At 43.0% G+C, this 57,671-nt stretch carries 50 protein-coding genes (2 of these 50 running past the window's edge); 4 read left to right on the top strand and 46 right to left on the bottom strand.

Annotated elements, in window-relative coordinates; translation table 11 throughout:
* The 10 genes from gpmI to BN3282_RS11285 form a co-directional block, all read right to left on the bottom strand.
* Positions 1-884 carry the 5' portion of a 2,3-bisphosphoglycerate-independent phosphoglycerate mutase gene (gene gpmI, locus BN3282_RS11330; protein WP_059070428.1) on the bottom strand. Its footprint begins 655 nt before the window's first position, so the window shows 884 of its 1,539 coding nt (coding positions 1-884); it begins with the start codon at positions 882-884; its stop codon lies off the left edge, out of view.
* A gap of 80 nt (positions 885-964) precedes the next feature.
* Positions 965-1,792: an alpha/beta hydrolase gene (locus tag BN3282_RS11325; protein ID WP_059069260.1), complete on the bottom strand. Its 828-nt coding sequence runs from the start codon at positions 1,790-1,792 to the stop codon at positions 965-967.
* A gap of 87 nt (positions 1,793-1,879) precedes the next feature.
* Positions 1,880-2,632 (bottom strand): triose-phosphate isomerase, encoded by a 753-nt coding sequence (gene tpiA / locus BN3282_RS11320; protein ID WP_059069258.1) that lies wholly within the window; start codon positions 2,630-2,632, stop codon positions 1,880-1,882.
* A gap of 28 nt (positions 2,633-2,660) precedes the next feature.
* Positions 2,661-3,854 (bottom strand): phosphoglycerate kinase, encoded by a 1,194-nt coding sequence (locus BN3282_RS11315; protein ID WP_059069257.1) that lies wholly within the window; start codon positions 3,852-3,854, stop codon positions 2,661-2,663.
* A gap of 86 nt (positions 3,855-3,940) precedes the next feature.
* The gene (gene gap, locus BN3282_RS11310) at positions 3,941-4,954 is read right to left on the bottom strand and encodes a type I glyceraldehyde-3-phosphate dehydrogenase (RefSeq protein WP_059069255.1); all 1,014 of its coding nucleotides are present in this window, start codon (positions 4,952-4,954) and stop codon (positions 3,941-3,943) included.
* Positions 4,955-5,104: 150 nt separating this feature from the next.
* Positions 5,105-5,923, bottom strand: a complete 819-nt coding sequence (locus tag BN3282_RS11305; RefSeq protein ID WP_059069253.1) for a histidinol-phosphatase HisJ family protein — start codon at positions 5,921-5,923, stop codon at positions 5,105-5,107.
* Entirely contained in the window at positions 5,920-6,990 is a 1,071-nt protein-coding gene (mnmA, locus tag BN3282_RS11300; RefSeq protein ID WP_059069251.1) for a tRNA 2-thiouridine(34) synthase MnmA, read from the bottom strand. The genes BN3282_RS11305 and mnmA overlap by 4 nt, the downstream gene beginning before the upstream one ends.
* Positions 6,990-7,433, bottom strand: coding sequence for a Fe-S cluster assembly scaffold protein NifU (gene nifU / locus BN3282_RS11295; RefSeq protein ID WP_059069248.1), 444 nt, complete (start codon positions 7,431-7,433; stop codon positions 6,990-6,992). Before nifU ends, mnmA begins: the two co-directional genes overlap by 1 nt.
* Before the next feature lie 19 nt (positions 7,434-7,452).
* Positions 7,453-8,649: a cysteine desulfurase NifS gene (gene nifS / locus BN3282_RS11290; RefSeq protein ID WP_059069246.1), complete on the bottom strand. Its 1,197-nt coding sequence runs from the start codon at positions 8,647-8,649 to the stop codon at positions 7,453-7,455.
* Between the two features lie 73 nt (positions 8,650-8,722).
* On the bottom strand, positions 8,723-9,184 hold the full coding sequence (locus tag BN3282_RS11285; protein ID WP_059069244.1) for an RrF2 family transcriptional regulator: 462 nt from the start codon (positions 9,182-9,184) through the stop codon (positions 8,723-8,725).
* 187 nt (positions 9,185-9,371) lie between these two features.
* Between BN3282_RS11285 and BN3282_RS11280 the strand changes: the two genes are divergently transcribed.
* Positions 9,372-10,688: a polysaccharide biosynthesis protein gene (locus BN3282_RS11280; RefSeq protein WP_059069243.1), complete on the top strand. Its 1,317-nt coding sequence runs from the start codon at positions 9,372-9,374 to the stop codon at positions 10,686-10,688.
* A 311-nt stretch (positions 10,689-10,999) separates the two neighbouring features.
* On the opposite strand, the gene BN3282_RS11275 is transcribed toward BN3282_RS11280, so the two are convergent.
* The 7 genes from BN3282_RS11275 to BN3282_RS11245 form a co-directional block, all read right to left on the bottom strand.
* On the bottom strand, positions 11,000-11,539 hold the full coding sequence (locus BN3282_RS11275) for a stage II sporulation protein M (RefSeq protein WP_059069240.1): 540 nt from the start codon (positions 11,537-11,539) through the stop codon (positions 11,000-11,002).
* Between the two features lie 52 nt (positions 11,540-11,591).
* Positions 11,592-12,137, bottom strand: a complete 546-nt coding sequence (locus BN3282_RS11270) for an NUDIX hydrolase (RefSeq protein WP_059069239.1) — start codon at positions 12,135-12,137, stop codon at positions 11,592-11,594.
* Between the two features lie 116 nt (positions 12,138-12,253).
* The gene (rny, locus tag BN3282_RS11265) at positions 12,254-13,807 is read right to left on the bottom strand and encodes a ribonuclease Y (RefSeq protein ID WP_059069236.1); all 1,554 of its coding nucleotides are present in this window, start codon (positions 13,805-13,807) and stop codon (positions 12,254-12,256) included.
* A gap of 82 nt (positions 13,808-13,889) precedes the next feature.
* Complete coding sequence (locus BN3282_RS11260) at positions 13,890-14,504, bottom strand: regulatory protein RecX (protein WP_059069235.1); 615 nt, start codon at positions 14,502-14,504, stop codon at positions 13,890-13,892.
* A 12-nt stretch (positions 14,505-14,516) separates the two neighbouring features.
* Positions 14,517-15,602: a recombinase RecA gene (recA, locus tag BN3282_RS11255; RefSeq protein ID WP_205408545.1), complete on the bottom strand. Its 1,086-nt coding sequence runs from the start codon at positions 15,600-15,602 to the stop codon at positions 14,517-14,519.
* A 478-nt stretch (positions 15,603-16,080) separates the two neighbouring features.
* Positions 16,081-19,836, bottom strand: a complete 3,756-nt coding sequence (locus tag BN3282_RS11250; RefSeq protein WP_059069233.1) for a phosphoribosylformylglycinamidine synthase — start codon at positions 19,834-19,836, stop codon at positions 16,081-16,083.
* Between the two features lie 141 nt (positions 19,837-19,977).
* Positions 19,978-20,673: a TIGR01906 family membrane protein gene (locus tag BN3282_RS11245; RefSeq protein WP_059069231.1), complete on the bottom strand. Its 696-nt coding sequence runs from the start codon at positions 20,671-20,673 to the stop codon at positions 19,978-19,980.
* A gap of 128 nt (positions 20,674-20,801) precedes the next feature.
* Here BN3282_RS11245 and BN3282_RS11240 point away from each other — a divergent pair, with 128 nt between their 5' ends.
* Positions 20,802-21,680 (top strand): LysR family transcriptional regulator, encoded by an 879-nt coding sequence (locus tag BN3282_RS11240; RefSeq protein ID WP_059069229.1) that lies wholly within the window; start codon positions 20,802-20,804, stop codon positions 21,678-21,680.
* Positions 21,681-21,684: 4 nt separating this feature from the next.
* On the opposite strand, the gene BN3282_RS11235 is transcribed toward BN3282_RS11240, so the two are convergent.
* From BN3282_RS11235 to BN3282_RS11205, 7 genes are all read right to left on the bottom strand, one after another.
* On the bottom strand, positions 21,685-24,051 hold the full coding sequence (locus BN3282_RS11235) for an ATP-dependent DNA helicase (RefSeq protein WP_059069227.1): 2,367 nt from the start codon (positions 24,049-24,051) through the stop codon (positions 21,685-21,687).
* 77 nt (positions 24,052-24,128) lie between these two features.
* Positions 24,129-24,893, bottom strand: coding sequence for a TIGR03915 family putative DNA repair protein (locus BN3282_RS11230; RefSeq protein ID WP_059070423.1), 765 nt, complete (start codon positions 24,891-24,893; stop codon positions 24,129-24,131).
* A 20-nt stretch (positions 24,894-24,913) separates the two neighbouring features.
* Positions 24,914-26,254 (bottom strand): putative DNA modification/repair radical SAM protein, encoded by a 1,341-nt coding sequence (locus tag BN3282_RS11225; protein WP_059069225.1) that lies wholly within the window; start codon positions 26,252-26,254, stop codon positions 24,914-24,916.
* A 146-nt stretch (positions 26,255-26,400) separates the two neighbouring features.
* Positions 26,401-26,658: an HPr family phosphocarrier protein gene (locus BN3282_RS11220; protein WP_059069223.1), complete on the bottom strand. Its 258-nt coding sequence runs from the start codon at positions 26,656-26,658 to the stop codon at positions 26,401-26,403.
* Positions 26,659-26,709: 51 nt separating this feature from the next.
* A complete protein-coding gene (locus BN3282_RS11215) occupies positions 26,710-28,650 on the bottom strand; it encodes a PTS fructose transporter subunit IIABC (protein ID WP_059070420.1) in 1,941 nt (646 codons plus the stop codon).
* Positions 28,651-28,701: 51 nt separating this feature from the next.
* On the bottom strand, positions 28,702-29,622 hold the full coding sequence (gene pfkB / locus BN3282_RS11210; RefSeq protein WP_059069221.1) for a 1-phosphofructokinase: 921 nt from the start codon (positions 29,620-29,622) through the stop codon (positions 28,702-28,704).
* Positions 29,619-30,371: a DeoR/GlpR family DNA-binding transcription regulator gene (locus tag BN3282_RS11205; protein ID WP_059069219.1), complete on the bottom strand. Its 753-nt coding sequence runs from the start codon at positions 30,369-30,371 to the stop codon at positions 29,619-29,621. The genes pfkB and BN3282_RS11205 overlap by 4 nt, the downstream gene beginning before the upstream one ends.
* Before the next feature lie 295 nt (positions 30,372-30,666).
* Here BN3282_RS11205 and BN3282_RS11200 point away from each other — a divergent pair, with 295 nt between their 5' ends.
* Positions 30,667-30,864, top strand: a complete 198-nt coding sequence (locus BN3282_RS11200) for a cold-shock protein (protein ID WP_004840409.1) — start codon at positions 30,667-30,669, stop codon at positions 30,862-30,864.
* A gap of 200 nt (positions 30,865-31,064) precedes the next feature.
* Here the strand turns inward: BN3282_RS11200 and BN3282_RS11195 are convergent, their stop codons facing one another.
* The 20 genes from BN3282_RS11195 to BN3282_RS11100 form a co-directional block, all read right to left on the bottom strand.
* Positions 31,065-31,508 (bottom strand): amino acid-binding protein, encoded by a 444-nt coding sequence (locus BN3282_RS11195; RefSeq protein WP_059069217.1) that lies wholly within the window; start codon positions 31,506-31,508, stop codon positions 31,065-31,067.
* Between the two features lie 18 nt (positions 31,509-31,526).
* Positions 31,527-32,858 (bottom strand): phenylacetate--CoA ligase family protein, encoded by a 1,332-nt coding sequence (locus BN3282_RS11190; RefSeq protein WP_059069216.1) that lies wholly within the window; start codon positions 32,856-32,858, stop codon positions 31,527-31,529.
* A gap of 35 nt (positions 32,859-32,893) precedes the next feature.
* Positions 32,894-33,316, bottom strand: a complete 423-nt coding sequence (locus BN3282_RS11185) for an ACT domain-containing protein (protein WP_059069214.1) — start codon at positions 33,314-33,316, stop codon at positions 32,894-32,896.
* 26 nt (positions 33,317-33,342) lie between these two features.
* On the bottom strand, positions 33,343-33,912 hold the full coding sequence (locus BN3282_RS11180; RefSeq protein WP_059069212.1) for an indolepyruvate oxidoreductase subunit beta: 570 nt from the start codon (positions 33,910-33,912) through the stop codon (positions 33,343-33,345).
* A 2-nt stretch (positions 33,913-33,914) separates the two neighbouring features.
* Positions 33,915-35,660: an indolepyruvate ferredoxin oxidoreductase subunit alpha gene (gene iorA, locus BN3282_RS11175; RefSeq protein ID WP_059069210.1), complete on the bottom strand. Its 1,746-nt coding sequence runs from the start codon at positions 35,658-35,660 to the stop codon at positions 33,915-33,917.
* Position 35,661: 1 nt separating this feature from the next.
* The gene (locus BN3282_RS11170; RefSeq protein ID WP_059069208.1) at positions 35,662-36,972 is read right to left on the bottom strand and encodes a phenylacetate--CoA ligase family protein; all 1,311 of its coding nucleotides are present in this window, start codon (positions 36,970-36,972) and stop codon (positions 35,662-35,664) included.
* A 266-nt stretch (positions 36,973-37,238) separates the two neighbouring features.
* Entirely contained in the window at positions 37,239-38,474 is a 1,236-nt protein-coding gene (gene glyA, locus BN3282_RS11165; protein ID WP_059070418.1) for a serine hydroxymethyltransferase, read from the bottom strand.
* 91 nt (positions 38,475-38,565) lie between these two features.
* Positions 38,566-43,056: a PolC-type DNA polymerase III gene (locus BN3282_RS11160; RefSeq protein WP_059069206.1), complete on the bottom strand. Its 4,491-nt coding sequence runs from the start codon at positions 43,054-43,056 to the stop codon at positions 38,566-38,568.
* Positions 43,044-44,099 carry a flavodoxin-dependent (E)-4-hydroxy-3-methylbut-2-enyl-diphosphate synthase gene (gene ispG, locus BN3282_RS11155; RefSeq protein WP_059069204.1) on the bottom strand — a complete coding sequence of 352 codons (1,056 nt, stop codon included), beginning with the start codon at positions 44,097-44,099 and terminating at the stop codon, positions 43,044-43,046. Before ispG ends, BN3282_RS11160 begins: the two co-directional genes overlap by 13 nt.
* A 92-nt stretch (positions 44,100-44,191) precedes the next feature.
* Entirely contained in the window at positions 44,192-44,701 is a 510-nt protein-coding gene (locus tag BN3282_RS11150) for a hypothetical protein (protein ID WP_242866632.1), read from the bottom strand.
* A 26-nt stretch (positions 44,702-44,727) separates the two neighbouring features.
* A complete protein-coding gene (locus BN3282_RS11145; RefSeq protein ID WP_059069202.1) occupies positions 44,728-45,576 on the bottom strand; it encodes a DUF368 domain-containing protein in 849 nt (282 codons plus the stop codon).
* A 9-nt stretch (positions 45,577-45,585) separates the two neighbouring features.
* Entirely contained in the window at positions 45,586-46,647 is a 1,062-nt protein-coding gene (locus BN3282_RS11140) for a pyridoxal phosphate-dependent aminotransferase (RefSeq protein WP_082667534.1), read from the bottom strand.
* A gap of 29 nt (positions 46,648-46,676) precedes the next feature.
* Entirely contained in the window at positions 46,677-47,864 is a 1,188-nt protein-coding gene (locus BN3282_RS11135) for a pyridoxal phosphate-dependent aminotransferase (protein WP_059069201.1), read from the bottom strand.
* Positions 47,865-47,868: 4 nt separating this feature from the next.
* Positions 47,869-48,771: a DUF2156 domain-containing protein gene (locus BN3282_RS11130; protein WP_059069199.1), complete on the bottom strand. Its 903-nt coding sequence runs from the start codon at positions 48,769-48,771 to the stop codon at positions 47,869-47,871.
* A 211-nt stretch (positions 48,772-48,982) separates the two neighbouring features.
* Positions 48,983-50,512 (bottom strand): sodium:solute symporter family protein, encoded by a 1,530-nt coding sequence (locus BN3282_RS11125; RefSeq protein ID WP_059069197.1) that lies wholly within the window; start codon positions 50,510-50,512, stop codon positions 48,983-48,985.
* Between the two features lie 142 nt (positions 50,513-50,654).
* Entirely contained in the window at positions 50,655-51,131 is a 477-nt protein-coding gene (locus tag BN3282_RS11120) for a methylglyoxal synthase (protein ID WP_059069195.1), read from the bottom strand.
* A gap of 31 nt (positions 51,132-51,162) precedes the next feature.
* The gene (locus BN3282_RS11115; RefSeq protein WP_059069193.1) at positions 51,163-52,740 is read right to left on the bottom strand and encodes a putative ABC exporter domain-containing protein; all 1,578 of its coding nucleotides are present in this window, start codon (positions 52,738-52,740) and stop codon (positions 51,163-51,165) included.
* Positions 52,737-53,435, bottom strand: a complete 699-nt coding sequence (locus BN3282_RS11110) for an ABC transporter ATP-binding protein (protein WP_059069190.1) — start codon at positions 53,433-53,435, stop codon at positions 52,737-52,739. Before BN3282_RS11110 ends, BN3282_RS11115 begins: the two co-directional genes overlap by 4 nt.
* A gap of 158 nt (positions 53,436-53,593) precedes the next feature.
* Positions 53,594-54,394 carry an MBL fold metallo-hydrolase gene (locus BN3282_RS11105; protein ID WP_059069189.1) on the bottom strand — a complete coding sequence of 267 codons (801 nt, stop codon included), beginning with the start codon at positions 54,392-54,394 and terminating at the stop codon, positions 53,594-53,596.
* Positions 54,391-55,269 carry an NAD(P)-dependent oxidoreductase gene (locus BN3282_RS11100; RefSeq protein WP_059069188.1) on the bottom strand — a complete coding sequence of 293 codons (879 nt, stop codon included), beginning with the start codon at positions 55,267-55,269 and terminating at the stop codon, positions 54,391-54,393. The genes BN3282_RS11105 and BN3282_RS11100 overlap by 4 nt, the downstream gene beginning before the upstream one ends.
* Before the next feature lie 197 nt (positions 55,270-55,466).
* On the opposite strand from BN3282_RS11100, the gene BN3282_RS11095 reads away from it, so the two are divergent.
* The gene (locus BN3282_RS11095) at positions 55,467-56,594 is read left to right on the top strand and encodes a glycerate kinase family protein (RefSeq protein WP_059069186.1); all 1,128 of its coding nucleotides are present in this window, start codon (positions 55,467-55,469) and stop codon (positions 56,592-56,594) included.
* Between the two features lie 87 nt (positions 56,595-56,681).
* On the opposite strand, the gene BN3282_RS11090 is transcribed toward BN3282_RS11095, so the two are convergent.
* On the bottom strand, positions 56,682-57,347 hold the full coding sequence (locus tag BN3282_RS11090; RefSeq protein ID WP_059069184.1) for an acyltransferase: 666 nt from the start codon (positions 57,345-57,347) through the stop codon (positions 56,682-56,684).
* On the bottom strand, positions 57,344-57,671 hold the 3' end of the coding sequence (topB, locus tag BN3282_RS11085; RefSeq protein WP_059069182.1) for a DNA topoisomerase III. 1,670 nt of this gene lie beyond the right edge of the window; only the last 328 of its 1,998 coding nucleotides appear in the window; the start codon falls outside the window, past its right edge; it ends in the stop codon at positions 57,344-57,346. Before topB ends, BN3282_RS11090 begins: the two co-directional genes overlap by 4 nt.

Raw genomic sequence — 57,671 nt, 5'->3', positions numbered from 1 at the left:
TATTCTGTAAAACATACAAATGTTGTCTTAATACGGCTGCCTCTGTCAAAACCTGTAAAGTCATCGTCACAGAATGTTCTTGTCAACTCTCTTGCACGATCCGGACGGAAATTAAAGAAGATCACAGAATCCTTCTCTTTTATAGTTGCAGTCGGAACGCCGTCTTTTTCGATTACCATAGGTTCTACGAATTCATCTGTTTTTTCAACGTCATAAGAAGCCTGGATGCCTGCCGGAGCAGAAGATGCTTTTACACCTTCGCCTTTTACAAGAGCCTTATACGCTCTTTCCACACGATCCCACCGATTGTCCCTGTCCATCGCATAATAACGACCGGAAACAGTTGCAACTTCTCCTACACCGATTTCTTGCATTTTTGCTTCCAGTTCTTCCACAAACTCTTTCCCGGAAGCAGGCGGTGTATCACGTCCATCTAAGAAACAATGTACATATACTTTTTTTAATCCTTTCTTTTTTGCCAGTTCTAAAAGTCCATAAATATGTGTATTATGGCTGTGCACTCCACCGTCTGATACCAGGCCCATCAGATGTAAGGCGGAATTATTTTTCTTTACATTTTCACACGCTTCAAGCAGCGCCTGATTTTCAAAAAAATCTCCGTCCTGGATCGACTTTGTAATCTTTGTCAATTCCTGATATACGATCCTGCCGGCGCCCATATTCAGATGTCCTACCTCTGAATTTCCCATCTGGCCTTCCGGAAGACCAACTGCCATCCCACTTGCATTTCCTTTTACAAACGGATAGTCTGCCATCAGGGAATCCATAACAGGTGTTTTTGCCTCTGCGACCGCATTCCCTTTTCTTGTATTATTTAACCCATATCCATCTAATATCATCAATACGGTTGGTTTTTTACTCATATTCTTTTCTCCTTTACATCGATTCATCTTCCGGTACTTATTGTACCCGTTTTTCATAGATTTTGCAATCGGATACTTTGTCATTTTTCTTCCGTCTGACTTGCCAGCCATATTTTTAATAGGGAAATCCAGGACTGGACAGATTCACAGATCATATTTCCTTCCGGATCACTTGTAGAGGCATCCCCCAAAGACAGTCCGTGTTTTCCTTCCGGATAGATGTGCAGTTCCACACTTACGCCCGCCTTTTTGAGGGCAGAAAAAAGAAGCAGTGCATTTTCTACCGGAACCGTTTCATCTGTACACGTATGCCATATAAAACAAGGGGGACAATGTATCCCTACCTGCTTTTCTATGGAAATCTTCTCCCACTCTTTTCTTTCAACTTCTCCAAGCAGGTTTTGAAAACTTCCTTCATGTGCCAATCCCTTTTCAGAAGTAACCACCGGATAACAAAGGATCATGCCTGCCGGTCTTAGCTTCTTTGCCGGAATCCCGGTGCTTTTGTATACCAGTTCCTGATTCCAGGATACTCCAAGGCTTGCCGCCAAGTGTGCGCCTGCCGAAAATCCTTGCACAAAGATTTTCTTTATATTTACATGCCATTTTTGAGCATTTTCATGTACAGTCTTCATAGCCTGAGCAAGTTCCAAAAGAGCTGTAGGATATTTTGCCGGAGCAGTAGAATACCGCAGTATGCCCACATGGTATCCCATTGCAAGCAGACGCATCGCTACAGGTTCCGCCTCCCGGTCACTCGTATGCTCATATCCTCCGCCTGGGCACACAAGGATCATCGGACGCAAAAGTCCCTCCTGGTAGCCGGGAGTACTGTCTAGTATATATATTTGAAGCCTTGCATAATCCAAAGAGCCCTCTGCCTGTATTGAAATTGTATCGTATATCATATCATCATCCTCCCGCAGGCAATATCCTTAAGAAAACCCGTTTCCAATGACATCAGCCAGGGAAACGGGTCCTTACCTTATTGCTTATTATTTATTATAGTTTACAATTTTGCCAAAATCCGCTTTCAAGGAAGCTCCTCCTACAAGACCGCCATCAATATCAGCCTGTGCAAATAATTCCGGAGCAGTCGCAGCGTTTACAGAACCGCCGTACTGAATACGAATTTCTTCCGCTGTAGCTTCATCATATATCTCTGCGATGCATGCGCGGACCCCTGCACATACTTCCTGTGCCTGTTCTGTCGTTGCAGTCTTTCCTGTCCCGATCGCCCAGATCGGCTCATATGCAATAACTGCTTTCTTTGCCTGTTCTGCAGTCACATTCTGGAAGCCTACTTTTACCTGCTGACGTATGAAATCCATGGTTACGCCCTGTTCTCTTTGCTCTAAAGTCTCTCCACAGCACATGATCGGCGTAATGCCATGCTCAAATGCTTTTAAGACTTTCTTATTCACATCTTCATTTGTCTCACCGAAATACTCTCTTCTCTCAGAATGTCCAAGTACTACATATTTCACACCTGCATCTACAAGCATTGCCGGAGAGATTTCTCCCGTATAAGCTCCGCTTTCTTCAAAATACATGTTCTCTGCACCAACCTGGATATTAGTTCCTTTACATGCTTCTACGACTGGTACGATATCGATCGCAGGAACACAAAACACAACATCTACTTCTTCATTTGCTACCAATGGTTTCAGTTCTTCTACAAGAGCAACTGCCTCGCTCGGTGTTTTATTCATTTTCCAGTTACCTGCGATAATCTTTTTTCTTGCCATCTTTTTCTCTCTTTCTTCTTTTATATTTTTATTTATCGTTAGCTGCCGCTACGCCCGGCAGTTCTTTTCCTTCCAGGAATTCCAAAGAAGCGCCGCCGCCTGTGGAGATATGTGTCATCTTATCTCCATATCCGAGCTGGTTTACTGCTGCCGCAGAATCTCCCCCGCCAATGATCGTAACTGCGTCTGTCTCTGCCAGTGCTTTTGCCACTACTTCTGTGCCATTTGCGAATTTAGGCATTTCAAAACATCCCATTGGTCCATTCCATACGACTGTCTTTGCTGTCTTTACTGTCTCTGCATACAATTTTGCTGTTTCAGGTCCTATATCCAGCCCCATCCAGCCGTCTGGAATTTCATTCTGTGCAACAACTTTTGTATTTGCGTCATTCGAAAAATCATCTGCGATCACTGAATCTACTGGAAGGAGCAAGTTCACGCCTTTTGCTTTTGCCTTCTCGATCATATCCAGCGCATACTGGCAATAATCTTCTTCCAGAAGTGATTTTCCAACCTTACCGCCCTGGGCTTTGCTGAATGTGTAGCACATTCCGCCGCCGATGATCAAAGTATCTACTTTTTCCAACAGATTTTCAATAACAGAGATCTTACTGGAAACCTTAGAACCTCCTAAGATCGCTACGAATGGTCTCTCCGGATTTTCCACTGCATTGCCCAGGAAATCGATCTCTTTCTGCATCAAATATCCTACAACTGCCGTATCTACATACTTTGTAACTCCCACGTTAGAGCAGTGTGCTCTGTGAGCTGTTCCAAATGCATCATTTACGAATACGTCACACAAGGATGCCAGTTCTTTTGAAAATTCTTCTCCGTTCTTTGTCTCTTCTGCTCTGTAACGGGTATTTTCCAAAAGGATGATCTCCCCATCTTTCATCGCTTCTGCCGCCGCTTTTGCATTTGGACCTACAACTTCCGGGTCTGCCGCAAATTTCACTTCCTGTCCGAGAAGTTCTGTCAGTCTTGCTGCTACCGGCGCCAAGGACAGCTCTGGTTTCGGCTCACCCTTCGGCTTTCCAAGATGAGAACAAAGAATAATCTTTCCTCCGTCAGCTACCAGCTTTTTAATTGTAGGAAGTGCTGCCACCAGACGGTTTTCATCTGTGATCTTGCCATCGATCAACGGTACATTGAAATCACATCTTACAAGTACTTTTTTCCCTTTTACATTAATATCATCTACTGATTTTTTATTAAGCATTGTCGTTTGCCTCCTGATTTTCCTTAAATAAAGAAGTCCGGCCCAAATAAGACCGGACCCTTTGTGAGTCAATTTCTTTTTTCGGATTACAGTAATGTTCCGAAGTGTTTGATCGTTCTTACCATCTGGCTTGTGTAAGAATTTTCATTGTCATACCATGAAACAACCTGTACTTCTGTTGTACCATTTTCCAATGGAAGAACCATTGTCTGTGTAGCATCGAATAAAGAACCATATCTCATGCCGACAATATCGCTGGATACGATCTCATCTGTGTTGTATCCAAAAGATTCATTAGCTGCTGCTTTCATAGCTGCATTGATCTGATCTACTGTAACATTTCCTTCTACGACTGCTGTCAGAATAGTTGTAGAACCTGTCGGAGTTGGAACACGCTGTGCGGAACCGATCAGTTTTCCATTCAGTTCTGGAATAACAAGACCAATTGCTTTCGCTGCGCCTGTGCTGTTTGGAACGATATTGCATGCTGCTGCACGAGATCTTCTTAAATCTCCTTTTCTCTGTGGTCCATCCAGTGTCATCTGATCGCCTGTATAAGCATGGATCGTACACATAATACCAGATTTGATCGGTGCCAGGTCATTCAATGCTTTTGCCATCGGTGCCAGACAGTTTGTTGTGCAGGAAGCTGCTGAAATGATATTATCTTCCTTTGTCAGCTTCTCGTGGTTTACATTATATACAATTGTAGGAAGGTCATTTCCCGCCGGAGCAGAGATAACAACTTTCTTTGCACCTGCGTCAATGTGAGCCTGTGCTTTTGCTTTGGATGTGTAGAAGCCTGTACATTCCAGAACTACATCTACGCCGATTTCACCCCAAGGAAGTTCTTTTGCGTCTGCTTTTGCGTAAATCTTGATTTCTTTTCCATCTACAATGATAGAATCTTCACCTGCTTCTACTTTATCAGCCAGTTCATATTTTCCCTGTGTAGAGTCATATTTTAATAAGTGAGCCAGCATTTTCGGAGATGTCAGATCGTTGATCGCAACAACCTCATATCCTTCTGCTCCAAACATCTGTCTGAACGCAAGACGTCCGATACGTCCAAAACCATTAATCGCTACCTTTACTGCCATGATTAATTCCTCCTAAAGTTTTAAAAATTGTTGACCGGATCCCCGGTCTTTATTGCAAATCTCCAACAAGCCCCTAAACTTTGTTAAAGATTCATCAACTAGACTCATTGTACTAAAACAAGAACAAAAATTCAAGTACTAAATATATTTTTATGGAACATGTTTAAAAATCGGCATTCTTTCTTTAAATTCTGTATAATATTCAAATCCACAGGCCTTTAAGATTGCCCCCGCCTTCCTGAAATCATAGGCGATATGTTCCGGACAGTGCGCGTCAGCCCCGATCGTAACGATCTCTCCACCCAGCTCCTTATATCGTTTCAATATATCCGGATGTGGATGTGCAAATCCCAGGCCATATTTCATTCCCGCCATATTCATTTCCAATCCCTTGCCCTGCGCGATAATTTTTCTTAAGATCTCGTCTATATATTCCGCAAATCCTCTATATGAATATTCCTGTATGCCATATGTTCCATACCGCACTACATAGTCCAGATGGCCCAAAACATCAAAATCTTTCACCATTTCTATATTTTTTAATGTTGTGATAAATGTCTGCTCATACGCCTCTCTGTCTGTCTGTCCTCGAAATATTTCTCCATAATAAGGATCACTGCCATTTACTACATGCACAGAACCAAGCACAAAATCAAAAGGATAACTGTTTACCAATTTCTCATAATATTCACCCAGATGCGGCTGGAGCCCCAGTTCAATCCCGATACGTATTTCTATCCTTCCGGCATATTCCTGCTGCAGTTCTCGCAATATGCGGAAGTATTCTTCCACATCAAACACAAAATCATCTTCTGTGTCATCTTCATGTATAGGATAATCCTTATCGTTATGATCTGTGATACAAATGGTCCGCATCCCCTTTTTTAGCGCTCCTTCTATCATTTCACGGGCGGAAGCTTTACAGTCTCCTGAAAATGCTGTATGCATATGAAAATCACTTCGTATCATAATATGGTTCCTCCCCCTAAAACATAATCGTCCTGGTAAAAGACAACTGCCTGTCCGGGAGTGACTGCCCGCTGTGGTTCCTCAAAAGTACAGAGCACTTCTTCGTCATTTATTTTTTCTACCGTACACCATGCTCCCTTATGATTATATCTTATTTTCGCAAAGACATGCATAGGTTCTCTTAGCTCTTCTACAGCCATAAAATTCAGCTGGTTCGCACGCAATGTATAGGTCAATGACTGTTCATGTGTTCCGATCACTACTTCGTTCGTCTCCGGACGTATCTCCAACACAAAAGCCGGATACCCAAGTGAAAGTCCGAGTCCTTTTCTCTGTCCCACTGTATAATGTATGATACCCTTATGCCTTCCCAAGATTTTTCCTTCCGCAGATATAAAATTTCCTTCCGCAATCGGTCTGTCTGTATTTTCTTTTATATAGGAAGCATAATCACCGTCAGGGACAAAACAAATATCCTGACTGTCCGGCTTGTCTGCCACTGTAAGATGTATTCTGGAAGCAATCTCGCGTATTTTTTCTTTACTGTAGGCACCTACCGGCATCAACGTCCTCCTCAGCTGCTCCTGGGTCAGGTTATAAAGTGCATAGGTCTGATCCTTTTTCAGATTTTCAGAACGTCTCAGTGTAAAACGCCCGTTTTCCAGACGTTCTATGCGCGCATAGTGTCCTGTCGCTATATAATCAGCACCGATCGCAAGGCTTCTTTTTAAAAGAGATTCCCATTTAACATACCTGTTGCAGGCAATACATGGATTAGGTGTTTTTCCCTGCAAATATGCATGCACGAAATAATCGATCACATTTTCTTTAAATTCCTCTTTAAAATTCATCACATAATAGGGGATATCTAACGCCGCCGCTACCCGTCTCGCATCATCCACTGCACGCAGCCCGCAGCAGCCTGCATTTTCTTCCATAACTGCCTGTTCTTCGTCCTGCCATATCTGCATGGTTACTCCGATCACTTCATATCCCTGTTCTTTTAAAAGATAGGCCGCAACTGAAGAATCCACACCTCCGGACATTCCCACCACTACTTTGCTCATCAGTATTCTTCTTCCTCTGCTTCCTCATCCTCATGGATATCTGATTTCGGTTTTTTCAAACCTTCGATTTCAATCCCGTTCTTCTGCGCATAATCCCACAATGCCGCATGGATCGCTTCTTCTGCTAAAAGAGAACAATGCACTTTCACCGGCGGAAGTCCATCAAGTGCTTCCATCACTGCTTTGTTTGTCACTTGAAGCGCCTCGTAGATGGTTTTTCCTTTCACCAACTCCGTTGCCATGCTGCTAGTCGCCACAGCCGCTCCACATCCAAACGTTTTAAACTTCACATCTCGAATCACTTGCTCATCGTCTACATCCAGATAGATCCGCATAATGTCCCCACATTTCGCGTTGCCGACAGTACCTACCCCACTTGCATTTTCAATTTCTCCTACGTTCCTTGGATTCTGGAAATGATCCATTACTTTCTCTGTATACATATTTATACCTCCTGATTTTTTATATTGATTCATTTGCGTGTTTCTTTACAAAATCTTCATAAAGCGGGGACATACTGCGCAGATGGGCTACAATCTTTTTCAGTTCCTCCACCACATAATCCACATCTTCTTTGGTGATATCCGCGCCCAATGTCAGCCGTAAAGACCCATGCGCTATCTCATGAGGAAGCCCGATCGCAAGAAGTACATGGGAAGGGTCTAAAGACCCTGATGTGCACGCGGAACCACTGGATGCACAGATTCCTTTCATGTCCAGCATGATCAGCAGCGACTCTCCTTCGATAAAACGGAAACTAAAATTTACATTGTTCGGCAGCCTTTTTACCCTGTCTCCATTCAGTCTACAGTAAGGGATCTCCTTTTCAATCTTATCAATCAGATAATCCCTTAGCTTTCTTTCCTGCGCTGTCCTTTCTTCCATAGAATCCGCTGCCAGCAACGCTGCTTTGCCAAGACCTATGATCCCCGGTACATTTTCTGTGCCGGCACGACGCTTTCTTTCCTGTGAGCCGCCGTGGATAAAAGAACGGATCTTCACACCTTTTCTGATATATAAAAATCCAATTCCTTTTGGTCCGTTCAATTTATGTCCGCTGGCGCTTAACATATCGATATGGCATTCTTCTACATTGATCGGAATCTGTCCAAACGCCTGCACCGCATCTGTGTGGAACAAAATACCATGGTCATGAGCGATCTTTCCGATTTCTTTGATCGGCTGGATAGTGCCGATCTCATTATTTGCAAACATGATTGAAATCAAGATCGTATCTGGACGGATTGCTTTTTCCAGATTCTGTACATCTACAATTCCGTTTTCATCCACATCCAGATATGTCACTTCAAATCCATATTGTTTCTCCAGATATTCACATGTGTGCAGGATTGCATGGTGTTCTATCTTACTTGTTATGATGTGTTTTCCCTGCTTTCTATATGCTTCCGCGGCAGCTTTCAGCGCCCAGTTATCACTTTCCGTTCCTCCCGCTGTAAAGTAAATCTCATTTTCCTTTGCTCCTAATATAGAAGCAATTATTTCCTTCTGCTCTATGATCCGTTCTTTATTTTGAGAAGCAAACCCATAGACGCTGGATGGATTTCCAAAATATTCCGTAAAATAAGGAAGCATTGCTTCTACTACTTCCGGCGCTGTTTTTGTCGTCGCTGCGTTATCTAAATAAATAAATTTTTCCATCGTATTTTTCTCCTTCTTGCTGCATTGTCATTTACACTATCTTTTAGAATATCGTTTCTGCTTCTCGCTATTCCTAATTGCCACATTCTGTTTTTGACACCCTATCTGCCGTATGCTGCTTCTTTTTGCTTTCCTCCACAAGCTGCTCCAATTTTATTTCATCTACAGCCTGGTTGATACTCTCATTGATCCGCTGCCATACATACTTCGTTACACAGATATCAGATGCGCTGCACCCATTTCCCGGCTCCAGACCCGCGCACTCGACCGGCTCCAAGCTTCCTTCCAACGCTCTTAACACCTCACCGACTGAGATTTCTTCCATAGGTTTTGCAAGAAGATACCCTCCTGCGGCTCCACGGATACTTTCTACGATCCCCGCCTTTTTTAATTTTGCCATCAATTGCTCCAAATACCGTTCTGAAATATCCTGCCGGCCAGAAATATTCGTTATAGATACCGGGCCATTTTCACTGTACTGCGCAAGATCGATCAACGCTCTAAGCCCATATCTTCCTTTTGTCGATAATTTCAAATTCTCACCTTCTTTATGAATGCCTGCTGTAACTTTTTTATTCGCCTGCTTCTGTGGTAAAATGATTGTTCATTTGTATTCCCTATTATTTCACTAGGATTTTCATCTGTAGAATATCATCTGCTTTATGTTCTGTCAAGACAGAACTGTGAATATGTTGTAAAAAGTATATATTTTAGGAGATTTTATGGCAAAAAAACATGCTTTTATCCGAGGAACCATAGTTCTGACCATTACCGGTCTTTCCACACGATTTATGGGCTTTTTCTACCGTATCTTTTTGAGCCATGCTTTTGGCGAGGAAAATGTCGGGCTTTACCAGCTGATCTTTCCTGTCTATACACTGTTCATCTCTCTTTCATCCGCAGGATTCCAGACATCTATATCCCGCACCGTAGCACGAAAAATGTCTCTTGGAAGGCCGAAAGAAGCAAAAAATGTACTGCTGTCCGGACTGATCTTCTCCTGTTCTCTTGCCTTTGCAGGATTATTATTTATACAGGCCAACTCCGCTTACATAGCAGAAGTTTTTTTAGGCGATCCCAGATGTAGACTTCTTCTGACCGCTTCCTCTTATGCACTTCCCTGCAGCGCTGTCCACAGCTGTATCTGCGGATACTGTTACGGACTGAAACAAACAAAAATCCCAGCTCTTTCCCAATTAATAGAACAAACTGTCCGCATCGCTTCTGTTGCTCTTTTGTATATTTATCTTCAAAGCCAGGGAACAACTCCTTCTGTCCTAATTGCTGTATCCGGTCTTGTTGCCGGAGAATTCGCAGCTGCCCTATATTCCGCAAAGTCTCTATGGGGACGGCATTGGCGCCTTCCTCGTTTTGCCTTTGACAAAGCAGCGGATAACACAAAAGAACTGCTTCTACTTTCGCTTCCTTTAACTGCCAACCGACTTTTTGTTACTCTTTTGCAGAGTATAGAGGCTGCTGCTATCCCCAACTGTCTTAAACTCTATACCCACAGTGCCTCACAATCACTGCGTATATATGGTGTACTGACAGGAATGGCCCTCCCCTGCATCTTATTTCCCTCTGCGCTTACCAATTCTGTCTCTATTATGCTGATGCCCGCTGTCGCCGAAAACCAAGCTGCCGGACATGATAAAAAACTATCCGAACTCATAAAAAAAGCAGCCGGCTCCTGTTTTATACTCGGACTCGCCTGCTGTCTCTTCTTTCTACTATTCGGTTCCTTTATCGGTTCTTTTATCTTTCGCAGTTCTGCTGCTGGGAAATTTATCGTCACCCTCGCCTGGATCTGCCCTTTCCTTTATGTAAACGGAGCTTTTCTAAGTATCATAAACGGCTTAGGCAAAACAACTTTCACTCTCATTATCAATTTGATCGGTCTGGGCGTACGTATCGTGAGCGTGTTTGCCGCTGTCCCCCTATATGGCATACAAGGCTACTTATGGGGATTGCTTGCAAGCCAGTTTCTAGTAACACTGTGCGCAGTACTTATATTAAAATGGAATGATAAATTTAATTGACGAACTGTATTCGGAGCACTCCTGTCAATGCCTGTTTATCTAACACAATGTTTCTTCGCTGTCTCTTCCAATTAGAAGTTTCACTTCACTGCCAAAAGGCAGATTCCACAATTAGATTTTAGAAAAAAAGACAACTTCACGCTGTTATATATCTCCAATCGGAAGGAAATGTACACTTCTGTTTGGAAATGCGCAGCAGCGTGAAGTCGATTTTTTTACGTTTTGAATATAAACTTAAATGTGGAAGGCAGCGTTGCTCAATTCCGCTTACGCTTCATTTTGCACTGTTTGTTGTTTCATTAAATCTCTATTTATAATGTTGACAAAAATGCTTCTACTAATATGGGATTTACATAGGCTTCTACAATGATCCCTATAAAAATCATAGAGGATACAAACACTGTTTTTTGAGAATTCCAATGATTTTTTGGATAGGAATAACAATACCAAAGTAAAACGAGATAAGCGGGGATATAAAATAAAAATTGCGGCAGGATCCCAACCATACACAGTAAACTACCTTTGATCCCTAACTCCAGCACTGCCGCTGAAAGCAGGATTCCGCTAGAAATGCCCGTCCACACTAAGAATAGTACCGCCGCGATTTTTCTGACTCGTGTAAATGAAATCCCCAGCAGCAACAGAAACGGAAGCACTCTTACTCGGAGCAAATACCATATATATTCTTCTATCACAATCTCCACATTTCCAAATTGTTTCAAAAAATAGTCACTGAAGATCCCAGGTTCTGCCACATAATGCTTTGCAAGCAGATTGATATAAAAAATACCAATCAAAAATCCAGGCATAAAAAGTATGAAAAGCTGCTTTCTCGTATGAAGTATCTTCACAAAGTGTGCCTCCTATCGTTGAGATATTTCATTATATGCCCGGACCGCCTATTTATTCTTTTTTTCTAAATTTCACATCATACGCGAGAAGTGCAGAAATCGTCTTCGCATCTTCAATTTCTCCCGTAAATATTTTCTCTTTTAATTCCTCCATTGTATATGCTTTTATTTCTATGAATTCATCTTCATCTAGCTTTTGTCTGGATGGCATCAAATCCTCCGCTACATAGACTTCTATTTTTTCATTACAAAACGCTACCGTTGTGCGTATAGTGAGCAGCCATGTAAGATGTTCACTCTTATATCCGGTTTCTTCCTCTAATTCTCTTGAGGCGCAGAAAATTCCCGGCTCCTCCGTGCTGTCCAGCGCACCTGCCGGAATCTCCAATGTGTACCGTTCCAAGGCATTCCTATATTGCCTAACCATCAGAATTTTCCCGTCTTTTGTGACAGGCACAACTGCAGCCGCGCCTTTATGGTTAATAAAATCCCAAACCGCTGTATGCGTTCCATCGATTTCCATCGTATCCTGGTAAAATTCTAAGATTTTCCCCTTGAATTTCAGCTCTCTTTTTAATCTTTTAATTTTATTTTCCATAGTATTTTCCTCCTTTTACAATAACTTAAGCACAATACACGTCCATGGCACACAACTAAAGAAGACCCTTGTCAAAGGACAAGGGTCGTACTTTTATCAGCCTGTTCTGATTCTGTCTATTTGGCATAATCTGTAGCCCGCGATTCACGAATTACATTTACCTTGATCTGCCCCGGATACTCAAGCTCAAACTCTATCTGCTTCGCTATATCCCTGGCCATAAGTACCATATCATCATCAGATACCTGCTCTGGAACTACCATTACTCGAATCTCTCTTCCTGCCTGAATAGCAAAAGATTTATCTACACCTTTGAACTGATTGGTGATCTCTTCTAACTGTTTTAATCTGTTGGTATATGTTTCAATTGTTTCTCGTCTTGCCCCTGGACGTGCAGCCGATATTGTATCAGCCGCCTGAACCACACATGCGATGAGCGTCTGCGGCTCCACATCGCCATGATGCGCTTCTACTGCATTGATAACAGTAGCAGATTCTTTATACTTTCTACACAGATCTGCACCAATTTGGATATGTGAACCTTCCACATCATGATCGATTGATTTTCCAATATCATGTAAAAGACCTGCGCGTTTAGCCATTCTGACATCCAGCCCTATCTCGCCGGCAAGAAGGCCTGACAGCTGCGCTACTTCTATCGAATGCTTTAATGCATTTTGTCCATAACTCGTCCTAAACTTCATACGTCCGAGAAGACGGATCAGTTCCGGATGTATTCCTGGCACACCCACTTCTAAGGCTGCCGCTTCTCCTTCTTCCCGTATCATGGTGTCGACTTCCTTTTGCGCTTTCTCCACCATTTCCTCTATTCTTGCTGGATGGATACGACCATCCACAATAAGTCTTTCCAGGGCAATTCTGGCAACTTCTCTTCTGATCGGATCAAAACCGGATAAAACCACTGCCTCTGGTGTATCGTCAATAATCAATTCTACACCTGTCAGTGTTTCAAGTGTTCGGATATTCCTTCCCTCTCGGCCTATGATCCTTCCTTTCATTTCATCACTTGGAAGCTGCACCACCGAAATAGTTGTTTCAGCCACATGGTCTGCTGCGCACCGCTGGATCGCGTTGACAACATATTCTTTTGCCTTTTTATCCGCATCTTCCTTCGCCTGTGTTTCCAACTCTCTGACCATTTTAGCTGTATCATGCTTTACATCTTCTTCAACAGTTTTCAACAGATATTCTTTTGCTTGTTCGGAGGTTAATCCTGAGATTCGTTCCAGTTCCTGTACTCTCTTTTGGTTTAGTTCTTCTGCCTTGGCTTCACGTTGTCTTAATTGTTCTTCTTTCGCTGTAAACTTTGCTTCGCGATGTTCGATAGCCTCTGACCTTTTGTCTACGGCTTCTTCTTTTGCCAGCACTCTTTTTTCATAGCGCTGCAGTTCGTTTCTTCTCTCCTTCGTCTCTTTTTCCAGTTCATTCTTCGTCCTGATAGACTCTTCCTTCACCTCTAAAAGAGCTTCCTTTTTTGTCGCTTCAGCAGTCTTGACAGCATCATCAATGATTTCTCTTGCTTTCGTTTCTGCATTTCCTATTTTGGATTCTGCATTTTTTCTCAGATTCGAAATCGTAACAAAATGGGTAATGATACCAACTATCAACGCGAGGGCCACAGCAATAACTACACATACAATTATCGGCACAGGAGCACCTCCTTATTTAATTTTCATTGTACAAATTTACTTAAATACAACACTTAAATTTTATACTGTTTTCACAACTATGTCAAGCATTGTCATCATGATTTTGTATTACTTGACGGACTGTCTCATAACGAAATCCCTTCCGTGCGAAATACGCATACATTTTCCGGATTTTTCTCTCATCTGTTTCCGTCGATTCCCATTTCTTTTTTTTTAAAATCCCCCTCACTGCTTCCGTTTCTGATGTATCCGTATAGCAATTGTAAAATGCCTGCTCTATCTTTTCTCTCTCAATTCCTTTTTGGCTAAGCAATACATAAATTTCTTTTCTGCTTTTCTTCTCCCTGCGGCTTACAATAAAATTTTCAGCATAACGCAGATCATCCAAGTACCCAAATGATTTCACATATTCCAGTGTCTTTTTTACAATTTCTTCCGGGTACATCCCTTGCACTAGTTTTTTATAAAGTTCGCCTTCTGTCCTGTCCATATCTTCCAGTAAATGTAAAGCCCGCAATTTTGCCCTTTTCATAAGTACTTCTGTTTCAATCTTTCCAATCGTCTCTTCGGCAATTTCCTGATCTTCTGCAATACCATAACGGGACAGTTCGCCCTTATATAAAACAAAAGCGAACTGTCCGTCTATATCAATCTTATATTTTGTTTTTGTCAGCAACTCTATCTTCGTAACGACCATTATTGCAGTGTCCTATTCTTTTTCTGTTTTTGGAGTCAGTTTTAAATCTTCTGTCTTTTCTTCTTCCACTTCTCCGTCCAAATGGTAATGCGCTCTTACTTTCTTCTCCAATTCTTCCATTATTTCAGGATGAGATTCCAGATATACTTTTGCATTTTCCCTGCCCTGTCCTATCTTATCTCCTTCATATGCATACCAAGCCCCGCTTTTTTTCACCAGATCGATTCCTGTCGCCAGATCCAGAACGTCTCCTGCACGTGAGATTCCCTTTCCGAACATAATATCGAATTCCGCCTCTTTAAACGGCGGCGCAATTTTATTTTTCACAATTTTAATTCGAGTTCTGTTGCCAACCATCTCGCCGCTTTGCTTTAAAGTCTCTGTTCTTCTGACATCCATACGGACAGAAGCATAAAACTTTAAGGCTCGTCCTCCTGTTGTAGTCTCAGGATTTCCAAACATCACACCAACCTTTTCACGAAGCTGATTGATAAAAATAACTACACAATTAGACTTGCTGATCACAGGAGTCAATTTTCTAAGTGCTTGGGACATTAGTCTTGCCTGCAATCCGACATGGCTGTCTCCCATATCCCCCTCTATCTCCTGTTTAGGTACAAGAGCGGCAACTGAGTCGATGACAATAATATCGACAGCTCCAGAGCGGACCATTGTCTCTGCAATCTCCAAAGCCTGGTCTCCACTGTCCGGCTGAGAAATATACAATTCATCAATATCTACTCCTATGTTCTTTGCATAAACGGGATCCAGCGCATGCTCTGCATCAATAAAACCTGCGATTCCTCCTCTTTTCTGTACTTCTGCGATCATATGAAGGGCCACTGTAGTCTTGCCGCTGGATTCCGGACCATAGACTTCTATCACACGTCCTTTTGGTACGCCCCCCAAGCCCAGCGCCAGATCCAGACTCAGACACCCCGTCGGCACAGTTTCCACAGAAACCTTAGCCTCCGGCTCGCCTAATTTCATAACAGTTCCTTTTCCAAAATCTTTTTCTAATTTTGCGATTGCGGCATCCAACGCTTTCTTTTTTTCTTCCATATTTTTCGACTTTGTCATCTCTATCTTATTTGCCATAGTATCTGCTGCTCCTTCTTTTTTTCGAACAGTTGTTCGTCTCCTGTTATTATAGTATTATATTGTCACAAAAATGTCAACAACATTTTCTTTTCGATTACTACAAGTATCCTTCATTGTCTAAAACCCATCTATGATTTGCTTTTGGCAATCTGGATCCACCGTCTAAAATATTTTTATAAATAGCAGGGAAAATTCACAAAACCAGCCGGCAGAGACGCCATGAATACTGTTGTATCTAAAAGAAAATCCTGTGTTTCATTTATCATATCACACCTATATTTCCTAAACAAGCAAAATTTTGTCCTACAATGCTGTTATTGCTCCGCTGCCGGTCACTGTTTCAAAAGCCGCTTTATCCTCTGTTCTATCCACCATATCTTTTACAATATGTAAAAAACTCGGTGATAAAGATCGGACAACAAAACTCCCTGCTAAGCAAGCAGGGAGTTTTGCAAAACAACATACTCTATTCCATTTACAATTTAAAATATTCCACGCCAGACTCGAAAATTTTCATATCTTGTTCTCCGTAAATATTAACTGCAACGCCGTCTCCGCGTCTCTCTGCATGTGCCATTTTCCCTAATACTCTTCCGTCCGGACTTGTGATTCCTTCAACAGCACAGTAAGAGCCGTTGACATTCCATGTCTCATCCATACTGATCTTACCCTCTGGATCACAGTACTGTGTTGCTACCTGCCCATTCTCAAACAATTTTTTGAGCCATGTTTCGTTCGCAACAAACCGCCCTTCTCCATGGGAAGCCGGATTTGTATATACTGCGCCCAGCTCTGCTCCCATCAGCCAAGGAGATTTATTTGTAACAACTTTTGTATATACCATCTTGGAAATATGCCTTCCGATCGTATTATACGTAAGTGTCGGTGCATCTTCTGTCTGTCCGGTAATTTTTCCATTTGGCACTAAGCCTAGTTTTATCAAGGCCTGGAAACCATTACAAATTCCAAGTGCAAGTCCGTCCCTCTCATTCAGCAGCTTTTCTACCGCTTCTTTCAGTTTCTTATTCTGAAATGCGGTTGCAAAAAACTTTGCCGAGCCATCTGGTTCATCTCCTGCACTGAACCCTCCCGGGAACATGATCATCTGTGCTTTACCTATTGCCTTTTCAAATACAGAAACTGAATCACGGATATCTTCTGCATTTAAATTCTTGAATACTTTTGTGATCACTTTTGCCCCGGCACGTTCAAACGCTTTCTGGCTGTCATACTCACAGTTTGTTCCCGGAAATACAGGTATAAAGACTGCAGGCTGCCCGATTTTATGGCTGCATATATGAATATCTGATGCCCGATAAAGTCTTTCTTCTACTTCCTTTACATTGTCCGATGATTTTGTGGCAAATACTTTTTCTAAAGTCTCTGTCCATGCATTCTCTGCTTCTTCGAGAGAGATTTCTGCACTTCCATATACAAATCTCTTTTCCTCTGTCACTTTCCCGACCACAGTATAAGAAATACTTAAATTGCCGATCTGCTCTGCCGGGACTTCTGCCACAATGTCACCAAAAGCAGGGGCAAACAGTTCATCCGCCTCCTGATCATATTCGACTTTCACCCCAAGTCTATTTCCAAATGCCATTTTGCTTATAGCTGCAATGACGCCGTGACGATCCAGAGCATATGCAGATACGATTTTTCCACTGTGTATATCTTCAGAAAATTTTCCATATGCTTTCATGACCTGCTCGTAAACCGGAAGATCATAGTCATCTTTCTCTATATGCAGCCAGACTAGTATATTCCCTGGTTTTTTTAATTCCGGAGTGATGATATCTTTTTCCAAAGCCATGTCCACTGCAAAAGAAACCAAAGTCGGAGGTACATCTATATCTTGGAACGTACCTGACATACTATCCTTTCCGCCTATAGACGGCAGACCAAAGCCCAATTGTGCCGCATAGGCTCCAAGAAGTGCTGAAAAAGGCTGGCTCCAACGCTTAGGTTCTTCTGTCATTCTGCGAAAATATTCCTGGAATGTAAAACGTATTTTCCTATAGTCTCCCCCCGCAGCCACGATTTTTGCTATAGATTCTGTTACTGCGTAAACAGCTCCATGATATGGGCTCCAGCTGGACAGATACGGATCAAATCCATAACTCATCATGGATACACTGTCGGTCTTTCCTGTCTGCACCGGGATCTTTGCCACCATCGCCTGTGTCTCTGTCATCTGATACTTGCCTCCATGGGGCATAAAGACAGAACCTGCTCCGATAGAGCCGTCAAACATTTCTACCAGTCCCTTCTGGGAGCATACGTTCAGATCACTTAAAGTGCGCAGCCATTCTTTTTTCACATCTGACACTTCTTTTTTTACAAACAGACTCTCTTTGCTAGACGGTATTTCCACCTCTACGCTTGTCTCCTGATGCGCGCCGTTTGTATCAAGAAAAGCTCTGGATATATTTACAATTTCCTTCCCCCGCCATATAAGTACCAGACGAGGTTCTTCAGTCACTACCGCAACCTGTGTCGCCTCCAGATTTTCTTCTCTTGCATAAGCAAGAAACTGCTCTACATCTTTCTCATCTACTACGACAGCCATTCTCTCCTGGGATTCCGAGATTGCGATCTCTGTCCCATCCAGTCCCGCATATTTCTTAGGTACTTTATCCAGATCTACCCGCAGTCCGTCTGCCAGTTCTCCGATTGCCACAGAGACACCGCCTGCGCCAAAATCATTACACTTTTTAATAAGACAACTTACTTCTTCTCTGCGAAATAGACGCTGTATTTTTCTCTCTGTAGGCGGATTTCCTTTCTGCACTTCCGCACCGCATGTCTCGATCGACTCTTCTGTGTGCACTTTGGAGGATCCTGTCGCTCCTCCGCATCCGTCTCTTCCTGTCCGTCCACCCAAAAGAATGATGATATCTCCCGGATCTGAGGTTTCACGAATGACTGCACGCCGCGGTGCCGCTCCTAGAACAGCCCCTATCTCCATACGCTTTGCCACATAATCGGGGTGATAAATTTCTTTGACCGCCCCTGTTGCGAGTCCGATTTGGTTCCCATATGAACTGTATCCATGGGCAGCTCCTCTCACCAATTTTTTCTGCGGTAATTTTCCTTTCAGCGTATCCTTTACCGATACTGTAGGATCTGCCGCTCCGGTCACACGCATCGCCTGATATACGTAAGTACGTCCTGAAAGCGGATCTCGTATCGCTCCTCCAAGGCAGGTTGCCGCGCCTCCAAAAGGCTCTATCTCTGTAGGGTGATTGTGTGTCTCATTTTTAAAATTGATGAGCCACTCTTCCTCCACGCCATCTACCCGGATCGGGACTACGATGCTGCATGCGTTGATCTCTTCGGATTCCTCCTGGTCATTTAATTTTCCTTCTTTTTTTAATTTCCGCATTGCCATCAGTGCAAGATCCATCAGACAGATAAACTTGTCTTCTCTTCCTGCAAAGATCTCACTGTGATCTTTCAGGTATTGCTCATATGTGCCGACGATCGGCTCTTTATAGTCGCCCTCTCCAAAGGTGATCTCTTTTAATTCTGTCGAAAATGTCGTATGTCGGCAATGATCTGACCAGTAAGTATCCAATACACGGATCTCTGTCATAGTCGGATCTCTATGTTCCTCTGCACCATAGTACTTCTGGATATGCAAAAAGTCTTTAAATGTCATTGCCAGATTCAAAGAATCATATAATATTTTTAACTGTTCTTCCGGCATATCTTTAAAACCGTCGAACACTTTCACATCCTCCGGTTCCTCAAATACTGTCACAAGCGTATCCGGTTTTTCCAGCCCCGTCTCTCGGGAATCCACCGGATTGATACAGTGATTTTTTACTGCTGCCTGTTCTTCCGCAGAAAGATTTCCTTCTAAAACATATGTCACAGCCGTCTTTATCACCGGTTTTTCATCTTCTTTGATGAACTGTACACACTGTTCCGCAGAATCTGCTCTCTGATCGAACTGTCCCGGCAGATATTCTACAGAAAAGATAAAATCTTCCTCATTTGCAGGAAATTTTTCTTTATACAGCACATCCACCGGAGGCTCTGCAAATACACCGCTGCATGCTTTTTCAAATGTATCCTCAGAGATATTCTCCACATCGTATCGGATCAAAACTCGGACATTTGTCACTGTGCTGATCCCTAGATAATGTTTGATTTCATGTTTCAGTTCTTTTGCCTGTACGGCAAATCCTGGTTTTTTTTCTACATATACCCGTCTTACATTGCTCATACATTTTCTCCTTTTTCTTTCTGATTCTGCTGCTTTTAAACCGTGCTGCTGTATTCTCACAGTCAGAGTTCCTACTTTCTATGGTACCACACCCATTCTCATTAGTACAATTAATATAATTAAACTAATTAATAAGTAATATTAATTTTTTCTTTTTCTCATACAGATTATGCTGACTGCCAACAAAAACAGAAGTCCTCCCCCAAACAAAATACCAATACGACCCAGCATATCCGCAAAAAGCCCCTCCGGAAGCATACGGATCATATAATCCTCAGTCGGATCGAACAGCCATAGATCATTATCAAAAAAGATGTGATGAAATTTAACAAATACTGCATTAAAGTCTATTGCCGCAGCAATCCCGAGAATACATGCCAGACCGCCGGAGACTGCAAGAACGATCTGATAAGAACGGCAAAGCAGTCTTTTCCGTTTTGCTTTCGTAAAAAACAATAAAGCCAAACTGACTGCCATAATGCCAAAAGCTATCCATCTTATGCGTAGCCCTCCGAGGAAGAGCTCCTTTACCTCTGCCATATGAAATCGATCCTGTTCATTGAAGAAATCCTGTTTTTTTCCTTCTACCGTCGTATAAACTTCCAGTGTTTCCCTGTCTCCTCTTAGATACGCCATCATTTCCCGCGTAACATGCATGACGTCATCCATCTCCATGTCCAGTTCGGGCAATACTTTATATTTTTCATATTCTTTTTGGTAAAACCCAAAATCCGCATACATAGCGATCTCAAAACTGGAGATCAATACTGCCGTGATCAGCGAAAATGAAAAGAGGATCCCCAGAAGCCAATCTCTTTTTCTCGTGTCTTTGTTCATGCTTTTGTTCCTTTCTAGCTTTTTGTTTTGCCTCTCGAATCATATCCTGTCGGCCTGTGAATTTTACAATTGTAATTCCCTCCTTTTTGTCCTATAATACAAGTAGTTTTTATTAGGAGGTCTAATAAATGGATATAAATTATGAATTATACAAAGTGTTTTTCCATGTCGCATCTACCTTGAGTTTTTCAGAAGCTTCCAAACTGCTTTTTATTTCGCAGTCTGCAGTCAGCCAATCCATCAAAACACTGGAAAGAAAACTTGATCAGACACTTTTTATCCGCAGCACAAAGCGGGTACAGCTCACTCCTGAAGGAGAAATCCTTCTGCGCCATATAGAACCTGCTATGCATCTGATCCAACGCGGAGAAGCGCAGCTTCTTGACGCCGCAACTACAGGAGGACAGATCCGCATCGGCGCCAGTGATACGATCTGCCGATATTTTCTCGTCCCTTATTTAGAACGTTTCCACAGATCTTTTCCAAATGCTCACATTAAAGTGATCAACCAGACTTCTGTCAAGTGCGCAGAACTTTTGGAAAACGGCCAGGTAGACTTAATCGTTGTCAATTATCCAAACACTAGCTTAAGTAATGTCTCCGCAATTCACAGTATAAAAACATTCCATGATGTTTTCATTGCCGGAAGCGCTTTTAAAAATCTAAAAGATGAAAAATTCACCTTAAAAGAACTATCCCACTATCCGATTTTAATGCTGGATAAAAATAGTACGACCAATGAATTCCTACATCGCCTGTTTCAACAGCACCAGCTCGATCTCGTCCCAGAGATAGAACTGACAAGCAACGATCTGCTCATTGATCTTGCCCGTATAGGCCTTGGCATTGCCTTTCTCCCCGACTATTGTATCGCCGGAAATATGACCGGTCTGTTTATTGTAGATACAAAGGAGGAACTGCCGGAAAGAGAACTGGTGATCGCATATAATGAACAAATGCCTCTGTCCAAAGCTGTTCAGGAATTTTTAAGTTATTTTGCTCCTTAACCTTTCAGCTCTGGCTGTCCCAAAATTCCCGGATCTGTCTTTCCACAGTCTCCAGGCTGCATGTTTGATACTTCTTCCATTCCCGTGGAAAGATTTCCTGATAGGGCCTTCTCAAAAACCGTTCATCTAACAGCAGGATCACGCCTCTGTCTTTCTCCGTACGGATTACTCTTCCTGCGGACTGCAGGACTTTATTCATCCCCGGATACAGATAAGCGAAGTCAAATCCCTGCATATTTCTTTTTTCAAAAAAAGTTTTCAATATTTCTCTTTCATTGCATACTTGCGGAAGGCCTGTCCCTACGATCACGGCACCAATCAGCCTGTCTCTGGACAAGTCGATTCCTTCTGAAAAGATACCGCCCATCACACAGAAACCTAGCAACGTCTTCTCCCTGTTCTCTTTAAATTTTTCCAGGAACTCTTCCCTGTGCACTTCTTCCATATACTGCGACTGCATGATGCTTTCCAGATCACTTCTCCCCGCAGTTTTTTCTGCAAATATCCGGCACACATCCTCCATGAACTGATAAGATGGAAAAAAGACGATATAATTTCCTTTTTTAGATACAGCCAGTTTCAAAATATAGTCGGCAAATCTTTCATACATAGCAGGCCCCCGTCTCGTATACTTCGTACTTACATCCATCCCCAACAAAAGAAGCCGGTTTTCTGCAGAAAATGTTGATTCCGCATATACCGCGTAATCTTCCTCCTCTACACTGAGCAATTTCTTATAGTACTTGATAGGGAGCAAGGTCGCGGAGAAAAAGATCGTACTGTTTCCTTGTTCCAGATAACCTGCCAGATTTACCGCCGGATTCACACAAAACAATTTCAGCTTAAAGCGCCCATCCGGCTCCAGTTCCGTATATATGACATAATTCTCATCCAGAAGATCATGAATATTAATAAAATCACGCACCCGGAAATATAATTCTAAGATGGGTTCTCTCTTTGCCTCATCCTCACACTCTTCTAAAAATCGTTCTATCTCCCCCATCAGGTTCATTAATTTCAAAGAAATATGGGAAACACTCTCCAGCACCTGATAGTTTTCACACTCCCTTTTCAGCGTCAATAAAAGCTTATTACATTCTCCAAAACTTTTGGCCAATTTTCTGTCCGCTTCCTGAACAAGTCGTTTTGCCGCAAGGAAATCCTCTTTATACAAAACGGCGCTGTACATTTTTCGTCCCCGTTCTACCAGATTATGTGCTTCATCGATTAAAAACAAATATTCTCCCTTGGTACTCTCAGAAAAAAATCTCTTCAAATGCGCATTCGGATCAAATACATAATTATAATCACAGATGACCGCATCCACCCAGTTGGATACATCCAGCGACATCTCAAATGGGCATACTCTATGTTTCTTTGCCTGTTCTTCGATCACCGGCCGCGTAAAAGTACTCTGCGCAGTAAGCAGTTCAAATACCGCTTCATTCACACGGTCATAATGGCCTTTTGCATAGGGGCAGGCATCCGGATTGCAGACAGCCTGCTCTAGAAAGCAGATTTTTTCTTTGGCGGTCAATGTCAGTACCTTGCAGGAAAGTCCCTTCCCTTTCAACTTCAAAAATGCCTGTTCTGCCACTGTTCGCGTGATCGTCTTTGCCGTCAGATAAAAAATCTTCTCTCCCAAACCTTCTCCCATCGCTTTGACCGCCGGAAATACAGCTGCCATCGTCTTTCCCACTCCGGTCGGCGCTTGGATAAATAACTTTTTTCTACGCAAAATCGTCCTATACACACTATACGCTAATTCTCTTTGCCCCTCCCGGTAAGCAAAGGGAAAAGAAAGCGCTTTAATAGAGAGATTGCGCTTTTTTCTCCATTCAATCTGAAACCGCGCCCACTTTTCATATTCAGCAATCAGATCTTGAAACCAGACCTCCAGTTCTTCAAACATATACTGTTGTGTAAACTGCTTGATTTCCTCGCTTTCCAAATGACAATAGGTCATCTGTACAGAAACTTTTTGTAAGCCTGCCTGTTTGGCATACATATACGCATAACATTTTGCCTGCGAAAGATGTACGCTGACCGGACGGGTAAGATGCTCCAAATCTCTTAGCACTCCTTTGATCTCATCTATCGTTGCCTCCTCTGCATCTTCTTTTTGTATGACCCCATCCGCTCTTCCCTCTACCTGCAGAAGGAATCCTTCACAGGGTATCTGCATCTTCAGGCTCACCTCCGCATGATACTCTGCGCCCATCCTCCTTTGGATTTTCCGGTGGAGCCGGCTTCCCATCAACATCGCATCTTTTTCCATTCCCGGCGCTATTCGATTGTCAATATCCCCCTCCCGCAAAATAAATTCTACAAGATTGCGGACTGATATTTTTATCATTTTTTCTGTTTCCATGCTGTCTATTATACCTTATTTCGTATGACAAGGCTAATCCTTTTAGAAACATTTTTTATAGAGAAAATACACACAAGTCACTTATCAAATTCTAACATATCTGTACGAAAACGTAATGGAAGGTGACTGCGCTGACAGACTGGGTTCTTCCGTTCCTCAACAGCAATCGTATGAAAAAAGCATTTCCAAAGTTTTTCATATTCTGTCTCTTGTTCTGAAATCTCACAAATGCTCTCCTCATCTAGGTTTTTTCCCCACACAAGATACCAATGCTTTCTTGCCTCATGCAGCAGAAAGACCCGGTGAGTCTTGTCATAAATCAAGAAGTTTTCCAGGGGAAACCTATTTGCAAAATGATCTCCGATACAAGTCAGCACTTGACTCTTCGGCGCAATCTCTGAAAAAAGAATTCCGTTTTTCAACTCTCTAAATCTGACAAATTCAATAAAATAATGGGCTTCATTTGCAACTCTGCGGCTTAACGCAAACACCTTTGCCACGGCCGGGTGATCTAAGTGCTCCATGATCCTTCTGCTGTCTTTTATCCTTCTCGCCTCCTGCATTGTCATGAAAACAGCATTTGCTTTCTCCGGATCGTCTGCCAACAGCGCACGATAAATATCTTCGTAGGCATTCTCTCCTAAGTATTTTCGTATCAGGCTTTCTATCGCCTTTGCTTTCTTTTGCTTTTCCTCCACTTCGCTGTACTCGCAGAACAACTCCGGTTCCATATTCCCGTGCAAAGCAATCTTAGCCTCTCCTGCCCGCTTTTCCAGCCATGCGTCATAAAGGGCAGAATATATCCCCGTTATTGTATCCTGACATAGATAGACAGTCATCATCTGCCTGACGCCTCCTTTCCTTACCACTGACTGACCTCCCTGCACGCCTGTTTTTCTCCAAAATGTACGTCGTCAAACAGAGACAGCTGACGGTACGTCAGCCGGTCCGTTCCTTCTGGAAGTTTTTCTTTTGTATGCAGAAGATTTCTTGTAATATAATCTTCCTCCATTTTCACCGGATACATCATTCTTCCGCCGCAGGTCAGGAAATATACTGCCCTTTTTAGTACAACTCCCATCTTCTTTAGATCTTCAAACTTCAGGTTTCCAAACCGTCTTGCCTTCACGATCCTGGACGCTGATTTACAACCGATCCCAGGTACCCTTAACAACATCTTATAATCAGCCTGGTTTACCTCTACCGGAAAATATTCCAGATGTTTTAATGCCCAATTGCACTTTGGATCCAAAAAAATATTAAAATTGGGATTCTTTTCATCTAATAATTCTTTCGCCTCAAAATGGTAAAATCTAAGTAACCAGTCCGCCTGATATAATCTATGTTCTCTTAAAAGCGGCGGACCCTCTTCCGTTCGTGCAGAGAGCAGAGAACATTCTTTATTCACAGATACAAAAGCAGAATAAAACACCCGTTTCAGTTCAAATTTCTTATATAAAGATTCTGCCACATTTAAGATCTGGTAATCTGTTTCCGGGGTAGCCCCTATGATCATCTGTGTGCTCTGGCCTGCCGGGACAAATCGAGGCGCATTTCTATACAAAGTAATCTCCTGTTTATTTTCCGTCATCTTATTCTGTACAAGGCGCATAGGTGTCAGGATATTCTTCCTATTTTTATGGGGTGCCAGCAGACGCAGTCCCTCTGCTGTAGGCAACTCCAGGTTCACACTCATCCTATCAGCGAGAAAACCGATCCGTCTTACCATCTCTTCATCCGTTCCCGGAATCGTTTTCACATGGATATATCCCTGAAAATTATGAACGTGGCGTAGCTTATAAAGCGCTGCATAGATCAGCTCCATCGTATAATCAGGACTTTTTAAAATTCCCGAACTTAAAAACAAGCCTTCAATATAATTCCTTCTGTAAAATTCCATCGTCAGCGTGCAGACTTCTTCCGGTGTAAAAGATGTTCTGACCACATCATTGGAAGAACGATTTACACAGTATTTACAATCATAAATACATTCGTTTGTAAATAAAATCTTCAACAGTGAAATACATCTGCCGTCCGCGGAAAAACTGTGACAAATACCTGCTTTATTACAGTTGCCCATACCTGTACCGTTCCCTTTTCTGTCCACACCACTGGATGTACAGGCAACATCGTATTTTGCCGCATCCGACAATATCTGCAATTTGTCATAGACAGACATGTCCTCCATGATTTTATCGTACATTGTACTTTCTCCTACCTCAATAATAGAACATATGTTCTTTTTATAAGGATATCATACTTTTTCATACTTGACAAGAAAAATCTATAAATCAAAAAAAGAACGGCTTACCGCCGTCCTCTTATCCTTGGTTTATCTATTCTCACAATCTACAAGTTCTCTTTGAAAAATGCTTCCAGTTCTGCGATTGCTTTGTCTTCATCTGCGCCTTCTGTAGAAATCGTCACTTCTTCTCCTGTTTTAACGCCTAATCCCATCACACCAAAAATTCTCTTAGCATCTGCCTTCTTGTCACCTTTTGCGATTTTCACATCACACTGGTAACCTGCTGCCTGTTTTACGAGGATCCCTGCCGGTCTTGCATGGATTCCTTCCGGATCTGTAACCACATATTTGAATTCTTTCATTTTTCATTTCCTCCTTGATTTGGTAATTATGCATTAAGTATATACCATGTGCTACTGTTTTTCAATCTGCGTTTTCTTCTCCAGGGGCTTTTTTAACAAAACAATGCCCAGCATGCTGATCAGCGCACCGGCTAAAACAGCCAGGAGAAACATCGGTGCATGATCCATGATCCCGATCACAAATATTCCGCCATGAGGCGCTCTTGAACCACATCCAAACAGCATGGACAGTGCCCCTGCTGCTGCCGCTCCTACAATACTGGGCGGTATGATCCGCAGAGGATCTGAAGCGGCAAAAGGAATCGCTCCTTCTGTAATGAAGGAGAGCCCCATTATATAGTTTGTCACAGTTGTCTGCCGTTCACTTTTTGTAAAACGATTTTTAAAAAATGTTGTTGCTAAGGCAATCCCGATCGGAGGTACCATTCCTCCCGCCATCACCGCTGCCATAATATCAAATTGTCCGCTTGCAATCGAAGCAGTGCCGAATACATAGGCTGCTTTATTAAATGGGCCGCCGAAATCAATGGCCATCATTCCACCCAAAAAGATTCCCAGCAACACCTTGCTCCCCTCTCCCATACTGGCAAGTCCTTGATTCAACCAGGAATTAAATGCTCCAACAGGCGGATTTACAACAAAGATCATGATCGCCCCCATGAGTAGTACTCCAAAAAACGGATATAGAAGAACCGGTTTTGTTCCTTCCAATGCACGAGGAAGTTTTTCCAGTAGTCTTTTGAGAAGAAGCATGAGTACTCCTGCCAGGAAACCGGCGATCAAGGCGCCGAAAAATCCAGAGGAGATCCACTGTTCTTCCGGCACAGTTACGGAAGTTCCTGCTTTGGCAAGCAGCCCGCCTACAATCCCCGGCATTAATGCCGGACGATCTGCAATGGCCATTGCAATGTATCCTGCCAAAATAGGAAACATCATTCCAAAAGATACATTTCCTACCAGATTTAAAAACCTGGCAAGCGCTGTCCCGGTTCCAAATACATCTGTTCCTGCATTTGCACCGTCACAGATATAGGAAAGCGCGATCAGGATACCGCCGCCGATCACAAACGGAAGCATGTGTGATACACCGTTCATCAATGCCTTATATATTTTTCTTCCCAACTTTTCTTCGCCGATTCCACTGCCGGATATATCGTCTTTGCTATTACTGTGATAAACCGCGGCAGTACCGCTTAATGCCTTTTCTATCAGTTCTTTTGGTTTGTGTATGCCATCTGCTACCTTTGTCACGATCAGCGGTCTGCCGTCAAATCTAGCCATTTTCACTTCTTTATCGGCAGCGATAATGATACATTTGCACTGCGCGATTTCTTCTGCAGTCAGAACATTTTTATCCCCTCCGGATCCGTTTGTCTCCACTTTGATACTGCATCCCATCTCTTTTGCAGTATTTTCCAGGCTTTCCGCCGCCATATACGTATGTGCAATACCTGTCGGGCAGGCGGTGACTGCCAGCACATCATACCCCTGCTTTTGTGTTTTTTCCTGCTCCTTTTTCTGTTCTTGTTCTTCCTTTACATTTTCTGCCTCATCTATATATTTTAAAAATTCTTTGACGCTTTTTGCATGTATCAGGTGTTCTTTAAACGTCTCATCCATCAAAAGCATAGAAAGACGGCTTAAAACCTCCAGATGCACATTGTCTTCGGTATCCGCAGCGGCAATCAAAAAGAGCAGCTGAACCGGTTCTCCATCCAGTGAATCATAGTCTGTGCCCTCTTGTATAACCATTGCCGCAAGTCCCGGTTTTTGCACTGCATCCGTCTTCGCATGCGGGATTGCAATCCCTTCTCCGATCCCAGTCGTGCCTTCCGACTCTCTTTTAAAGACGCCCGCTTTGTATGTTTCCTTATCGCGGATATTTCCGCTGGCTGCCATCAGATCTACCATTTTACAGATCACTTCCTCTTTTGAAGCGGCCCTTCCATTTAATTCTATACTGCAAGGTTTTAACAAATCTGTAATTTTCATCATTTTCCCTCTCTCTTTATACGTTCTGAATTGTTCTTCTTCACCAATCTCTTATAATCCATATTCGATCGCCGGTCTCACAAGATATCTGACGATTTCTTCTTTCGATGCAAGCCAGGACACAAATGCTGTAGCGCTTCCAGCCGCTGTCCCCAGCTCTAACGCCTTCTCGTAATCGCCTGTATTTAAGTATCCCGCAAGAAAGCCTGCCACCATCGAATCTCCGGCGCCCACCGAATTGACCACTGTTCCCTTTGGCGGTCTCATTTTTCTGACCTGTCCGTCTTCCGCCAATAGAAGTGCTCCCTTTTCTGCCATAGAGACAAGTACATTTACTGCGCCCATTTTCTGTAATTTTTGTGCATACATAATAATTTCTTCCTCTGTATACAACGTGGTTCCAAATAGATCGCCCAGTTCATGATTATTTGGCTTAATAAGAAACGGATGATATTTCAGCACTCTTTTCAAAAGTTCACCTGTCGCATCGACTACGACATGTACGCCGGTATGTTCCATCCGCTCCATGATCTGTTCATACACATTTTCCGGAAGTGTATCCGGAATACTGCCTGCCAGCACGAGAATATCTCCCGGTTCCAGTTCCTGTAATTTGGCATACAGGCGGATAAGTGCTTCCTTTTCTATGACAGGCCCCTGGCCGTTGATCTCACTTTCTGTATCTGCTTTTATCTTTACATTGATCCGGCTGTTTCCCTCGGGCAGAAGAATAAAATCTGTCTGACAGCCATATGCCCTTAACATATCATCCATCACCTTTCCCGTAAAACCTGCCTTAAAGCCAAGTGCCCTGCTTTCAAGCCCCAAATTAGAAAGAATAACAGACACGTTATTACCCTTTCCGCCTGGATAGATATTCTCTTTTTTTGTCCGGTTGATCTGTCCTAATTCCATATTATCTATCTGTACAACATAATCCAGAGAGGGATTAAATGTAACTGTATAAATCATTTTTTCTTCACCTCGATCATATTCTTTTCTGTTTTCAATTTTTCATCCAAAATTTCGGTGGTAATAATATATGCATCTTCAAATTTTCCAAACTGTACAGGGGAAATTCTTCCTATCTTAGTTTGATCTGCCAGCACATAGCGCTGACGGCAGCGTTTCATTGCCGCCTCTTTTGTAGCTGCTTCACTTGCATCCGGTGTTGTAAAACCATGCTCTTTATCCACGCCATTTGTCCCGAAAAACCCTTTGGTAAAATTATATTTTTCCAGACTCCTGATCGTTTCCGTTCCTACTGCTGCCTCTGTAGCAGCCTTAAATCTTCCGCCCAGCAGAAATACATTATATCCTTTCTGTGCAAGCTGTTTAGCATTATAGATCCCATTCGTGACATAAACCGCATCCGGCTCATGAATGTATGCCGTCATATGGCTGATACTTGTACCTGCGTCCAAATAAATAAAATCGCTTTTTTCGATCAGCTGCGCCGCATATTGTCCGATCTGATCTTTTTCCTCAGAACTTAAATCCATACGAGACTCCACTGTTGCATCTTTGGTTTCATAATCAAGCCCGATCGCTGTAGCGCCTCCATGTACTTTATTTAAAAGTTTCTTATTATGGAGTGCTGTCAAGTCTCTGCGTATAGTAGATTCTGATGTATCCAATATTTCTTTTAATTCCTGCACTGTTACAGATTTCTTCGTGTTCACTATTTTTAGTATTTCCAAAAATCTTTCTTCCGTTAACATACATCCACCTTCCTTCTGCTTTTATCTTACGCTCCGATTCATTCATTGTCAACCATTTTATTTTATTTTCATTCATATTCAATCATTTTCAATCATTTTTACTCTCTCTATTTTAAAATTCCCATTTGTAGAAAAAATATTGACCGTCCGTCTTTTCCATGCTTTTGTGGCTTTTGTGGAACCTTTTCTAAATCCGTTGACTTTTATTGTTAAACATGCTAAACTGACACAGTATCGTTTCGAAAAAAAGCGATATAGAACTATATTATTTTCAATTTTTATGGAGGACAACAAAATGACAGGTACAGTAAAATGGTTTAACAACCAAAAAGGCTACGGATTTATTTCCGATTCTGAAGGAAATGATGTATTCGTACATTATTCCGGACTGGTTATGGATGGATTCAAATCCTTAGAAGAAGGCCAGGCTGTTGAATTCGAAGTAACAGAAGGAGCCAAAGGACCTCAGGCAACAAATGTAGTAAAACTTTAATCAGATTTTTTATGTACCTTTTAATATATAAATTAAACTAGATTTAATATTAAAAAGCAATACAGAGAAAAGAGATTAAAAAAGAAGCTGCCGCACTGAAAAATCTGTGCGTACAGCTTCTTTTCACTTTCCAAAGTCGTTTCAGACATACTGCAGGCGGCAGTATCTAAATATGCCGCCCGCGGGTGAAACCAGCTCTATTATTCTTTTATATTAGAGACATATGCCTCAGAAGCCTCCCATACATCAAAACCGCTGCCTTTTAAAATATCTGCCACACGGGCGGGATCATCTGTCTTAAGTACCGCAGACGCATCTGCTCCATTGGCAAAAGCGTACATATACTCAATATTCACTTCCCCTTCTACGATTTGATGCATCGCCTTGCTCAAAGATCCTGTTTCATGCGGCACACGCAAAGCTACTACATCTGTCAGCATTGCCGTGATACCATTCTCTCGCAACACTGCCTTGCCCTTATTCGGATCTGATACAATCATCCTGAGCATACCGTAATCGGATGTATCCGCAAGACTCAGCGCCACAATATTGATCTCATTTCCAGCAAGCACCGACAGCACCTCGTCCAGCCTTCCTTCCCTGTTTTCCAGAAATACTGATAATTGTTGAATCGTGATACCCATTGTCCTTACCTTCCTTTCCTACAGATTCCGGTTGTCGATCACACGCACTGCTTTGCCTTCGCTTCTCTGGATCGTCTTTGGTTCTACCAGCTTGACACGCGCAGACACACCTAGTGCTTGTTTTAATACAGCACCGATCTTATTGCGCAATGCATCCAATTTACGGATCTCGTCAGAGAACATGCTCTCATCTACTTCTACCATAACTGTCAGTACATCCATATTGTCTTCTCTGTCCACGATCATCATGTAATGCGGCGCTACCGCTCCTCCCATACTCAGAAGCGCGGTTTCTACCTGCGTTGGGAATACATTCACGCCTCTGATGACTTTCATATCATCTGTACGTCCGGTAAACTTCGAAATACGAGGCAGCGTTCTTCCGCATTTGCATGTACTGCGGTCCATACTGGTCAGATCCTTTGTACGGTAACGCAGAAGCGGCATCGCCTCTTTCGCCAGTGTCGTAAATACTAGTTCGCCTGTCTCTCCATCCGCGCATGCCTCCTGGGTCGCCGGATTTAAAACTTCCGGATAGAAATAATCCGCATGTACATGCAGTCCTTCATGGTGGATACAGTCCTGTGCCACCCCGGGACCAGAAATTTCACACATTCCATAAATATCAAAACAATTAATGTGCAGAATGCTTTCGATCTTTTTGCGCATCTCTACAGTCCAAGGTTCTGCTCCATGGATCCCCGCCTTGATCTTCAAACGGTCTACCACTCCGGCTTCCTGCATAGATTCAGCCAGATGAAGCGCATAAGAAGGCGTGCAGGCAAAGGCTGTCGCTCCCAGATCTTCCATACACATCATCTGTCTTTTCGTGTTTCCTGCTGACATAGGGATAGCCATAGCACCCAATGCCTGCGCACCATAATCCAGACCCAATCCTCCTGTAAACAAGCCATATCCATAGCACACATGAATGATATCCTCTGCAGTGAGACCTGCCATTGTAAGACATCTCGCCACACATTCTCCCCATACTTCTACATCTTTTTTCGAATATGGGGCGATTGTAAGCTTTCCTGTCGTTCCTGACGTCCCTTGTACTCGGACGACATCCTGTTTAGGGATCGCCAGAAGGCCGAACGGATAATTGTCTCTTAAATCTTCTTTCGTCGTAAACGGAAGTTTATGTATATCTTCAATGCCTTTAATATCCCCGGGTTCCACTCCCATATCTTTCATCTTTTTATGATAAAAACTTACATTTTGATATGCTCTGCTTACGACGTCTACAAGACGCTCACTTTGCAGATGCGCCATCTCATCTCTGCTCATACACTCGATTTTCGGATTTCGGATTCTTTCTTTCCAATTCTCCAACGATACTGCTGCCATTTTTTCTGCTCCTTATCTGCTGCTATTTTTTCTTTCTATTCTAGTTCGTCCTCTTTCACGATCTGGACATTTGCTGCCTTCAAAACTTCTTCAGCCCGTTCAAAGTCATCTGTGTGAAAGACCATAACCGGTGCTTTACCGGCACGTATAACAAAGGAATAAATATAATTGACATTAATCTTCCCCTCTGCCAGGATCGTAAGCATCTGGTTTAAATTTCCCTTTTCGTCTTTTAATTCTGCCCCGATCACATCTGTGATCCGAACGACAAATCCTTCCTTTGTCAAATACTCTTTTGCCTCTTTAGGTTTATCTACTACCAGACGCATGATTCCAAACTCTGGTGTGTCAAACGTCGAAATTGCCCGTATATTGATATGTGCATCGACCAGAGCCGACGTCACATTCATCATACTGCCTGGTTGATTTTCTACAAATACGGAAAGCTGCTTGATCATCTTCTCACCTGCCTTTTCTATTTTAGTTATAATGTATAACCTACATCAAATGCTTTTTTATTGATGTCTATCGTCTTGGGAGGAACTGTCTTTTCGATCACTTCGTACCACTGTTCCTTTGTGAAATCCATGTGCTGTGCCGCGACACCAAGCACGATCAGATTAAACACCTTTGGATTACCCAGTTTTTTCGATTCTTCCGTCGCATTGACTCTATAGACTTTATACTCTTTCTCCAATTTTTCTATAATTCCCTCCGGATACTCCGCCGCGCCGATCACGACCGGCATAGGATCGATACGCCAGTCATTGACGATCAATACACCATCCTTTTTCAGATAATGCGCATATCTAAGTGCTTCCAGACGTTCAAATGCGATGATCACATCTGCCTGCCCTTCTTCCACGATTGGTTCTGCCACTTTTTCACCATAACGCACAAACGTGACGACACTTCCTCCACGCTGTGCCATTCCGTGTACTTCTGACAGCTTCACATCATATCCTCCTGCAATCGTAAGTCCACCTAAAATCCGGCTTGTCAGCAATGTTCCCTGTCCTCCGACACCAACAATCATAATATTTTTCGCCGCCATCTTTATTCACCTGCCTTTACCATTTCTATCGCGCCAAATTTACATAAAGATTCACATAAACCACAGCCGGTACACATTGTATCGTCAATACGGATCGTTCCGTCTGGATTCTTTGTCATTGCCGGACAGCCCGGTTTCATGCACATACCGCATTTTTTACATTTATCTTCGTGCGCGATATATAGAGGTTTTTTGGATTTGTCCAAAAGCACGCAAGGCGTCTTTGTAATGATGACAGAGACCTCATCTTTCGCCACTTCTTCTTTGATCGTTTTTTCTAAAAGCGCGATGTCAAACACATTAACTTCCACCACATTTTTAATTCCCATCGCGCGACATAATCCTGCAATATCGATCGCATAAGTGGGCTCTTGCTGCAGTGTCTTTCCGGTAGCCGCATGGTCCTGATGCCCGGTCATCCCTGTCGTAGAATTATCCAGGATCATCACGGTTCCTGTTGCCTTGTTATACACCATATTCATCAAAGAATTGACACCTGTATGCAGGAACGTCGAATCTCCGATCACTGCAACCCAATTTTTAATATATTCTTTTCCTTTTGCTTTCTCCATCCCATGCAGCATGGAAATACTAGAGCCCATGCACATCGTCGTATCAATCACACTAAGAGGAGGCACTGCCCCCAATGTATAACATCCGATATCGCCTGCTGCATGCATTTTCAGCTTCTTCAACACATAAAACGCACTTCTGTGCGGACAGCCCGGACATAGGATAGGTGGGCGTCCCGGTGCCTGCGCCGGTTTTTCCAGATCCAGTTCTTCCTTTAAGATCGCTCTGCGAAGCATATTGGCACTGTACTCTCCCTGCACGGTAAAGATTTCTTTTCCAATTGCTTTAATACCCCAGGATTTTACTTGTTCTTCAATAACTGGATCTAATTCTTCTACTATATATACCGTCTCTACCTTAGATACGAATTCTTCGATCAACTTGCGCGGAAGTGGATTGACCATTCCAAGTTTTAAAACGGACGCCTGTGGAAGCGCTTCTTTGACATATTGGTATGGGATCCCACTTGTGATCACACCAATCTTCGTATCATTGATCTCCATCTTATTGATCGCAAGCGTATTTGCTGCCTCCGCAAGTTCTAGATTACGCTTTTCAATCTCAATATGGCGCAGCTTGGCATTGCCCGGCATCATCACATTTTTCTGGATCTGTTTCTCATATGGCCTATCCGCAATTTCTTCTCTTTCTTTTAACTCTACAAGCCCCTGCGAGTGTGCGAGTCTCGTTGTTGTACGGAAAATAAACGGCCTGTCATATTTTTCACTTAATGCAAATGCTTCCTTAAAGAAATCTTTTGCTTCTGCACTGTCTGACGGCTCGATCACCGGGATCTGTGCCGCGCGTGCAACCATACGGGTATCCTGCTCATTCTGTGAACTATATAATCCCGGATCATCTGCCACTACTAACACCAGCCCGCCATTTACGCCCATATAAGATACGGAATACAAAGGATCCGCTGCCACGTTCAGACCGACATGTTTCATACACGCCATAGAACGTACGCCGGAAATACTTGCTCCTACTGCCACTTCCACCGCCACTTTCTCATTCGGCGCCCATTCCTCATATACATCTTTCTTATACTGCACCAGATATTCACTGATTTCTGTACTCGGTGTCCCCGGATACGCAGAAGAGACTTTCACGCCTGCCTCATATGCGCCCCGTGCAATTGCCTCATTGCCGAGCATAATTACTTTTTCTCCCATTTTACAGTCCATCCTTTCGTAAATCTGTTACTCTTTTTGCTTTTCCTTCAAATCTCTGCAGAGAGTTTGGTGCGACCAGACGTATCTGTGTCGCAAGACCAAGCTGTGATTTCAAAGCTGATTTTATCCTCTGTTCCAGAGCACTTAGCTTTCCATAGCTATCGAGCAGTCTGTCATCTACTAACTCTACCGTGATCGTCATAACATCCAGCCGATTCTTTCTCTCCACTAAAATCTCATAGTGAGGTCCGATTTCTTCTATTTTAAATAATACTTCCTCAATCTGCCCAGGAAATACATTTACCCCTCGAATGACAAGCATATCGTCCGCCCGTCCAGACAGATTTGCCATTCTTACTGTCGTTCTTCCACATTTACACGGCTCATACATAAGCCGTGTCAGATCGCCCGTACGGTATCTGACGAGAGGAAGCGCCTCTTTACCCAGACAGGTGATCACCAATTCTCCCGTCTCACCCGGTGCAAGCACTTCTTCTGTCTCCGGATCGATGATTTCTGGAATAAACCAATCTTCGTTGATGTGCATCCCGCACAGTTCGGTACATTCTCCTGACACGCCGGGACCACACAGTTCACTCATTCCATAGTTCTGTGTACAGATAAACTGGCTTCCCCAGACTTTGCGCATTTCTTCTCTCATCGGTTCCGTCATTCCCTCGCCGCCGAACAGCCCTATGTGGATCTTCAGATCCTTAGATGGATCGATCCCACGTTCCCGCAGCACCTCTCCTAAATGCAGTGCATAGGAAGGCGTTGCCACAAGCAGCGTCACACCCATATCCTGCAGGAACATAATCTGTTTATTCGTATTCCCCGATGACATCGGAATAACAGAAGCACCTATCTTTTCCAACCCTCCATGCAGCCCCAAAGCGCCTGTAAACGTTCCGTATCCAAACGAGATCTGTGCCACATCATCCGCTGTCGCACCTCCCATACATGCAATACGTGCTACATTATTCAGCCAAACATCTAGATCCTTCTGCGTATATCCTACAACCGTAGGCTTCCCAGTCGTGCCTGAACTTGCATGATAACGGACAATCTCTTTTTTATCTACCGCAAATAATCCATCCGGATAATTGTCCCGAAAATCCGCTTTATATGTAAATGGAAGTTTTTTCAAGTCTTCCAAAGAAATGATATCCTTTGGCTTCACCTGTGCCTCATCCATTTTCTCCCTATAAGGTCTGACACGGTCATAAATATATTGAACCGTATCCTTTAATTTCTTAAGCTGGATGTCTTCAATTTCATTTCTTGGCAGAGTTTCTTCCTTTGCCCATATCATTTTCCTTTTCCTCCTTTAGCCTTTAAACATTGTCTTTTTCCAGTATAGCACAATACTTTGTCGAGTTAAAGTATCAAAGAGCAATTATTCGAAAAAATGATTGCGCGATAAGTTTATATTCAAAACGTAAAAAATCGACTTCACGCTGCTGACTTCCAAACAGAAGTATGTATTTCCTTCCGATTGGAGATATATAACAGCGTGAAGTCGTCTTTTCTTCTGAAATCTAATTGCGGAATCTGCCTTCTGGCAATGAAGTGAACCATCTAACAAAGAGGATATTTTTCTGTCAGTTCTGCTACCATTGCCCTGGCCTTTTCTACATTTTCTTCACTTTCGATGACCATAGCAATGATCTCTGCCACTTTATCCATATCTTCTTCTTTCAATCCACGGGTCGTCACCGCCGGTGTTCCCAATCTTACTCCGCTGGTCACAAACGGTGAACGTGGATCGTTTGGAATGGTATTTTTATTGCATGTTACATGAGCATCATCCAGGCGTTTTTCCAGTTCTTTTCCACTGACTTCTTTACCGGTCAGGTCTACCAGCATCAGATGATTGTCAGTTCCGCCAGAAACAATCTTAACGCCGCGCTTCATCAATCCTTCGCAGAGTGCTTTCGCATTCTTGATCACCTGCTCCTGATACACTTTGAATTCCGGTTCCAGAGCTTCTTTAAAGCAGACTGCCTTTGCCGCGATCACATGCATCAACGGACCGCCCTGGATCCCCGGAAATACCGCTTTATTAAAGTTAAACTTCTCATTAACTTCATTACTGGAAAGGATCATGCCTCCACGCGGACCTCGTAACGTCTTATGAGTCGTGGTTGTTGTCACATGGGCATAAGGGATTGGACTTGGATGGAGTCCCGCTGCCACAAGACCTGCGATATGCGCCATATCTACCATCAGATATGCGCCGACCTCATCTGCAATCTCCCGAAATCTTTTAAAATCAATAGTTCTTGCATATGCACTGGCTCCTGCAATGATCAATTTGGGTTTACATTCTCTAGCGATTTTAAGAACATTATCATAATCGATCACCCCATCTTCATTGACACCATAAGGCGTGATCTTGAAATATTTTCCTGACATATTGACCGGTGAACCGTGTGTCAGATGACCGCCGTGATCTAGGTTCATTCCCATCACAGTATCCCCGGGCGTCAGCATAGCAAACATAACTGCCATATTTGCCTGCGCGCCGGAATGGGGCTGCACGTTTACATACTCGCAGCCAAACAGCTTTTTTGCCCTTTCCCTAGCGAGATTCTCTGCCACATCCACACACTGACAGCCACCGTAATATCTTTTCCCCGGATATCCTTCTGCGTATTTATTTGTCAGAGGGCTTCCCATCGCCGCCATGACTGCCTTGCTCACCCAATTTTCAGAGGCGATCAGCTCAATATGGGAATTCTGTCTTTTCATTTCTTCTTCGATCGCCTCTGCAATTTCGGCATCCGCCTTCTTGATTTCTTCGAAATCGTACATTGTCTTTTCCTCCATCTGTCCTATTTTTCCATACATTGGCACTATTATAGCATAGGTCTTGCTTTTCTGTACAGGCTCACCTTTGACCTTTTTAAAAATCAAACAGGGAAAGCTGGTTGCTCTGCGGCAGATCACCAAAGAGTCCCAGATCCGCCATCAGATCAATGACTGTCTTGCTGACCTTTGTCCTTGCCCTGAAATCATCCAAGGACAGATAGGGTCCGTCTTTCGCTGCTTCCTCCACCGCTTCTGCCGCCTTTTCTCCCATTCCTTCAATACTGGATAAAGAAGGCATAAGTTTTCCGTCTATGATCTGGAATTTCGTTGCTTTTGCTTTATAAATATCGATTGGAACGAATTCAAAGCCTCTTGCATACATCTCCTGTACGATCTTCATATCCTTTAATACATCCTGCTCTTTTTTACTTAACGAATCACTTCTTCGTTTATAATCCTTCATATAATAGTTCAATTTTTCTTTTCCCTGACACATGATCTCATAAGAAAACGCATCTGCGCGAATCCCAAAATAGGCGCCATAATACGCCAGTGGATAGTTGATCTTACAATAGGCAATGCGGTATGCCATCATGACATATGCCGCCGCATGCGCTTTTGGGAACATATAACTGATCTTTTTACAGGACCATATATACCAGTCTGGAACATTCTTTTCCTTCATCGCTGTTTCCCATTCCGGCTTTAATCCCTTTCCTTTACGCACACTCTCCATGATCGTAAAAGCTAGGGCGCTTTCTACCCCTTGATTGATCAGATAGATCATAATATCATCTCTTGTACAAATTGCCGTAGAAATCGTCGCTTTTCCGGATTTCACCAGTTCCTGGGCATTTCCAAGCCATACGTTCGTTCCGTGAGACAATCCGGAAATACGGATCAGATCGGACAGGGTCTGTGGTTTCGTATCCTGCACCATCTGGATAACAAAATCTGTTCCAAATTCAGGTATCCCCAAACACCCCAGTTTGCAGCCGTCTATATCCTCCGGTTTAATCCCCAGGGCACTTGTATTATGGAACAAGGAAATCACTTGTTCATCATCCAGCGGAATCTCTGTCGCGATAAACGGATGTTCTGTATTATACTCATTTTCCAACGCATCGGACGTAATATAGTCTTCCAATGTACGGATCATCGTCGGATCATCATGTCCAAGGATATCCAACTTCAAAAGGTTATGGTCAATAGAATGATAATCAAAATGTGTCGTGACGATATCTGTCTCCATATCATTTGCCGGATGCTGCACAGGAGTAAATTCATTGATATTGTGTCCGTGCGGCAGTACGACTATCCCTCCGGGATGCTGTCCGGTGCTGCGCCGGATCCCGGTACATCCCTGTGTGATCCTGTCAATTTCGCACTTCCGTTTTCTCTGCCCCTTTTCCTCATAATAATTTTTCACAAAGCCATAGGCTGTCTTATCCGCTAAAGTTCCTATCGTTCCAGCCTTAAACGTGTGACCGGTTCCAAAAAGAACTTCCGTATATTTATGCGCCTTTGCCTGATAATCCCCGGAAAAGTTCAAATCAATATCCGGCTCCTTATCGCCCTTAAAACCAAGAAAAGTCTCAAAAGGGATATCAAATCCTGCTTTCACAAGAGGCGCGCCGCAGTTTGGACATCGTTTATCCGGCATGTCAAAGCCGCAACCTCCTGCGTAGCTTCTCACTTCCTCTGACTCAAAATCACTGTAATGACATTTTGGGCAGTAATAGTGAGGGCTTAAAGGATTGACCTCTGTGATGCCCGCCATCGTCGCTACAAAAGAGGATCCAACAGACCCTCGGGAGCCGACCAGATACCCATCTTCGTTCGATTTCCACACCAGTTTCTGCGCAATGATATACATCACGGCATACCCATTTGATATGATGGAATTTAATTCCTTTTCCAATCGGGTGGAAACCTGCACAGGCAATTCTTCTCCATACATCTCATGTGCCTTTTGATAGCAGATCTCCCTTAATTCCTGATCTGAATTCTCGATCACCGGCGGGCATTTGTTAGGATTCACCGGCGAGATCTTTTCCACCATATCTGCAATTTTATTGGGATTGTCGATCACGATTTCCCTTGCTTTTGCAGCCCCCAGATACGCAAATTCCTCCAGCATCTCTTCTGTCGTGCGCAGATACAAAGGCGGCTGAGCATCCGCGTCATCAAAGCCTTTCCCTGCCATGATGATCCGGCGATACACTTCATCCTCCGGATCGAGGAAATGAACGTCACAGGTGGCTACGACCGGCTTTTTGAACTTTTCACCAAGCTGCACGATCTCTCGATTGATCTCCATTAAATCTTCGTCTGCGTTGATATCCGGCAGACGGCTGCTCTCGATCATGAATCGATTGTTCCCCAGAGGCTGTATTTCATAGTAATCATAGAAATCCGCAAGCCTTGCTATAAATTCTGTTGATTTTTTATGCAGCAATGCCTGGTACAACTCTCCTGCCTCACAGGCACTTCCTATGATCAGTCCTTCCCGGTGCTTATTCAGCAGACTTTTGGGAATCCGCGGACGACGCGCATAATATGTAAGATGAGACTGCGTGATCAGTTGGTAAAGATTATATCTTCCAATATCATTTTTTGCCAGGATAATGATATGGTATGTAGGTAATTTCCGGATCGCGTTTGGATTCATATCTCCAAACCGATTTATTTCCTTTAAGGTTGTGATATTCTCTTTTTTCAGCATTTCGACAAACTTTACAAATATTTCTGCCGTCGCCTCTGCGTCGTCTACTGCCCGGTGATGATTTTCCAAAGAAATATTCAGCGCCTTTGCCACTACATTGAGCTTATATTTGGACAATGTAGGCAGAAGTACGCGTGCTAATGCCACCGTATCTACATAGGTAAAATGCGGTTCTATATCCTGATAGCGGCAGTTCTGCTCGATAAATCCCACATCAAATCCCGCGTTATGTGCCACTAAAATACCGTCTCCTACAAACGCTAAAAATTCTGGAAGTACTGTCTCAATAGCAGGGGAATCCATGACCATCTCATCTGTGATACTGGTAAGCTGCGTGATCTCAAAAGGGATCGGCCGTTTAGGGTTGACAAATGTGCTAAAAGAATCTACGATCTCTCCATTTATCACTTTCACAGCGCCAATCTCTATGATCTTATCTTTAATAGCGCTGAATCCCGTCGTCTCCAGATCAAAAACAATATATGTATCATCCAGCGTCTGTTGCCCCGCTCCCACTGCAATCTCCGTCAGGTCATCTACGACATAGCCTTCCACACCATAAATAATCTTAAATGGATCTGCCTTATCTAGCGTCTCTATATAATGGTTCGCATCCGGAAATGCCTGCGCCACCCCATGGTCTGTGATTGCGATGGCCGGATGTCCCCAGTCATGCGCACGCTTCACGATATCTTTTACTTCCGAGACTCCATCCATATCGCTCATCTTTGTATGACAGTGGAGCTCCACCCTCTTGTGCATGCTCAGATCTTTTCTGGAAACTGTAAAATCCCCGATCTTCTTAATCCCAGTTACGGAACCGATCGTCAATTCTCCATCAAACTTATCGATCGTGGTTACACCTTTTATTTTAATAAAAGCGCCCTTTTTTAGTTCTCCCAGAAGATCTGGGAGTTGTTCATTCCTCGCAAACATTTTTACAGTGATCGTATCTGTAAAATCTGTCACGGAAAACATAATGATCGTCTTTTCATTGCGTATCTCCCGGGTATCAAAGCTGATGATCTTCCCATGGACTGTGATTTCTCCCATCTCTGTGATGACCTGTTCCAAAGGAATCGGTTCATCTTCAAAATTTCTTCCATAGAGCAGATTGGGATCGTCTCCCTGTTTTAACGGACGGTAAAATTCTTTCTTCTTAAATTCTTTTTTCCCGGCTGCCTTTCCTCTTTTTTCGGATGAAGGACTTTCTTTTGAGGATACCATTTTCTTTTCTACCGTTTTAGGGTCTTCTTCCCTATGCTCAGCAGTGCGCCGTCTAAATATTTCATTGATCTCCAGCTGAAGACGTTCTTCATCTTCCTCCCTGCTGCTGTGCTTAGACGCCTTTTTATAAGAAATGCGCACTTCCGCGCCTATCTGGAAACGTTTGTTTAAAACCGTATCCAGGTATTCTGCAATAGACTCTTTTCGGCCTTTTGACACGATCGTGTCCAACAGCTCCAGATAAACTGTCCTGCCTTCAAAATGCAGTTCTGCCTGCTCGTACATATTTGCCGCCAGTACACTGTCTTCACGCAGTTCCTCGATAATACTGTCCCGATATTCCAAAAGTAACGCTTCTGCAGAATACTGCCCGGAAAGTATATATTTTTCTTCTATACGGATTATGATCTGTACAGTTCCAAACAGCTGTTCCTTAATCTTTTGTTCCATTCTCCGGATTTCTTTTTTTTGTATAAGATGTGTACTGAGTATATGCACATGAAGGAAATCCCGTTTTGTATTTGTCGTGATCTTTTTCACTTCTACATCCCGGAACAAAGCCTGCAGATCTTCCTCTGTTTTCAGTGTAGGAAATACGTCAAAAAATTTTTTCTCACTGCTTACTCTTTCCAATTCAACAACTCCTGACGAAGGACCGAAAGGAGATCTTCTTCCTTTACCTTCTTGATAATCTCGCCCTTTTTGATCAGCAGACCTTCTCCTATGCCGCCTGCAATGCCGATATCCGCTTCTTTTGCTTCACCTGGTCCATTCACCACGCACCCCATAACAGCGACTTTAATATCCAAAGGAATGTCTGCCACCATTTTTTCTACCTGATTCGCCAATTGGATCAGATCGATCTTTGTTCTTCCACATGTCGGGCAGGATACAACTTCAATGCCTCCCTTTCTAAGTCCCAATGTCTTTAGGATCTGTTTCGCCGTCTTGATTTCCTCCACCGGATCTCCTGTCAGCGACACACGGATCGTATTCCCGATCCCTTCATATAGAATGACCCCCAGACCTACGGAAGATTTGATATTTCCGGCATATACTGTCCCCGCCTCCGTGATTCCTACATGCAGAGGATATGGACACATTTCAGAAATAAGTTCATGCGCCTTTATACACATCAGCACATCTGAAGATTTGATGCTTACTACGAGATTGTCATATCCCATATTTTCGATCATGTGTACTTTATCCAGAGCACTTTCTACGAGTCCTTCCGCTGTCACGCCGCCATTTTTCTCCAGTATATGCTTTTCTAAAGATCCACTGTTGACCCCTATGCGGATAGGTACCTCTCTTTCCTTTGCCGTCTCTACCACCATACGTACTTTTTCTTCACTTCCGATGTTTCCCGGATTAATGCGTATCTTATCGACACCATTTTTAATAGCCGCAACAGCAAGCCGGTAATCAAAATGTATATCTGCCACAAGAGGAATATGTATTTGTTTTTTTATCTCCCTCAGCGCCTCTGCCGCTTCTGGTGTCGGAACCGCACAGCGAACGATTTCACATCCTGCCGCCTCCAGCCTGAGGATCTGGTCTATCGTCCCTTTTACATCTTCTGTCTTTGTATTTGTCATAGACTGTATCGCAACAGGCTGCTCTCCTCCGATACAAACCTTCCCTATCCTGATCTCTTTTGTCTTATTTCTTAACATTTTTCTTCCTCCCAAAACCTGCGCCGCATAAGAAACATATGGGAGTGATGGCCCTTGCCACCCCTCCCATATATACTGCCGCTTTTCAGGCGCTATTTTCTTTCAAATATCATCTGCTCACCATACTCCCGATCTGTCAATGTCAACGTCTCCTGCTCAATACTGTAATCATACGAGGTATCTAATACAGCAGATACATCTTTTGCTTTTGCGCCGCCTGCTCCATCATCTGCACTCTCTTTTTCATAGAGGGTAAGCACTTTTTCTTCTTTGTCGATCTGGTACTCGGCATGCATTTTCACAGACTGTTCTTCTTCATCCTTCCATGAAAATTCGATCGTCTTGTCTCCGCCTACCGACATCGTAAGATCACTGTCTGCACAGTACCATTTCCCTTCTAGTGGATTCGCTGTAAAAAGCTTTATGATAAAAAAGGCAGCGATAATAATGATCAGTACTGTAGAGACTGACATTACGGTCTTCCAGATGCTGTTTCTTTTTCCTTCATCATTTCCAAAAATCATCTGCCACCGTCCTTTCTTTTCCTCTGTTTCATTATACGGATTTTCTATGACGGTGTCAACGACGCATCTCTTTTTCATCGACTCTGCTTACAAACACCATCCGTCTACTCTCCGCCTAATTTAGAAGCCACAAACCATCCTGCTATAAAGGTCACAATTCCTATCCCCACCACAAGCACAGACCCGCCGGACCAGTCTGTTTTCAATAAAATCGCGATCGGTGAAGCTATGATCAGTCCTAGTATTCCATAGTAAGCATGTATTTCTGCTTTGCGGAAAATAAATTCTATTAATTTTGCGATCAGGAAGATCCCCAATACCACTCCAATGCCAAATGGAATCAATACTCCGCAGACAGTCAATATCTGCCCCATATCAAAAGAGACGAGAGCGTCTATGAAACGATTGATCGTTCGGATGATCGTATCATAATATCCCAATAACATAAGCATCATGGAACCGCTCACTCCGGGAACAACCATCGTAGCGGCTGCAATGATGCCGACAAACAGAAGTTTGATCACATTGATAACCCCCAATGTAACATCTGCGCTTTTACCTCCTGTCTCTCCTAACAGTGCCATCAAGATCACGACCGCAAAAAAAACAATAAATGCGGCAATCTTCCCGCCCGAAGTCTTATGTCCCTGGACTTTCTTGAAAATAAAAGGCAGACTTCCCGCTATCAGACCGCAGAATGCAAAATTTGTCGGGATTGGATACTCCCGGAGCAAAAATTCAAACAGCCTAGATAATGCAACAATTGCTATACCGGCCCCTAAAAATATGGGAATCAGCAATTTCATGCTATTTTTAAAATCACTTTTTAAATGTGTAATTGAATGGATCAGCTTATCATAGAGACCCATAGCGACCATCATCGTTCCGCCGCTTACCCCGGGGATAATATTGGCGATGCCTACTACCATTCCTTGTAATATCTTTTTCAGCATTTTTTCTCCTTACTTTATATACTGTTGCAAAAAATCAAATAATATTCTCATTTCTTCTTCTGTTCCGATCGTAATACGTAAATAATCCCGTATTCTCTCTCCATCCCAATGTCTCACATAAATATCCGCTTTTTTCAGCGCCAAATACATCTCCTGCGCAGAATATTTAGGATGTGCCGCAAAAATAAAATTCGCCTTCGCATCCGGAAACACAAAGCCCAGACCCGCAAGTTTCTCCTTCGCCATCTCCCTAGTCTTTATAATTTTACTGATATTTTTTTCAAAATATGCTTTGTCACGCACCGCCTCTGCTCCACAGATGAGCGCAGTCTGATTAAGGGTATAAGAATTAAAAGAATATTTCACATCATTTAAGCAGCGGATCAGCGCCCTATTTCCTATCGCATAACCGATACGCATCCCCGCCATGCTCCTTGCCTTAGAAAATGTCTGTACGACAAGCAGATTATCATACTTTTCAATCAATTCCAATGCAGATCTTCCGGCGAAATCTACATAAGCTTCATCTACGATCACCACACTTTCCTTGTTGTGATCAAGAATATCTTCTACAAATTCCAATTCTTCATAAATTGATGTCGGGGCATTCGGATTCGGAAAAATAATGCCGCCGTTTTCCTGATAATAGTCCTCCCGGACGATCCGGAAATCTTCATTTAGTTTCGGACAGACATAAGGGATCCGATACAATTGCGCCCAAACTTTGTAAAAAGAATACGTAATATCAGGAAAAAGAATCGGCTTATCCGAATTAAAAAAGGTCAGAAAACAAAGAGACAGCACATCATCCGAGCCAACTCCTGTAAATACCTGCTCCTTATCCACTCCATAAAATCCAGCCAGCGCTTCTGTCAAGATCTCCGCTGTCGGATCCGGGTATAGTCTTAACATATCTGTCTGAAACTGTTCCAGTACTTTTTTTACCCCCGGCGCCGGTGGATATGGATTCTCGTTGGTATTTAATTTGATCACTTTTCTTTGGGGCTGCTCCCCAGGTACATAAGGTTCCACTTTACGGATATTTTTTAGTAAATTTGCATTGATTCCCATCGTCACAGTCCCTTTTCTACTCTTCTTTTTTATCGATACTCTGCTGCCAATTCTTTAAACTTTGGCAGTGCATTCACGATCGTCTCATAGGATACACAGTACGCCAGACGTACATATCCGGGACAGGCAAAAGAACTTCCCGGAACGAGCAAAATATTGTATTTCTTCGCTGCCTGACAGAATTCCTTTTCATCCTCTACCGGAGACTTTACAAACAAATAAAAGGCGCCCTCCGGCTTAATGCACGTAAATCCCAAATCTTTCAGACCATTATACAATGTCTCTCTGTTCCTGTCATAATAGGAAATATCTGTTTTTTCACGCAGACATGCTTTTACCACTTTCTGCTGCAAAGTCGGCGCATTGACAAACCCTAGGATACGTGTCGCTACGTTTACTGCGCTGATGATATTTTCACTGTCTGCCGCCTCATCCGGAATCACGAGATAACCGATCCTCTCTCCCGGAAGAGACAAAGATTTACTATAAGAATATCCTACGATCGTATTCGCATAGTATTTTGTCAGATAGGGCACTTCCACTCCGTCATAAGCAAGTTCTCTATACGGCTCATCTGAGATAAGATAAATATCTGTACCAAATTCTTTCTGTTTTTCTTCCAAAATCTCTGCCATCTTTTTGATGGTGTCCTCAGAATATACTACACCGGTAGGATTATTTGGTGTATTCACGATTACTGCCCTAGTCTTTGCTGTGATCTTCTCTTTAAATTCATCCAATTTGGGCTGAAAATCTTCTGTATTAGGAGACACTTCCACAAGCACCCCGTCATAATTATTGACATAACTTCTGTACTCTCCAAAATACGGAGCAAATGTCATCACTTCATCTCCCGGATTGAGCAGGGCTTTTAAAATCACATTCAGACCGCCTGCCGCCCCCACTGTCATTGTAATATTTCTTGAGGCAAACTTTGTCCCAAAACGTTCATTCAAAGACTGTGCCACTGCTGCCCTGACATCTTCATATCCCGCATTACTGTTCGTATATCCATGCAGCACAACCGGATTTTCCTCATTTAACACTTCTATAATGGCATCTTTGACAGCTTTTGGCGCCGGAACATTTGGATTGCCCAGACTAAAATCAAATACATTCTCTGCGCCGTAAATACCGGCAAGCCGGTTCCCTTCCTCAAACATTGCTCGAATCGCCGAACTGTTAGCCACCATGTTCTCCATCTTTTTTGAAATCATCTTTTTACACTCCTCTTTTCGTCACAATTCCTTTCTGTTCCAAAAATGCCGGACGATAAGACAGCTTTGCTTTTCTTAATCCTTCGCTTCCCGCGTCATCTTCCCGGTTTACATACCTATATTCCATACATTCATGCTGCACAAACTGCTGATTGATCATCGGATATGCTCCGTCAATATCTGCAAAAGCCTTCTCGATATGGACTACGAATGTATCATCACATAACCGCTCTCCGATCGTAAACGCAGCTACTTCTTTGTTGACCCTTAAGACGCCGCCGACCTGCCCCATTTCCTTGTAGAGACGCAGTGCATTAAGAGCCACACACATTTCTGCGTTTTTCTCAGGATTATCCTCACAGCCGTTTTCATTTCTCCACTTTAACGCCATTTGAAAACATTCTTCCATATTCTCATCGCTTAGCGGTTCATAACTCCAATCCTCATACGTCTTTTTGAATTTATTAATATGGTTTCGCTTCCCATGCAGCTTCTTGCCTGCCAATGTTGCAAGCTTTTCCGTCTCGTAGACATAATCTGCTATATCTCTGACATAAGAAATCTCAAATTTATCCGGATACCATTCATTTAACTGACGGAAATGTGCTTCTGTTACATTGTAGAGTTTGAACGGTTCCTTTCTCTCCTCCATATATCTCTCTAAAAATTCGATGGCCTTTTTTACATTCTGCGGTTCTCCTGCCGGATAAGAGAATGCCGGAGTCTCCCCTCCATCCTTAAACACCAGTGTGTCCTCTATCACTGCAAAGGTCACTTTATAATGCCGCGACCACAAGTATACATCCACAAAAGTCCGTTCGCAGCTTCTGCTCGGCGCCTTGTCAAAATAAGAACGTATCAGTGCCTGATCCTTTAATTCCGGCCTTTTAAAATTGACTTCTTCCATAGTTCTCCTTCACTTCCTGCTATCGTAAAACAATTTCTCACATTGGGTTAGTATACCATACTATTTCCCAAAACGCAAAATATTGAAATATAAATTTAAATGCAGAAGAACGTAAGCGTGAGAATGGTATATTGTAAAAACGAGGAATCTGGGCAAAGCCCTGATAAACGATGCAAAACACACATTTCATACGCCCTTTGGCCATTTGATTTCATCTTTCTAATGATCTTTTTTTTGTGCTTGTTACTTTTTCTTCATAGCACTTGAAGATTTCTTCCGTTTTTTCTTTTTTCATTTTCGGAGTGACAAAGCTAACTGCGGGAACGACGATAAGGCCTGCCGCCATTGCTGCTGCCCCTGCATTGATAGGTGATTCAATATAGTGGAACAACATGTTGGATACGGTTATCCCAATCCCGCAGACAAAACTCGCCCACACAGCGGACTTTGTCACCCGCTTCCAGTAAAGTCCATATAAAAATGGCGCTAAAAATGCCCCTGCCAGTGCTCCCCATGAAATTCCCATCAACTGAGCAATAAAGGTAGGCGGATCTAATGCAAGTACAACAGAAACTACAATAAAAAATACGATCAAAACCTGCATTGTAACGATCTGCTTTTTTTCACTCATATGTTTCACAATATTTCCTTTGATCAGATCCAGTGTCATTGTAGAACTGGATGTTAAGACAAGAGAAGAAAGCGTCGACATGGATGCAGACAACACTAATACGACCACGATCCCGATCAAAATATCCGGAAGTGTGGACAGCATATGCGGTATGATACTGTCAAAGATGACAGTTCCTGTATGCTTATCATATATCTGGGGATGATCGAACAACCTTCCAAATCCTCCCAGGAAATAACATCCGCCGGAAACAACGACCGCAAATACTGTAGAAATAACCGTCCCTGTATTAATAGATTTCTCATCCTTGATCGCATAAAATTTGCCGATCATCTGTGGCAGCCCCCATGTCCCCAGAGAAGTCAAAATCACGACTCCGAGCAGATTTAACGGATCCGGTCCGAAAAAGGAGGTAAACGCTCCGGGCTGTCCCTGCGTCACTGCGAGATCACTCGGTATCTCTGCCATTTTTCCTACAGCCTCCATGAAGCCTCCTTGTCCGCTTAAGACCGCTGCGATCACAGCCACAATTCCAAAAAGCATGATGATCCCCTGGATAAAGTCATTGATAGCAGTTGCCATATATCCGCCCAGAATGACATACAGCGCTGTAAATACCGCCATCACGATCACGCACCATGTATAAGGAATATCAAAAGCCATTCCGAACAATCTGGATAATCCATTGTAAACAGACGCCGTATATGGGATCAAAAATACAAAGACAATCATCGAAGCAGTAATCTTTAATGCCTTGCTGTCAAAGCGCACTCCAAAAAAATCCGGCATTGTCTTCGCGCCTAAATGCTGCGTCATGACTTTTGTCCTGCGCCCCAACACGACCCAGGCAAGAAGACTGCCGATCAGTGCGTTTCCGATTCCGATCCAAGTAGAAGCGAGTCCGTATTTCCAGCCAAACTGCCCTGCATACCCAACAAACACAACTGCTGAAAAATAAGAGGTTCCATAGGCAAATGCTGTCAGCCACGGTCCTACGCTTCTGCCTCCTAAAACAAATCCGTCTACACTCCTTGCATGTTTTCTGGAATACAATCCCACTGCCGCCATCACTGCAAAAAATACAACCAATAAAACAATTTTAACGCCCATCTCCTCTTGCTCTCCTTCTCTTGTTTTCTGCTCGTTATATATTGTACTTTAAAGCGCAACGCTTTAAAGTATTAAAGTATCCAGGTATAGATTAACACGGAATTTCCTTCCGTGTCAACCTGCATTTTTCTATCTTTTATTTCTATTTCATCCGTTTGACCCTTTCCTGGATCGTCTTATCAAAATTTTCGATCCGCCTATTATAGGTCTCGGGCATGTATTTCGAATGCAGCATAAAATCTGCCGTCGCCAGATTATTGGCAATCGGAATATCATATACGACTGCAATCCGCAGAAGTGCTTTTACATCTGGATCATGAGGCTGCGCCTCTAGTGGATCCCAAAGAAAAATCATAAAATCTATCTGTCCTTCCACGATCTTAGCACCAATCTGCTGGTCTCCGCCCAGAGGACCGCTGCAGTACCCTTTCACCGGAAGGCCTGTACGCTCAGAGATCAAACGGGCTGTCGTACCTGTTCCACACAGGAAATGACCTTTTAATACGTCTTTGTTTTTATCACACCAGTCTACCAATTCTTTTTTCTTTCCATCATGTGCCACTAATGCAATATGCTTTGCTTTTCCTATTTCCATTGTCACATAATTTTCATCCAACATTGCATTTCCTCCTGTCTGTTGCCGCAGTTTATCAGGCAAGCTGCTCCATAGAATCAAATCTAAGAGATGCCATGACTCCAACCGCTACTGTTACTATCATACTATAAATCAAAAGAATTGGAAATACCAGATTTATGTTTATGAAGATTCCAATAAGGAATGCTGCTGCGATCCCCATTCCCAATACTGTCATCTGTATGCATACACGAACCAGGTTCTGTCCTGTTGTGCCCAAGACATCTCCCACCAGACACTGTGCGATTACTTTTGTGTACATCCTGTTTGCCTGCAAAGCAGTATAGATTAAAATACACATTGCCACATAGACCGGCTGTATTTTCCAGAGGATCCCCATTGGAATACACAGCAGACTTCCATCCACAAGTGCCTTTATATGTTCGATCAGTGTAGAATACCAAAGTTTTTTAAAGGCACTGTCAGGTATCATAAAAAGATAAGGTGTTTTTAGTTCCGTTTCCCATTTTCCGAGATACCCCGTCATTACAAGAGAAATATAGGCTACGATCCCCAGCAGGAACATTTGCGGAAGCCCTGACTCTGTCGCGTTATCCCGCATTATATAAGCAAAAAATATGCCAAAAAACAAACAGATCAATGTCATTTTAGAAAAGATAAAATACTTTTCTTTTTTATATTCTAAAAGCTGTCTGTAGAAAATCGCCTTTGCCCCAGATGCCTGTATTTTTTCAGAAACTTTTCGGAATTTCTTTTTTCTTTTCTCTATCCCCATGACCATTTCGCCGTTTTGTTTTCTTTTCTTCATATCTGCATAGTCATCTGCAAATTTTGCGGCATCTTCATAGTACCCTCCGCTGCAGTTCATACGGACCGCCAATGTCGTCAAGAGTCCCACTGTCAGTAGATACAAAACAGAACAGAGCAGATTCAATGTATCCGGTCCTAATAAGATCAGGCGGTAAAGGGCAATATTCCATCCCACTACCGGAAAAAGCTGCAGTCCCCTCCAGTCGATAAAGGCACGCGCAGACTCTACAGAAAGGCCTTCTCTTCTAAAATACAAAATAATTGCCAGGGTGATCGCTGCAAGAAGTATTTTTATCCCAAGGCAAATACCTTTCATTAACTTTTCCGGAAGCCGGTCATTTGCATAGATGATCACCATCACAGATATTTCCAACAAAATCTCCAGTACGCAGCCTGTCAGGAAAAGCAAGCCCACCTTCCAGGGTTCTACCTGAAATACAGTCAATCCAGCCACTGACAATATCACCCAAAAAATAATGGAAAAGAGATAATTCATCCATGCGCCATGTAAAAGTACGATTTTCGGACTGATAGGCGCCGTAAAGACAAAATGTGCGTGGGCAGGCCGAAAAATAACGCCTTTTCTTGAGGAATACATCATGAAATTACTTAAGCTGATATAGATGGCCCATACTGTCATAATAATAAGCAGTCCGCTTGCAGAATCAAGCCGCAGTCCCACAGCCAGACCTGCCAGCATAAAGAGCAGGAAAATACCATAAGCGACTCCAAAGATCAGCGCGATCAGCGTGACCGGCTTTCTAACAGCCCGCTTTATGTGATTGACAAAACTTCTCTTTGTAAGATACATCAATGCTTTCATTCTTTCTCACCGCCTGTCAGTTCAAAGAATAAAGAATCCAGGTCTTTATTTCCTACATCTTCTTTCCGATAGGAACCTATAATATAACTTTTCTCCATCACAAACATCATATCCCATATTTCCTCTACCATCTCAAGCATATGTGTACTGATCAGGACAGTCACATTCTGTTCCTTTAATTCCAGAATCACTTCCTTAAGTTCCTTTATCGCCCTGGGATCTAATCCGACCATAGGTTCATCCAAAAGTATCACCCTGGGATGTACGCAAAGAGCGCTGCATATACTTACTTTCTGCATCATGCCTTTAGACAGTTCATTGCCAAGCTTCTCCTGCTTATCGTCTAGTTCAAATCGTTTCAAAAGTGTCTCTACTTCCTCATCCGTGATCGTACTGCTGTATGCCCTTCGCATATATTCCATATGTTCTCTGACTGTAAGAGCTTCAAACATTGCCGGTATTTCCGGCACATACGCAAACTGCCGCTTCGCTTCCAGCGTCTTGGCCGGATGTCCCTGTATTTTGATCGTCCCCTGATACCTAAGCAATCCTGCAATAGATTTAATGATCGTAGATTTTCCCGCTCCGTTTGGTCCGAGAAGTATTCCCACCTTTCCATCCGGCACTGAAAAGCTTACCTGATCCACTGCCAGATGTTTCCCGTATTTTTTACTCAATCCTTGTATTTCCAGCATACCTTCCTCCTCTAATTCCAACAGTAAAAAATCTCACATGATTGTATTATTGATTTAATACAATCATATGAGACTTTTTACTTTTTGTCAACAAATTTCTATTTAAACAAAACTTCTTGCTTAGAATCTCCGGAGAGGTATACCGATACGGGTATCCTTTACAGCGCAAAGACTTCTCCATCATCCGGCACATGCAGATTTCCACTGTAATACTTCTTTCCTTCTTCACTGTATAATTTTTTACGTTCTCGGATATGCGTATCTTCTGTATGATAAAGGAGCAGATTCTTAATCTTAAGTTTCTCCGCCAGCTGGCATGCTTCTTTTACTGTACTATGGTGCTTTTCATAGGGTTTAAACTTGTCTGCTTCCTCATACAGACAAAATGCTTCATGCATCAGCCAGTCACTTCCTTTTACATAGGATTCCTCGCATACATTGTACGGCTCGTCTCCACAGCAGGAAAGCTTTTTCTGATCCGGAAGAAGCATAGAAAACCCAAACTGTTTCGCTTTCGTAGAACCGATATCAAAAAACGTCACCGGACATCCTAAAATTTCCTTGCTTTCTCCACTTTCCACAGAGGTCAAAAGAATTCTTTTTCCGATATGTTTCGTTACCTTTTTTTGAATCGTCAGACCCGCGATCGTCTCTATAACAGAGACAAGTTCGCCGTGGCAGTATATGTAAAGATCGCCCTCATATTTTCCCTGGTTCATTTTCTGTCCAATCATACGTATTAACCAAATCAATCCAAGCAGATGATCAATATGCTCATGCGTGATAAAAATATGATGGATATCTTCCAAGGAAATGTTTTTCTCTTCCAAAATCCTCAGTATCTGATTGCCACCTCCTGCATCGACTAAAAAATGCAGTCTGCCTTCAGACAACGCAAAGCAAGTATTGTAACATTGGGTCACTGTCGCGTTTCCCGTACCTAAGATCGTAAGTTTCATTCTTCTGAAGTTCCTTCCTCATAATATTTGATAAGTGCCTGCGTACCCAATTCTCCGAACCCTTCTGCGGCAAGTTCTTCATAATTCGCCAATGTCTGACTTAACACACTTAACTCTAAGTCACTCATATTCGCCTCGATCAAAGCCAGTTTCATGTCTTTGATAAAATGTTTCATAAAAAATCCCGGCGCATAGTCCCCATCTAAAATTTTAGGGCCTAGACTATTTAACTGAGCGCTCCCCGCTGCTCCGGTAGCCACCGAATCTATCACCGTCTGCAGATCTAAACCTTTTGCTTTAGCAAATGACAACGCTTCGCATACGCCGGACAGCGTGCCTGCGATCATGATCTGGTTTGCCAGCTTACAATACTGTCCGCTGCCGGCTTTTCCCTGATACCGGATGTTCGTTCCCATTGCCTTAAATATAGGCATACACTCCAGGAATACTTCTTTTTCTCCTCCTGCAAGAATCGACAATGTGCCTGCTTTCGCTCCCGTGTCCCCACCTGTCACCGGCGCATCCAGCACGAAAAGAGACCTCTTTTTCCCCTCTTCATATAGCTTCTTTGCAATCTGGGGACTGGTTGTTGTCATATCGATCAGGATCGTTCCTTGTTTTACACTGTCTAAAATATTTCCTTCTTCAAAATATACTTCTTCCACATCTTTCGGAAAACCAACAATCGTGATCACCACATCTGCATCTTTTACACAGTCTCGTATCGAATCGCAAAATCGGGCTCCCTCTTGTATCACATCTTCTACTTTTTCCTTATTTCTGGCATAGATCCGGAGGTCATACCCTGCGTTCATCAAATTGCGCACCATGGATTTTCCCATAATCCCTACGCCAATAAAGCCTATTTTCTTCACTTTTTATTCCTCCTAATCGTTCTTTCTTTTCCTACCTTATCACATTTTTTATAAACTGTGAACTTCCTTTCTTTTTTTGTTATATATTACATATTTTTTGTATTTCATATAATATTTTTTAGTATCTTTACTATATCATTTTCTTTTTTTTCTGCTATACTGAATATACTATTTTACAAATAAGGAGGGTACATTTTATGAAAGTTGTCCTTGCGATTGATTCTTTAAAAGGCAGCCTATCCTCTATACAGGCCGGAAATGCTGCAAAGGAGGGAATCTTAAATGCCCAGCCTGATGCCACCGTGATCGTCAGACCACTGGCTGACGGCGGAGAAGGCACGACAGACGCACTGATCGAGGGTCTGGGAGCCACAAAAATAGACATCACCGTGACAGGCCCTCTTGGGAAACCTGTACATACCTATTATGGTCTACTGCCTGATACGAATACAGCTGTACTGGAGATGGCGTCTGCTGCCGGGATCACACTGCTTGCAGAAGAGGAAAAGGATCCTCTTCGCGCATCCACTTACGGAGTCGGAGAAATGATAAAAGATGCCATTGTCAAAGGCTGCCGTGATTTCATCATCGGGATAGGCGGCAGCGCTACCAACGACGGAGGCATCGGCATGCTCAAAGCACTTGGCTTTTCTTTTCTTGATGTCAATGGAAGAGAGACCAAAGAAGGAGCGCAGGCATTGGATACTGTCTTTTCTATTGATATATCTCACAGGATACCGGAATTAAACAACTGCCGTTTCCGCATTGCATGTGATGTGACAAACCCCTTATACGGAGAAAATGGCGCTACCTATATTTACGGTCCCCAAAAAGGCGTGACAGAGTCTATGAAACCAGCTTTGGACTCTGCCATGCAGCAGTATGCCCGTGTCGTAAACAAGACTTTTGCTAAAGAGTATTCTTCCTATGCAGGCGCAGGTGCGGCTGGAGGACTTGGTTTTGCCTTCTTAAGCTTTTTAAATGCTTCTCTTGTACCGGGTGTAGAATTGATCTTAGATGCCATTCATCTGGAAGAAGATATAAAAGACGCAGATATCGTTGTTACCGGAGAGGGTAGGATGGATCATCAGACCGCGATGGGGAAAGCGCCAATCGGGGTTGCCGCTCTCGCCAAAAAACATGGTGCCAAAGTGATCGCCTTTGCCGGAAGCGTGACCCTGGACGCATCTGCCTGCAACCATGCCGGAATCGACGCGTTCTTTCCGATCATCCGAGAAATCACCACGTTGGAAGAAGCTATGGCTCCCGCAAATGCCTATACGAATATGAAAGCTGCCGCAGAACAAGTATTCCGTCTGCTGTAGATAAAATTTCTTCAAAGTTTTATTTTTTAAAACAGCGCTTACTATATATACAGATATAGTAAACGCTGTTTCTGTTCTTTGGATAGTTTATTTCTTCTCTACAACTTCACCTTGTTTTTTATAAATGCTTCCTCCCGGCACATATCCCCTTACAGAGGAAAGCGGATAAATATTGCTGTGGCTTCCTACGACTGTTCCCGGATTTAAAACGCTGCCGCATCCGACCTCTACTTCATCTCCCAGCATAGCGCCGAATTTCTTCATTCCTGTCTCTATATTCCCTTCCGGTGTTTTTACAATGACAAGCTTCTTGTCAGATTTTACATTCGATGTGATCGAGCCTGCACCCATGTGCGATTTATACCCAAGGATAGAATCCCCTACATAATTATAATGTGGAACCTGCACCTTATTAAACAGAATAACATTTTTCAGTTCTGTGGAATTTCCTACGACAGCGCCCTCTCCCACAATCGCATTTCCGCGGATAAAAGCACAGTGTCTGACCTCCGCTTCTTTTCCGATAATTGCCGGGCCATTGATATAAGCGGTAGGAGCTACCTTTGCAGATTTTGCGATCCACACATTTTCCCCTCTTTTTTCATATTCTTCTTCACTTAATGTTTCGCCAAGCTGCAGAATGAAATTGCTAATTTTAGGCAACACCTCCCACGGGTATGTCACCCCTTCAAAAATCTCCTTTGCAATTGTTTCTTCCAGTGTATAAAGTGCCTCTACTGTAAGTCCTTTCATGATCTGTCTCCCTTCTTTGCTTTTTTCTTTTTATAAAACGCAGCTGCGGCTTCATAAGAGCCGCGTAGCTGGGATTGATTATTTAATCCCTTTACGCCGTTTATCCGGCTTATGATGAACTGATCTAGTTTCTTCATATATTCTTCCGGCGTAATAGTTCCCTCTGCCACATAATTTAGTCCCTTTTCCCAGCTGGCCGTCAGTTCCGGATTTAAAAGAGATCTAATAGAATGATCCACTACTTCATAAACCATCTCTCCTTGCAGAGTAGGCGTAATAATCTGTGTCTTCTTATTTAACTCCAAATATTTGATATGAACCAAT

It is taken from the genome of Mediterraneibacter massiliensis (assembly GCF_001487105.1).
Classification (GTDB): domain Bacteria; phylum Bacillota; class Clostridia; order Lachnospirales; family Lachnospiraceae; genus Mediterraneibacter; species Mediterraneibacter massiliensis.
The sequence above is the reverse complement of the archived record's forward strand: the minus strand, read 5'-3'. Positions and strand labels throughout refer to the sequence as shown.

Bases quoted from the DNA above. Each gene is read 5' to 3' on its own strand.
- BN3282_RS11325 (WP_059069260.1), bottom strand. From the start codon at position 1,792: ATGATATACGATACAATTTCAATACAGGCAGAGGGCTCTTTGGATTAT.
- tpiA (WP_059069258.1), bottom strand. From the start codon at position 2,632: ATGGCAAGAAAAAAGATTATCGCAGGTAACTGGAAAATGAATAAAACA.
- BN3282_RS11315 (WP_059069257.1), bottom strand. From the start codon at position 3,854: ATGCTTAATAAAAAATCAGTAGATGATATTAATGTAAAAGGGAAAAAA.
- gap (WP_059069255.1), bottom strand. From the start codon at position 4,954: ATGGCAGTAAAGGTAGCGATTAATGGTTTTGGACGTATCGGACGTCTT.
- BN3282_RS11305 (WP_059069253.1), bottom strand. From the start codon at position 5,923: ATGATACGAAGTGATTTTCATATGCATACAGCATTTTCAGGAGACTGT.
- mnmA (WP_059069251.1), bottom strand. From the start codon at position 6,990: ATGAGCAAAGTAGTGGTGGGAATGTCCGGAGGTGTGGATTCTTCAGTT.
- nifU (WP_059069248.1), bottom strand. From the start codon at position 7,433: ATGTATACAGAGAAAGTAATGGATCATTTCCAGAATCCAAGGAACGTA.
- nifS (WP_059069246.1), bottom strand. From the start codon at position 8,649: ATGGAAAAATTTATTTATTTAGATAACGCAGCGACGACAAAAACAGCG.
- BN3282_RS11280 (WP_059069243.1), top strand. From the start codon at position 9,372: ATGGCAAAAAAACATGCTTTTATCCGAGGAACCATAGTTCTGACCATT.
- BN3282_RS11270 (WP_059069239.1), bottom strand. From the start codon at position 12,137: ATGGAAAATAAAATTAAAAGATTAAAAAGAGAGCTGAAATTCAAGGGG.
- BN3282_RS11260 (WP_059069235.1), bottom strand. From the start codon at position 14,504: ATGGTCGTTACGAAGATAGAGTTGCTGACAAAAACAAAATATAAGATT.
- recA (WP_205408545.1), bottom strand. From the start codon at position 15,602: ATGGCAAATAAGATAGAGATGACAAAGTCGAAAAATATGGAAGAAAAA.
- BN3282_RS11250 (WP_059069233.1), bottom strand. From the start codon at position 19,836: ATGAGCAATGTAAGACGGGTATATGTAGAAAAAAAACCAGGATTTGCC.
- BN3282_RS11245 (WP_059069231.1), bottom strand. From the start codon at position 20,673: ATGAACAAAGACACGAGAAAAAGAGATTGGCTTCTGGGGATCCTCTTT.
- BN3282_RS11240 (WP_059069229.1), top strand. From the start codon at position 20,802: ATGGATATAAATTATGAATTATACAAAGTGTTTTTCCATGTCGCATCT.
- BN3282_RS11235 (WP_059069227.1), bottom strand. From the start codon at position 24,051: ATGGAAACAGAAAAAATGATAAAAATATCAGTCCGCAATCTTGTAGAA.
- BN3282_RS11230 (WP_059070423.1), bottom strand. From the start codon at position 24,893: ATGATGACTGTCTATCTATGTCAGGATACAATAACGGGGATATATTCT.
- BN3282_RS11225 (WP_059069225.1), bottom strand. From the start codon at position 26,254: ATGTACGATAAAATCATGGAGGACATGTCTGTCTATGACAAATTGCAG.
- BN3282_RS11220 (WP_059069223.1), bottom strand. From the start codon at position 26,658: ATGAAAGAATTCAAATATGTGGTTACAGATCCGGAAGGAATCCATGCA.
- BN3282_RS11215 (WP_059070420.1), bottom strand. From the start codon at position 28,650: ATGAAAATTACAGATTTGTTAAAACCTTGCAGTATAGAATTAAATGGA.
- pfkB (WP_059069221.1), bottom strand. From the start codon at position 29,622: ATGATTTATACAGTTACATTTAATCCCTCTCTGGATTATGTTGTACAG.
- BN3282_RS11205 (WP_059069219.1), bottom strand. From the start codon at position 30,371: ATGTTAACGGAAGAAAGATTTTTGGAAATACTAAAAATAGTGAACACG.
- BN3282_RS11200 (WP_004840409.1), top strand. From the start codon at position 30,667: ATGACAGGTACAGTAAAATGGTTTAACAACCAAAAAGGCTACGGATTT.
- BN3282_RS11195 (WP_059069217.1), bottom strand. From the start codon at position 31,508: ATGGGTATCACGATTCAACAATTATCAGTATTTCTGGAAAACAGGGAA.
- BN3282_RS11190 (WP_059069216.1), bottom strand. From the start codon at position 32,858: ATGGCAGCAGTATCGTTGGAGAATTGGAAAGAAAGAATCCGAAATCCG.
- BN3282_RS11185 (WP_059069214.1), bottom strand. From the start codon at position 33,316: ATGATCAAGCAGCTTTCCGTATTTGTAGAAAATCAACCAGGCAGTATG.
- BN3282_RS11180 (WP_059069212.1), bottom strand. From the start codon at position 33,912: ATGGCGGCGAAAAATATTATGATTGTTGGTGTCGGAGGACAGGGAACA.
- iorA (WP_059069210.1), bottom strand. From the start codon at position 35,660: ATGGGAGAAAAAGTAATTATGCTCGGCAATGAGGCAATTGCACGGGGC.
- BN3282_RS11170 (WP_059069208.1), bottom strand. From the start codon at position 36,972: ATGATATGGGCAAAGGAAGAAACTCTGCCAAGAAATGAAATTGAAGAC.
- glyA (WP_059070418.1), bottom strand. From the start codon at position 38,474: ATGTACGATTTCGAAGAAATCAAGAAGGCGGATGCCGAAATTGCAGAG.
- ispG (WP_059069204.1), bottom strand. From the start codon at position 44,099: ATGTTAAGAAATAAGACAAAAGAGATCAGGATAGGGAAGGTTTGTATC.
- BN3282_RS11150 (WP_242866632.1), bottom strand. From the start codon at position 44,701: ATGAAAAAGAGATGCGTCGTTGACACCGTCATAGAAAATCCGTATAAT.
- BN3282_RS11145 (WP_059069202.1), bottom strand. From the start codon at position 45,576: ATGCTGAAAAAGATATTACAAGGAATGGTAGTAGGCATCGCCAATATT.
- BN3282_RS11140 (WP_082667534.1), bottom strand. From the start codon at position 46,647: ATGGGAATCAATGCAAATTTACTAAAAAATATCCGTAAAGTGGAACCT.
- BN3282_RS11135 (WP_059069201.1), bottom strand. From the start codon at position 47,864: ATGATTTCAAAAAAGATGGAGAACATGGTGGCTAACAGTTCGGCGATT.
- BN3282_RS11130 (WP_059069199.1), bottom strand. From the start codon at position 48,771: ATGGAAGAAGTCAATTTTAAAAGGCCGGAATTAAAGGATCAGGCACTG.
- BN3282_RS11125 (WP_059069197.1), bottom strand. From the start codon at position 50,512: ATGGGCGTTAAAATTGTTTTATTGGTTGTATTTTTTGCAGTGATGGCG.
- BN3282_RS11120 (WP_059069195.1), bottom strand. From the start codon at position 51,131: ATGTTGGATGAAAATTATGTGACAATGGAAATAGGAAAAGCAAAGCAT.
- BN3282_RS11115 (WP_059069193.1), bottom strand. From the start codon at position 52,740: ATGAAAGCATTGATGTATCTTACAAAGAGAAGTTTTGTCAATCACATA.
- BN3282_RS11110 (WP_059069190.1), bottom strand. From the start codon at position 53,435: ATGCTGGAAATACAAGGATTGAGTAAAAAATACGGGAAACATCTGGCA.
- BN3282_RS11105 (WP_059069189.1), bottom strand. From the start codon at position 54,394: ATGAAACTTACGATCTTAGGTACGGGAAACGCGACAGTGACCCAATGT.
- BN3282_RS11095 (WP_059069186.1), top strand. From the start codon at position 55,467: ATGAAAGTTGTCCTTGCGATTGATTCTTTAAAAGGCAGCCTATCCTCT.
- BN3282_RS11090 (WP_059069184.1), bottom strand. From the start codon at position 57,347: ATGAAAGGACTTACAGTAGAGGCACTTTATACACTGGAAGAAACAATT.